50 protein-coding genes are annotated in these 56,482 nt (G+C 71.1%); 32 read left to right on the top strand and 18 right to left on the bottom strand.

Annotation, left to right across the window (positions count from 1 at the left end; translation table 11 throughout):
• Positions 1–345: 345 nt before the first annotated feature.
• Positions 346–948: a TetR/AcrR family transcriptional regulator gene (locus ABZ078_RS15970; protein ID WP_356575607.1), complete on the top strand. Its 603-nt coding sequence runs from the start codon at positions 346–348 to the stop codon at positions 946–948.
• A gap of 766 nt (positions 949–1,714) precedes the next feature.
• On the opposite strand, the gene ABZ078_RS15965 is transcribed toward ABZ078_RS15970, so the two are convergent.
• Positions 1,715–2,158 (bottom strand): hypothetical protein, encoded by a 444-nt coding sequence (locus ABZ078_RS15965; protein ID WP_356575605.1) that lies wholly within the window; start codon positions 2,156–2,158, stop codon positions 1,715–1,717.
• A 485-nt stretch (positions 2,159–2,643) separates the two neighbouring features.
• On the opposite strand from ABZ078_RS15965, the gene ABZ078_RS15960 reads away from it, so the two are divergent.
• From ABZ078_RS15960 to ABZ078_RS15945, 4 genes are all read left to right on the top strand, one after another.
• Positions 2,644–3,249 carry a hypothetical protein gene (locus ABZ078_RS15960; RefSeq protein ID WP_356575603.1) on the top strand — a complete coding sequence of 202 codons (606 nt, stop codon included), beginning with the start codon at positions 2,644–2,646 and terminating at the stop codon, positions 3,247–3,249.
• 87 nt (positions 3,250–3,336) lie between these two features.
• Positions 3,337–4,854, top strand: coding sequence for an AarF/UbiB family protein (locus ABZ078_RS15955; RefSeq protein ID WP_356575601.1), 1,518 nt, complete (start codon positions 3,337–3,339; stop codon positions 4,852–4,854).
• A 47-nt stretch (positions 4,855–4,901) separates the two neighbouring features.
• Positions 4,902–5,975 carry a polyprenyl synthetase family protein gene (locus tag ABZ078_RS15950; protein WP_356575599.1) on the top strand — a complete coding sequence of 358 codons (1,074 nt, stop codon included), beginning with the start codon at positions 4,902–4,904 and terminating at the stop codon, positions 5,973–5,975.
• 52 nt (positions 5,976–6,027) lie between these two features.
• On the top strand, positions 6,028–7,119 hold the full coding sequence (locus tag ABZ078_RS15945; protein ID WP_356575597.1) for a hypothetical protein: 1,092 nt from the start codon (positions 6,028–6,030) through the stop codon (positions 7,117–7,119).
• A gap of 586 nt (positions 7,120–7,705) precedes the next feature.
• Here ABZ078_RS15945 and ABZ078_RS15940 read toward each other — a convergent pair.
• Both ABZ078_RS15940 and ABZ078_RS15935 read right to left on the bottom strand, forming a co-directional pair.
• A complete protein-coding gene (locus tag ABZ078_RS15940) occupies positions 7,706–8,254 on the bottom strand; it encodes a hypothetical protein (RefSeq protein WP_356575596.1) in 549 nt (182 codons plus the stop codon).
• Between the two features lie 455 nt (positions 8,255–8,709).
• The gene (locus ABZ078_RS15935; protein WP_356575594.1) at positions 8,710–10,104 is read right to left on the bottom strand and encodes a Mucin-2; all 1,395 of its coding nucleotides are present in this window, start codon (positions 10,102–10,104) and stop codon (positions 8,710–8,712) included.
• 360 nt (positions 10,105–10,464) lie between these two features.
• Between ABZ078_RS15935 and ABZ078_RS15930 the strand changes: the two genes are divergently transcribed.
• The gene (locus ABZ078_RS15930) at positions 10,465–10,845 is read left to right on the top strand and encodes a VOC family protein (protein ID WP_356575592.1); all 381 of its coding nucleotides are present in this window, start codon (positions 10,465–10,467) and stop codon (positions 10,843–10,845) included.
• 122 nt (positions 10,846–10,967) lie between these two features.
• Here the strand turns inward: ABZ078_RS15930 and ABZ078_RS15925 are convergent, their stop codons facing one another.
• Complete coding sequence (locus tag ABZ078_RS15925) at positions 10,968–12,188, bottom strand: lipase family protein (protein WP_356575590.1); 1,221 nt, start codon at positions 12,186–12,188, stop codon at positions 10,968–10,970.
• A 347-nt stretch (positions 12,189–12,535) separates the two neighbouring features.
• Entirely contained in the window at positions 12,536–13,702 is a 1,167-nt protein-coding gene (locus ABZ078_RS15920; protein ID WP_356575588.1) for an epoxide hydrolase, read from the bottom strand.
• A 110-nt stretch (positions 13,703–13,812) separates the two neighbouring features.
• On the opposite strand from ABZ078_RS15920, the gene ABZ078_RS15915 reads away from it, so the two are divergent.
• The 3 genes from ABZ078_RS15915 to ABZ078_RS15905 all read left to right on the top strand — a co-directional run bounded on the left by ABZ078_RS15915 (position 13,813) and on the right by ABZ078_RS15905 (position 15,669).
• Positions 13,813–14,388, top strand: coding sequence for a CGNR zinc finger domain-containing protein (locus ABZ078_RS15915; protein WP_356575586.1), 576 nt, complete (start codon positions 13,813–13,815; stop codon positions 14,386–14,388).
• Between the two features lie 77 nt (positions 14,389–14,465).
• Positions 14,466–15,014 carry a GNAT family N-acetyltransferase gene (locus tag ABZ078_RS15910; RefSeq protein ID WP_356575584.1) on the top strand — a complete coding sequence of 183 codons (549 nt, stop codon included), beginning with the start codon at positions 14,466–14,468 and terminating at the stop codon, positions 15,012–15,014.
• 166 nt (positions 15,015–15,180) lie between these two features.
• Complete coding sequence (locus ABZ078_RS15905) at positions 15,181–15,669, top strand: flavin reductase family protein (RefSeq protein WP_356575582.1); 489 nt, start codon at positions 15,181–15,183, stop codon at positions 15,667–15,669.
• Here ABZ078_RS15905 and ABZ078_RS15900 read toward each other — a convergent pair.
• Both ABZ078_RS15900 and ABZ078_RS15895 read right to left on the bottom strand, forming a co-directional pair.
• Entirely contained in the window at positions 15,654–16,676 is a 1,023-nt protein-coding gene (locus ABZ078_RS15900; protein WP_356575580.1) for an alpha/beta hydrolase, read from the bottom strand. The genes ABZ078_RS15905 and ABZ078_RS15900 overlap by 16 nt on opposite strands.
• 246 nt (positions 16,677–16,922) lie before the next feature.
• Positions 16,923–17,279, bottom strand: a complete 357-nt coding sequence (locus tag ABZ078_RS15895) for a DUF6223 family protein (RefSeq protein ID WP_356575578.1) — start codon at positions 17,277–17,279, stop codon at positions 16,923–16,925.
• Between the two features lie 231 nt (positions 17,280–17,510).
• Here ABZ078_RS15895 and ABZ078_RS15890 point away from each other — a divergent pair, with 231 nt between their 5' ends.
• Together ABZ078_RS15890 and ABZ078_RS15885 are read left to right on the top strand one after the other, a co-directional pair.
• Positions 17,511–18,638 (top strand): sensor histidine kinase, encoded by a 1,128-nt coding sequence (locus ABZ078_RS15890; RefSeq protein ID WP_356575576.1) that lies wholly within the window; start codon positions 17,511–17,513, stop codon positions 18,636–18,638.
• The gene (locus ABZ078_RS15885) at positions 18,635–19,300 is read left to right on the top strand and encodes a response regulator transcription factor (RefSeq protein WP_356575574.1); all 666 of its coding nucleotides are present in this window, start codon (positions 18,635–18,637) and stop codon (positions 19,298–19,300) included. Before ABZ078_RS15890 ends, ABZ078_RS15885 begins: the two co-directional genes overlap by 4 nt.
• 65 nt (positions 19,301–19,365) lie before the next feature.
• On the opposite strand, the gene ABZ078_RS15880 is transcribed toward ABZ078_RS15885, so the two are convergent.
• Positions 19,366–21,681, bottom strand: coding sequence for a beta-L-arabinofuranosidase domain-containing protein (locus ABZ078_RS15880; RefSeq protein WP_356575572.1), 2,316 nt, complete (start codon positions 21,679–21,681; stop codon positions 19,366–19,368).
• A 611-nt stretch (positions 21,682–22,292) separates the two neighbouring features.
• Between ABZ078_RS15880 and ABZ078_RS15875 the strand changes: the two genes are divergently transcribed.
• Both ABZ078_RS15875 and ABZ078_RS15870 read left to right on the top strand, forming a co-directional pair.
• A complete protein-coding gene (locus ABZ078_RS15875) occupies positions 22,293–24,011 on the top strand; it encodes an acyltransferase (protein ID WP_356575570.1) in 1,719 nt (572 codons plus the stop codon).
• A 130-nt stretch (positions 24,012–24,141) separates the two neighbouring features.
• Complete coding sequence (locus ABZ078_RS15870) at positions 24,142–24,789, top strand: hypothetical protein (protein WP_356575568.1); 648 nt, start codon at positions 24,142–24,144, stop codon at positions 24,787–24,789.
• Between the two features lie 20 nt (positions 24,790–24,809).
• Here the strand turns inward: ABZ078_RS15870 and ABZ078_RS15865 are convergent, their stop codons facing one another.
• Positions 24,810–25,475, bottom strand: coding sequence for a GntR family transcriptional regulator (locus ABZ078_RS15865; RefSeq protein ID WP_356575566.1), 666 nt, complete (start codon positions 25,473–25,475; stop codon positions 24,810–24,812).
• A gap of 95 nt (positions 25,476–25,570) precedes the next feature.
• Between ABZ078_RS15865 and glyA the strand changes: the two genes are divergently transcribed.
• The 7 genes from glyA (at position 25,571) to ABZ078_RS15830 (ending at position 33,959) form a co-directional block, all read left to right on the top strand.
• A complete protein-coding gene (gene glyA, locus ABZ078_RS15860; protein WP_356575564.1) occupies positions 25,571–26,899 on the top strand; it encodes a serine hydroxymethyltransferase in 1,329 nt (442 codons plus the stop codon).
• Positions 26,896–28,125, top strand: coding sequence for a sarcosine oxidase subunit beta family protein (locus ABZ078_RS15855; RefSeq protein WP_356575562.1), 1,230 nt, complete (start codon positions 26,896–26,898; stop codon positions 28,123–28,125). Before glyA ends, ABZ078_RS15855 begins: the two co-directional genes overlap by 4 nt.
• Positions 28,126–28,169: 44 nt before the next feature.
• Positions 28,170–28,466 (top strand): sarcosine oxidase subunit delta, encoded by a 297-nt coding sequence (locus tag ABZ078_RS15850; protein ID WP_356575560.1) that lies wholly within the window; start codon positions 28,170–28,172, stop codon positions 28,464–28,466.
• Positions 28,463–31,330, top strand: coding sequence for a sarcosine oxidase subunit alpha family protein (locus ABZ078_RS15845; RefSeq protein WP_356575558.1), 2,868 nt, complete (start codon positions 28,463–28,465; stop codon positions 31,328–31,330). The genes ABZ078_RS15850 and ABZ078_RS15845 overlap by 4 nt, the downstream gene beginning before the upstream one ends.
• Positions 31,323–31,937, top strand: a complete 615-nt coding sequence (locus ABZ078_RS15840; RefSeq protein WP_356575556.1) for a sarcosine oxidase subunit gamma family protein — start codon at positions 31,323–31,325, stop codon at positions 31,935–31,937. The genes ABZ078_RS15845 and ABZ078_RS15840 overlap by 8 nt, the downstream gene beginning before the upstream one ends.
• 622 nt (positions 31,938–32,559) lie before the next feature.
• Complete coding sequence (locus ABZ078_RS15835) at positions 32,560–33,606, top strand: aromatic acid exporter family protein (protein WP_356575555.1); 1,047 nt, start codon at positions 32,560–32,562, stop codon at positions 33,604–33,606.
• 47 nt (positions 33,607–33,653) lie between these two features.
• Positions 33,654–33,959 (top strand): hypothetical protein, encoded by a 306-nt coding sequence (locus ABZ078_RS15830; RefSeq protein ID WP_356575553.1) that lies wholly within the window; start codon positions 33,654–33,656, stop codon positions 33,957–33,959.
• A 79-nt stretch (positions 33,960–34,038) separates the two neighbouring features.
• On the opposite strand, the gene ABZ078_RS15825 is transcribed toward ABZ078_RS15830, so the two are convergent.
• Positions 34,039–34,575: a hypothetical protein gene (locus ABZ078_RS15825; RefSeq protein WP_356575551.1), complete on the bottom strand. Its 537-nt coding sequence runs from the start codon at positions 34,573–34,575 to the stop codon at positions 34,039–34,041.
• 266 nt (positions 34,576–34,841) lie between these two features.
• Here ABZ078_RS15825 and ABZ078_RS15820 point away from each other — a divergent pair, with 266 nt between their 5' ends.
• Positions 34,842–35,966, top strand: a complete 1,125-nt coding sequence (locus tag ABZ078_RS15820) for a glutamate--cysteine ligase (RefSeq protein WP_356575549.1) — start codon at positions 34,842–34,844, stop codon at positions 35,964–35,966.
• 4 nt (positions 35,967–35,970) lie between these two features.
• On the opposite strand, the gene ABZ078_RS15815 is transcribed toward ABZ078_RS15820, so the two are convergent.
• Positions 35,971–36,447 carry a hypothetical protein gene (locus ABZ078_RS15815; RefSeq protein WP_356575547.1) on the bottom strand — a complete coding sequence of 159 codons (477 nt, stop codon included), beginning with the start codon at positions 36,445–36,447 and terminating at the stop codon, positions 35,971–35,973.
• A 269-nt stretch (positions 36,448–36,716) separates the two neighbouring features.
• On the opposite strand from ABZ078_RS15815, the gene ABZ078_RS15810 reads away from it, so the two are divergent.
• A complete protein-coding gene (locus tag ABZ078_RS15810; protein ID WP_356575545.1) occupies positions 36,717–38,840 on the top strand; it encodes a SpoIIE family protein phosphatase in 2,124 nt (707 codons plus the stop codon).
• 36 nt (positions 38,841–38,876) lie between these two features.
• Here the strand turns inward: ABZ078_RS15810 and ABZ078_RS15805 are convergent, their stop codons facing one another.
• From ABZ078_RS15805 to ABZ078_RS15795, 3 genes are all read right to left on the bottom strand, one after another.
• Positions 38,877–39,050: a hypothetical protein gene (locus tag ABZ078_RS15805; RefSeq protein WP_356575543.1), complete on the bottom strand. Its 174-nt coding sequence runs from the start codon at positions 39,048–39,050 to the stop codon at positions 38,877–38,879.
• A 204-nt stretch (positions 39,051–39,254) separates the two neighbouring features.
• Positions 39,255–39,482 (bottom strand): DUF6480 family protein, encoded by a 228-nt coding sequence (locus ABZ078_RS15800; protein ID WP_356575541.1) that lies wholly within the window; start codon positions 39,480–39,482, stop codon positions 39,255–39,257.
• A gap of 47 nt (positions 39,483–39,529) precedes the next feature.
• A complete protein-coding gene (locus ABZ078_RS15795; RefSeq protein WP_356575539.1) occupies positions 39,530–39,952 on the bottom strand; it encodes a CBS domain-containing protein in 423 nt (140 codons plus the stop codon).
• A 146-nt stretch (positions 39,953–40,098) separates the two neighbouring features.
• On the opposite strand from ABZ078_RS15795, the gene ABZ078_RS15790 reads away from it, so the two are divergent.
• From ABZ078_RS15790 to ABZ078_RS15760, 7 genes are all read left to right on the top strand, one after another.
• Positions 40,099–41,112, top strand: a complete 1,014-nt coding sequence (locus ABZ078_RS15790; RefSeq protein ID WP_356575537.1) for a DNA topoisomerase IB — start codon at positions 40,099–40,101, stop codon at positions 41,110–41,112.
• Between the two features lie 128 nt (positions 41,113–41,240).
• Positions 41,241–41,438 (top strand): hypothetical protein, encoded by a 198-nt coding sequence (locus ABZ078_RS15785; protein WP_356575536.1) that lies wholly within the window; start codon positions 41,241–41,243, stop codon positions 41,436–41,438.
• Positions 41,439–41,477: 39 nt separating this feature from the next.
• The gene (locus ABZ078_RS15780) at positions 41,478–42,224 is read left to right on the top strand and encodes an SOS response-associated peptidase (RefSeq protein WP_356575534.1); all 747 of its coding nucleotides are present in this window, start codon (positions 41,478–41,480) and stop codon (positions 42,222–42,224) included.
• A gap of 140 nt (positions 42,225–42,364) precedes the next feature.
• Complete coding sequence (locus ABZ078_RS15775; RefSeq protein ID WP_356575532.1) at positions 42,365–43,300, top strand: zinc ABC transporter substrate-binding protein; 936 nt, start codon at positions 42,365–42,367, stop codon at positions 43,298–43,300.
• Positions 43,301–43,368: 68 nt separating this feature from the next.
• Positions 43,369–44,175, top strand: a complete 807-nt coding sequence (locus ABZ078_RS15770) for an ATP-binding cassette domain-containing protein (RefSeq protein ID WP_356575766.1) — start codon at positions 43,369–43,371, stop codon at positions 44,173–44,175.
• The gene (locus ABZ078_RS15765; RefSeq protein WP_356575530.1) at positions 44,172–45,044 is read left to right on the top strand and encodes a metal ABC transporter permease; all 873 of its coding nucleotides are present in this window, start codon (positions 44,172–44,174) and stop codon (positions 45,042–45,044) included. Before ABZ078_RS15770 ends, ABZ078_RS15765 begins: the two co-directional genes overlap by 4 nt.
• 107 nt (positions 45,045–45,151) lie before the next feature.
• The gene (locus ABZ078_RS15760; protein ID WP_356575528.1) at positions 45,152–47,134 is read left to right on the top strand and encodes a heavy metal translocating P-type ATPase; all 1,983 of its coding nucleotides are present in this window, start codon (positions 45,152–45,154) and stop codon (positions 47,132–47,134) included.
• 260 nt (positions 47,135–47,394) lie between these two features.
• Here ABZ078_RS15760 and ABZ078_RS15755 read toward each other — a convergent pair whose 3' ends face one another.
• The 4 genes from ABZ078_RS15755 to ABZ078_RS15740 form a co-directional block, all read right to left on the bottom strand.
• The gene (locus ABZ078_RS15755) at positions 47,395–48,462 is read right to left on the bottom strand and encodes a LacI family DNA-binding transcriptional regulator (protein ID WP_356575526.1); all 1,068 of its coding nucleotides are present in this window, start codon (positions 48,460–48,462) and stop codon (positions 47,395–47,397) included.
• A gap of 98 nt (positions 48,463–48,560) precedes the next feature.
• Positions 48,561–50,924, bottom strand: coding sequence for a beta-galactosidase (locus ABZ078_RS15750; protein WP_356575524.1), 2,364 nt, complete (start codon positions 50,922–50,924; stop codon positions 48,561–48,563).
• A complete protein-coding gene (locus ABZ078_RS15745; protein WP_356575522.1) occupies positions 50,924–52,687 on the bottom strand; it encodes a beta-galactosidase family protein in 1,764 nt (587 codons plus the stop codon). Before ABZ078_RS15745 ends, ABZ078_RS15750 begins: the two co-directional genes overlap by 1 nt.
• A gap of 40 nt (positions 52,688–52,727) precedes the next feature.
• Positions 52,728–53,900: an MFS transporter gene (locus ABZ078_RS15740; protein ID WP_356575520.1), complete on the bottom strand. Its 1,173-nt coding sequence runs from the start codon at positions 53,898–53,900 to the stop codon at positions 52,728–52,730.
• A gap of 180 nt (positions 53,901–54,080) precedes the next feature.
• On the opposite strand from ABZ078_RS15740, the gene ABZ078_RS15735 reads away from it, so the two are divergent.
• The 3 genes from ABZ078_RS15735 to ABZ078_RS15725 all read left to right on the top strand — a co-directional run bounded on the left by ABZ078_RS15735 (position 54,081) and on the right by ABZ078_RS15725 (position 56,274).
• Positions 54,081–54,797, top strand: a complete 717-nt coding sequence (locus ABZ078_RS15735; protein ID WP_356575518.1) for a PAS domain-containing protein — start codon at positions 54,081–54,083, stop codon at positions 54,795–54,797.
• Complete coding sequence (locus ABZ078_RS15730) at positions 54,794–55,771, top strand: threo-3-hydroxy-L-aspartate ammonia-lyase (RefSeq protein ID WP_356575516.1); 978 nt, start codon at positions 54,794–54,796, stop codon at positions 55,769–55,771. Before ABZ078_RS15735 ends, ABZ078_RS15730 begins: the two co-directional genes overlap by 4 nt.
• 143 nt (positions 55,772–55,914) lie before the next feature.
• Positions 55,915–56,274, top strand: a complete 360-nt coding sequence (locus ABZ078_RS15725) for a cupin domain-containing protein (RefSeq protein ID WP_356575515.1) — start codon at positions 55,915–55,917, stop codon at positions 56,272–56,274.
• Positions 56,275–56,482: the final 208 nt, after the last annotated feature.

The following is a 56,482-nucleotide window of genomic DNA, read 5'->3' as shown; positions in this document are numbered from 1 at the left end:
AGGCGCCATGGCCTTCGTCGTCGCACGGGAACGCGTGGGAACGGCGGGGTTTGGGTGGCGCTTCGGCCAACACTTACCACTAGGTTGGGTTTCGCTGGACCGTAGGGGCGCGGAGGCTGGGCGTGAAAGGGTAGGGACAGGCTTCGTGATAAGACCGTTACCTGCCCCGGTCGCCGAGGTGCTGCGACGACCGGCCATCAGCGGGTTCATCTCGGCGGCCTCACCTGTGTGGATTCCGACCGCATGGTAAGAATTGACTTGTGGGCCGGGCCTCCAGGCGACTTCTCCAGCGGGCGCCGCATCGGTCAGGAGCGGAAGCGATTGCCTTCGAGGAGGGACTTCATCGTGGACAAGGCAAGAAGTCGCGGGCCGTATGCGAAGACAGCGGCCCGGCAGGCGGACATCCTGCGGGCAGCGCGTGACAGCTTCGCCGAACGCGGCTACGCGGGCGCCACACTGCGCGACATCGCCGAACGGGCCGGAATCACCCACGCCGGCCTCTTGCACCACTTCCGCAGTAAGGAGGAGCTTCTCGCCGCGGTGCTCGCCCAGCGCGACACCGAGGAATGGCAACAGGGCAGGGCGCAGGTCGACCGGCCGGAGTCACTGGGCCCCTACCTCGTCGAGGTGCTGCTCCACCACCAGAAGTCACCGGAACTGATGCGGCTGTGGCTGGAACTCGCCGCCGCCGCCTCCCGCCCGGACCACCCCGCCCACGCCTACTTCGTGAACCGCTACGAATCCAGCCGCACCCACGTCGCCCGGGCCGCTCGCGAACGCGCGGCCCAAGGGCAACTCCGCAAGGGTCTCTCCCCGGAGCACGCTGCCGTCCTCTACCAGGCCGTGCTCAACGGACTCCAGATGCAGTGGCTGCTCGACCAGCAACTCGACATCATCGAACCGCTCAACGCCTTTCTCGACCTGATCCACACGCCGGACGATCCATGAGCGATCCCTTGGGGGAGGGAGGACACGTCGGCGTCCAACGCGCGGTCGGCCGGCGTGGGAGGCGGTGATCATCAGGTGGCGGAAGTCGGCGGCGGGCGCGTCCGGTTGAGCCGTCAGGCTCGCCGGAGCAGGCGCGGAGACGCCCCTTGGCGCGCGTGGCGGCGCACACCCGTTCTTCGGCCAGGCCGCCGCGGTGTGGGGCCGACCTCGCGGCCGGCCGGCGCGTACTCCAGCGAGGTGAGGACCAGGTCGGCGTCCGGCGTGCAGAGGTCTCCCAGGCCACGACTCTGCGGGAGAAGGCATCGGCGATCCGTAGATGCCGCCGCAGTCCTGGTGGATCTGTCGGATCTGGCTGACCTCATCGCTGTCGGGCCGGTTCATGCCGCGAGTGCCGTCCGCTGCTGACGCGGCGTCCTGACCGTCTAGATGTCTGAGTAGGTGGCGAGATGATGTCGTCGAGCGAGTTGTCGGTGACGTCAGTAGACGGTTGGGCACGCCCGAGATGGCCTTGATTTCGCTGAGGACGGCCAGTGCCTGCGTGTCCGTGTCGAGTCGGTCCACCGGGCCCCGGCCGCACAGGCCGGGTCCGGCGGTGGTGACTCGGCGGCCGAGCCGCCGCTCAAGGTCACCGGGTTCTTCCAGAGCACGAGGAGCAGGCGGGTACTGGAGCAGGCCGTTGGCAGTCGGTCTGTGTCGCGCCAGTCAGCTCGACGCCGGCTGACAAGGACCGCGTACGTAGGCGCCGCCCTAACGGGCGGCAAGTCTGTCAGCCGTCATAGCGCTTGAGGTAGAGGAGTTTGCCGTATTCCTGGCCCAGCCACAGGCGCCGGTCCTCGCCGAAGTCGGTGAGGTTCGGGTTGTCGAAGGTGTGGGGGTGGTCGGTGTCGGGGTTGACGTTGACGACAACGCGTTCCAGGCACCACGCCGGATCGGGGCCGACGGGCTCGAACCTCAGGTAGGTGGGGTAGCGGTCGAGGTCGTCGGTGTCGAGCTGCGGCCTTCGCGGGTCGTTGTAGGCGGGATTCTCGACGTTGGCGTCCTCACCGAGCACGAAGGTCCAGTTGTCACCGGTCCGGGTGCCGCTGGCGGTTCCGGCGGCGTCGAGCACGAACTCACGGCCGGCGATGCCCAGGTACACCCATCCCTGTGTACCGGCATGCGATACGTCAGCGGTGCGGACATGCGCCTCGATTCTGGTGATCCTCGCCATTGGATGTCCTCCGTTCTCCAGTCGAGTTTCCTCGGCGGCGGATAACCACAGGGGATTTATTGATTTGATCCCCTGGCGCACAACCACAAATCCCTGCCACCCAAAGTGACAGTTTTTCGTTCTGGATTGTCAATGAATGCTTGTCTCCGGCTGATTCCGGTCGGTTTTTCACTGTCCCTGAGCGTGCTCTACAGGCCGGACCTCCGGGCAGTAATCAAATACTATGTACAAGTGGAGCTGGCGGCGCATCGCGCCGTTCCCCTTCTTCGGTCGTTGTACCACCCTCTCGTGAGACCGACGCACGCCGGTCGCTCATTTCTCCCGAAAAAGAGCGCTCCCTCGATTGGGCGAATTCAAGGGAGACGTTGTTTTCGCCCGCCTCCGCCGGTCAGGATCAAGACAGTAAGCTGCCCCTCCCCCAAAACTCCCCATTCTCCCAGGGGTAGCGCGCATCCCGGGTCCCTGCATCCGTCAGGCCGGTACACATGTTTTCCGCCGAATTCCCGGAAAGGGTGCTTGCCATGTCCCGTCGCAATTCCCGTACATCGTTCAGTCATGCGTTGCGCAAGATCGTGCGTGCCACGGAGGACCTCGTTGACGATGCGCTGGACAGAGCAGGGGATTTCGAATGCGGTGTGCGGCGCTCGGTCAGTCGGGCTCTGGATGACGACGACTACGACGACGACTGCGACTGGGACTGGGACGATGACTGCGACGACGACTGGGACCGCCGACACGGCCGCCGCCGTCGTCGTCGTGACGGCCGTCCCCGTTATGACGGCCGCCGTGGTGACGACGGGTACCACCGGCTGAGGCCGGACGAGGGCGAGCCCTACGCGTCCGATTCCCGAGCGAGGACGCGTTCACGTTCCGTCGGTGAGCCCTCCGGGGACCAGGAGGAACTCACGGCGCTCAAGGACCAGTTGGAGCTGTTGCGGGGACGCATGGACAGACGGTGGGCAGGGTCGGACCACCCGGGAGACGGAGGAGCATCGGTGCCGCGCTCACGTGGAGCGGAGGACGTCGGGGCTCTGAAGGACGAGGTGGCGCGCCTCGCCGACCGTATCGACCGCATCCGTGATGCACGCTGATCCGCCGGCGGCCCGCCCCCCGCGGCGCCGGCCGGAGAGAGCGGTCGGATCAGGAGCCGCGGACGGCCGAGGGCGGGAGCAGGGCCGGTGAGCGCGGGTCGGGGACGTCTGCTGATGCGGACGGCCGCCCGTCTGGCCCGACAGGAAGCGGCGCTGGCCGTCACGCCTTCGGGCAGGACGGCAAGCGGTGAGGACCTGGGGGCCGTACGCCGGGCCCGCAACATCCGCCACGCCTTGGAGAGTCTCGGGCCCTTCTACATGAAGGTCGGCCAGATGCTGGCCACCCGGCCCGACATCGTGACCCCTGAGATGATCGACGAGTTCGAGAAGCTCCAGGACGAGGCGTCGCCCGCCCCCTTCAGTGACTTCGAGCCGGTCCTCCAGCAGGAGTTGGGACCGGGGTGGGCTGGGCGATTCCGCGACATCGACACCGAGCACCCTTTGGGCACGGCTTCCCTGGCCCAGGTGTACCGGGCGGAACTGCCGTCCGGCCGACCGGTCGCGGTCAAGATCCAGCGGCCCGGCGTACGCGAGACGGTCAGTGCGGACATGAAGCTCATGGGCACCCTGTCACGTTCCGTGTCCCGCCGGGCCTGGCGCTTCAACGAAGTCATCGACATCGAGGCCATGTTGAACGTGGTCTTCGACGCGATGCGGCCCGAGCTCGACTTCGTGATGGAAGCCCGGAACATGACCGAGGCCGCCCGAGCGGCAGCGGACTTCGAGTACGTCGCGGTGCCCGAGGTACTCAAGGCCACCGGACGGGTCCTGGTGCAGAGCCTCGCCCCCGGAACGCCGATCCGGGAGGCGGACAAGGACGCGTTCAGTGCCGAAGAACGCAAGGCCATCGGGCAGGATCTCCTCGCCTTCATGTACCGCGGTTACTTCGTCGACCGCATCTTCCACGCCGACCCGCACCCGGGGAACATCTTCGTAGCCCCAGGCCACCCGGCCACCATGATCGACTGGGGCATGGTCGGACGCATCGACCGGCCCATGAGCACCAGCATCCTGCTGATGCTGCTGAATCTGGCGATGAACGACGGAGCCGGCACCGCCCGGGCCTGGATCGACATGGGCAGCGCCACCCCGTGGTCGAACACCTCGGCTTTCGCCGGCGACATGGCCGCGCTCGTACCGCAGATCGCGACAGCCTCCCTGGAAGAACTGAACTTCGGTGTGACGCTCACCGCCGTTCTGCAGCACTCCACGCGCCGTGGCATCCGTACCAGCCCGATGGTCTCCATCCTGGGCAAGTCCTTCGCGAACATCGAGGGGTCCATCCGGCACCTGTGCCCGGAGCTTTCCCTCATCGACGTCTTCTCCGAGGAACTGGTCGGCATCGTCACCGACCTGGTCAAGGAGTCCCTCTCCCCGCAGCAGGCCGTCCGTACCGCCCTTGAGGTGATCACGGCCGGGACTGCCGCGCCCCAGCAACTACGGGGAATCACCAAGGACCTGTCGAACCGGGACTTGAGCATGCGCATGACCCTCAACGGGGCCCACTCGACGGACCGCTCCACCGGCCGGCGCAGAACAGCGACGGACATGTCACTGGCGCTCGCCACCGCCATGCTCTGGAACCACTACACCAAAGACCGGTGACCGGGACGCCGGACCTCGCTCAGTCCCGACCGCACTGAGGAAACCCGATGAGCACAGATCTCACCGAGGCGCTCGACCTCGACGCCATCCGCGACCGCGTCGACACCGTCCTGGCCGATTTCCTGCGCCGCCCGCCGCCCACCGTGCCGCCGCAGCGGGGATGCGGCGACGAACTGGCCCAGTCCTTGCGGGACTTCGTCCTTGCTCCCGGCAAACGCATCCGGTCACTGCTGTGCGTCCTGGGCTGGCAGGCCGCGGGTGGTGGTGACGGTGAGGAAGCCCTGTGGCGTACGGCGGCGAGCCTGGAGATCTTCCACGCCTTCGCTCTGATCCATGACGACATCATCGACGGCAGTCAGACACGCCGGGGCCGCCCCAGCGTCCACCGGGCCTTCGCTGCCCGGCACCGGGCCAGGCCGGACGCCGACGCGTTCGGCATCCATGCCGCCATCCTTCTCGGTGACCTCGCTCTGACCTGCTCCGACGCCCTGATGAACACGGCCGGTCTGAGCACACGGCAACGTGACACCGTGCTGCCGCTGATCGACACCATGCGCGGCGAGGTCCTCCTGGGCCAGCACATGGACCTCATGGCCACCGGACGGCCCACCGACGACGTCGAACACGCCATGGCCATCGCCCGGCTGAAGACCGCCAAGTACACCGTCGAAAGACCCCTGCACCTGGGCGCCGCCCTCGCCGGCGCCGACAGAAGGCTGTTCGGACTGTGCTCGGCGTACGCGCTTCCCCTCGGTGAGGCGTTCCAACTCCGCGACGACCTTCTCGGCGTCTTCGGCGATCCCGCCCTGACGGGCAAGCCGGTCCTCGACGACCTCCGGTCGGGCAAGGCCACCGTGCTCATGGCCCTCGCCCTGAGACACGCCACGCCGCATCAGCGCCGGACGCTCGAAGCCCTGATCGGCAGACCGGACCTCGAGGCCGAGGACGCCGGGCGCGTCCGGCACATCCTCCAGCGCACCGGTGCCCGCGACATGGTCGAAGGAATGATCAGTGAGCGGTACGAGACGGCGCTGCGCACCCTCGACCCCACCATGCTCAGCCCGCAGACCATCCACGCCCTGCGCCATATCGCGACCCGTGTCGTAGTCCGCGCCACCTGACCGCCCGCGTCACACGAGGCCGCGTATCACCCCCCGGGAGAGAGGAGATCCGGTGGCCGGTACCGCTGTCGACAGCCCACCCTTCTACTGCCCCATCGAATCCGCCATCCACCCCCAGGCCGAGGAGGCCGAGCGCCGTGCGCTCGCCTGGGTCCACCGAAGCGGCCTGTGCCGCGGCGACGCCGAACGCGCCCGATTCGCCGGCACCCGCAGCGCCGACTTCTACTCCCGTTTCGCCCCGCACGCCGACCTCGAACGGCTGTGGATCACAGCGTGCTGGGTCTACTGGGGTTTCGCGTTCGATGACGCCCGTTGCGACGAGGGACCCTTCGCCACCGATCCCGCCGCGTTCGCTTCCATGGCCTTCTCGGTCCAGCGCGCCCTGGAGGTACCGGGCCTGCTGCACTGCGCCGACCCCTACGCGGCAGCCTTGCACGAGATCGGGGAACTCTTCCGCGCGTCCGCCGGCCCCGTTCAGAACCGCCGTTTCCATCATGCCCACCGCGCCTGGCTCACCGGCGTCCAGTGGCAGATCGGCAACCGGGCCACGGGCCACATGCCCGACCTCGACGAGTACCTCGCCATGCGTCTGCACTCAGCCGGCGGCGAGCCCACCTACGCCATGCTGGAGATCGCCAACGGCCTCGACGTACCGGACCGCGAGATGGACTCACCCGCGGTCTGCGCCCTGACCGAAATGGCCATCCTGGTCGCCGCGCTCGACAACGACCGTCACTCCCACGCACGGGAGATCAGCCGCCGGCAGACCGGACAGAACATCGTCAGCGTCCTCATGGCCCACCACGACCACTCCCTCCCACAAGCCATCGACGAGGCCATCGCCCTGCGCGACGCGGTGCTGGAGCGCTTCCTCCGCCTGCGCGACCTGATCACACCGCGCGCCAGCGCACCGCTGCGCCACTACCTCACCGACCTCGGACACGGCATTCGCGGCAACATTGAATGGGGCCTGCACGTCCCGCGCTACCTCACCCGAAACAATCCCGCCCCCGCCCCCGCTCCCCAGCCCCGCATTCCCGCCCAGACGGCCCCCAGCCACTGGACGGACACCCCTCGCACCAGCCAACAGGACCCTCGATGCCTCCCGTCCATCGCGTGGTGGTGGAAAGACCTGGCCTTCTGAAGGACATCCTGGACACACGAGACACCGCCGTTTGGTGAAGGGTGCGGGCATGGCTGGCCGGTACGGGCAGGGGCGGCGTCAACAGGCCGGTCCTCGTCGGCTGTGATGCGCGCTCTGGTGAGGGAACTGCGGGCCACGGTCCCCCAGACGTGTGAGCGTTCGTAGCTGCGAGCTTGATCAGGGCGAGTGCGTGACCCGGTGCCGTAGCCGAGGGCGCCGGCGCTGAGGAAGAAGCGGCTGACACGACCGCGCGTATGGGAGTCGGCACCTTGAAGCCGGAAGGCAAGAACCGCAACTGCAGGGGCGGGGGTGCTCGCCGGTCCTCCTACGACGGACCACAGTGGGGCATGAGCGCGCAAATCTACGACGCCGAACGCCTGCACCGCCGGCTGAGACGGTAGTCGAGCCGGTCCGGAACAGCATGGCGGGTGAGGTCGCCAAGCGGGCGGATGCGGCCGCCGACGGTGATGCGCCGACTGCCGAGATCCATGTCGCCCAGCAGGATCGTGCAGGCGATCTTCAGAGCTCTGTCGAGCCGTGACCTGCGAGCCGACGGTCGGCGGCCGCTGCGGTCGACGCGGTGATGTCAGGCCGGCGGCAGCAGTCGGGCGGTGAGGCCGGCGACGAGAGCCGATCGACGGGGCATTTCGGCGATGATCGCGTACTCGCCCTCGGCGTGCGCGTGCGCGCCGACCGCGCCGAGGCCGTCGAGGGTGGGAACGCCGATCCCGGCGGTGATGTTGCCGTCGGACGCACCGCCGACGCTGAGCGCGCGGATGTGCCCGAGGCCGAGGTCCGCGGCGGTGGCGCGCGCGAGGGCCAGCAGGTGCGCGGCCTGGCTCGCCTCCCTCGGCGGGCGGTTGGGACCGCCGTCGACGGTGAGCGCGGCGCCGGGCAGGACCGGGGTGAGCGCGGCCATCCGCTGGTGCAGGGCGTCCTGTTCGGCGCGGGTGGTGGCGCGGGCGTCCACGTGGAAGGTGCCCTCGGCCGGCACGGTGTTGGTCGCGCTGCCGCCGGCGGCGAGGGTCGGCGTGACGGTGACCGTGCCTACGAGGCAAGGCTGGACGCCGCGCTCGTCGCACAGACCCTCGCACCCCGCTACGCGCGCGTGGTGCTCGTCACGAACTGCGTGCACCTCGGCGAGGGTGACGGGATCACCACCGTCTGTCCGATGCTGCAACGGCTCGCGGAGACGGGCGTCGAGGTCATCGAGCGGGCCCGTGTCAGCGCGATCGAGTGCGGCCCGTCGGCGACGCGCGTGTAGCGCACCGCATGGTCGACGCGGTCGAGGAGGCCGAGGCGGCGGTCGACGCACGGCTGAGGGCCGGCGCGGGTGTGGCCACCACGGCGGGCGCGTAGGCGAGGCGGACGCGTCGTGGTCGGTGTGGGTGCGGTCTGCTCTGGACTCGTTGTAGCTGAACCACGGGGTTCCGCCTGTGTCGTCGACAGCGACGGTGAGGCTCCTGGGCAGCGGCACGGGCGCCCGGCTGGCCTGGCGGTGCGGCTCGGTGCCGTCCGTATCGGGAGTGAGGACCCCGGCCGGCAGGGCGCGGGCCGCGTGGACTGCCTGAACAGCACCGGGAAGGGGTGCTATGCGGGCACGCCGGCCTCGTCCATGACCACCGCCATCTCACCTGCCGGAAGGGCCGGGTTGGCGCCCGCGCTGGAGGCCAGCTCGGGCAGGGCGAGCGCCTCCAGGAGCCGGGGGAGCGGCAGGCGCGGGTCGCGGGTCGCCGCCTGGCGCGTCCAGACGTCCGGGTCGTGGCTGAGCCGTTCGATCAGGTCGGGGCCGGCGGCCGGGTCGCGGACTGCCAGTTGCCGGTAGATCCCGTCCGGATGGTCCGCGAAGCGGGCGGCGAGCCCCTCCCGGGGGAAGTGGGGGTGGCCGGTCGCCATCCAGGCGGAGAACGTCCCGCCGAGCCGTGCGTACACGCTCATCAGGACCTCCTCCGGGGTGTCGGGGTGATGCACGGCCAGGTTGGTGCGCACGACGACATCCGTGTCCGCGGCGAGATGCCGTAGGAGATCGGGCGGCAGATGGGGGCTGCGGGCCGCGGCGCGGCGCAGCAGAGGATGGGTGGACGTCGCCGCCCGGCGCAGCACCCCCTGATCGGCGATGCCGGCCGCCACCCAGCCCACATGCTCCTGTGCGTGCGGGGCCACTGTGAAGTCGATCGCGGCGCGTCGGGCTTCGGTCAGCTCGGGCCGGAGGGAGACGGCGAGCCGCACGCTGTCGTCGGGGTGGACGGCGAGACGGTCGACGAGGTCGGCCGGCAGGGACGGATTACCGGCGAGTTCGACCAGGTGGACGCCCTCGGCGAGGAACCGCTCGGCGTCCGCGCGACGCAGAAGCCCGTGGCTCAGCGCCTCGGGCAGGGCGGCGGAGTCGCGGAGCAGCGCCGCCGTGAGCCGCGCGTCGTGAGGACAAGCGCACAGCGCGGCAGACCGCCGTACCTCGGGGTCGGCGTCGTCGAGCAGCGCGGTACGCCCGTCAGGTGTCAGTTCGTCCCAGACGCGCAGGGCGGCGTGTCGTGCGGCCGGATCAGGATGCCGGACCAGGGAGGCGAGGAAGGACGGCGCCAAGTGGCGCGAGTCCAACAGCGCGCTCCGCACGGAGGGTTCGGGATCTTCCAGGAGACGCGCACACACGGCGTCCGGCAGCGGACGGACCTTCGTCCGGTGATCGTGGGTCCACTCGGGTCCGTATGCGACGGCGGCCCGCACCCTGGGCGAGGAGTCGTTCGCGAGCCGGGCCCGCTGCTCGGCATCCGCCTGGCCGCTCATCGCGAACTGGACTCGCGCGTTCAGGACCGGGTGGGTGAGGACGGCCGCCACGGCCGGCTCGGGCAGCCCCGGCCGGTGGAGGGCTTGGAAGGGAGGGCCATGACCCCCGCCGTCGAAGGCGATCAGTCGCAGCAGCAGCGGTGTGGGAAGGGCCGGGTTGGCGGCGACTCCGTCCAGCGCGGACGAGTGGTAGGCGACCATGTCCCAGCTCTCCGACCTCGTCGCTCTGCGCGGCCGCGACGACTACGCGGCATCGGCCTTTCGGGTGAACGGCCGTCATCCTGCCACGGACCAGGCTGCCTGCGCGCGTGATCATCGAGAGCTCACAGCACGTCAGGCGGACCCGTAAAGGGACTCAAGCCCGTTTCCCGCGGTCGACCGGTGACGAAGGGCCGGTGGCCGCGCCCCGGAGCCGAACCCCAACTCTAGGCGGAGGCCCAAATCCCTTCGCGCCTGCTCGCCTCGCCCGGTACGGTCTCGGGCGTGTTCCCACTGCGCGGAGTCCAAGGACCCCGCGCGCGGCCGCCCCGGTAGTTCCCACGCTGAGAGCAGGTTTCGTCCATGGCATGTCGTATCAGTGAGCTCGTGCTCGGTTGCCGCGACCCCGAGGTGTTGGCGCGGTTCTGGTGCGAGGTCCTGGACTTCGTAGTGCTCGATCGCGAAGAGGACGGCACGCTCGAGATCGGACCGCGCGAAGGATTCGGCGGCCCGCAGCCGACGATCATCCTCAGCCGCAGGGAGGAGCCGGAGCCGGGGAAGTCCCGGCTGCACATCGACGTCAACGCCACCGACCGCGATCAGGACGCCGAGCTCGAACGTCTCCTGAAGCTCGGGGCGCGTCCGGCCGACATCGGCCAGACCGGCGAGGAGCAGTGGCACGTTCTCGCCGACCCCGAGGGCAATGAGTTCTGCCTGCTCAAGGCACGCCTCAACCCGCTCTGACGGCTCTGTGTCCCTGGGTGCGGCCGTGGGTCGTGTCCGGCAGGCGACGAACGGCACGGTCGGGTGCACCCTCCGCTCGACCAGCCTCGCCGAGTTCCTGGTTGCCGTTGCCGTGGCGCGTTTCAGTCGGTCTTCGCCGACTCGTCGAAGAACCTGATGACCCGGGGCAGGGCTTGCCGCACCGATGCGTTGTGGTCGTAGTCGCCGACGTCGGTCAGCCGGCGTGCGGCGCCGTTCCTCGCCAACTGGTCGGCGCAGTAGGCCGCGTGACTGAAGTCGATGTCCTTGTCGCCCCGGCCGTGGAAGATCTCCACCGGTACGTTCGGCCGCCAGTCGCACGTGTTGTCCATCGGGCGCAGCCTGTCCTTCAGGACACCGTCGGGCTGGCGTATCTTGTTCAGGAAGTCCTCGGTGAACAGGTCCTTGGAGGCCGCCGGGATTTCGCTGACGATCTGCCCGACGGTGTGATGGCCGTCGAAGAGACCCTCCACCTTGCTGTCGTAGGGGGAGCGGAAGGCGTCGCCGGGTGATGTGTAAAGGCCGTACATCTTGTTCCAGGCGATGGCGAAGTAGGCGAGGTAGATGCTGGCTTTGGCGATCTTGTCGTCGGCCGCGGCGGCCTCGAAGGCCGAGAGGTTGTAGGGGCCGCTGACCGGGGCGAGTGCCCCCAGCCTGAAGTAGCGGTCGGCGCCCTTCTGCTGAAGTGCCCGGCCCACCAGCATGGTCGCGGGGCCGCCCTGCGAGAACCCGCTGACCTGAACCTTCCGCTTCAGCTCCCGGCCGGTGCGGTGGGCGAAGGTCCGGGCCGCGCGCAGGCCGTCCACCGAGGCCGCGACGGTGGCCCGAGGGTCACCGTAGGGGTGGAAGCCTTCGCCCGAGCCGAGGCCCACGTAGTCGGGCGCCGAAACGGCCCGGCCGGTCGAGGCGAACAGCAGGGCGACGAGCCGGTCGTTCGACTTCGGATTCTCCGAGGCGACGTCCCCCCGGTAGACGGTGGTGCCGTGCAGCCAGGAGACGGTGGACAGGTGGCGCGCCCCGTTCTTGGGCAGGACGACGAGCTGGCTCGCGGTCGTGGGGGCGCCCGCGCTGTCAGTGGTGCGGTAGGTGACCCGATAGGCGGTCACGCCGTAACGGACCTGGGACGAGTCGATCTTTCCCCGGAGTTCCCCGTCCACTTCCTCCGCTGTGAGGTCGGCCGCTTGGTCGACGGAGACCACGGCCCCGCCTTGTGCCCGCTCACTGTGGGAGCCGGCCGCCGCCGAGACCGGGGCCGGCAGGGCGGACACACTGCCGAGGACCGCCGCACCAGCCAGGATCCGGATTCTTGTTCGCCGTGAAGTCATGGATGGATCATGTCCGTCGGGCGCTCCGCCGGGCCATGGAGCGGCCCCCCGGGCCGCAAAGGGGGATAACCCCTCGGGGCCCGTAGGGGATGCCGGAGACCCCATCCCCCACGGGACAGGTCGGATGCCGAACGGTGCGGGGGAGTTGACCGTTCCGTTCGGCAGCGGGTGGGTCGGGCCGAGGGCCGCCAAGGGCCCCGATCGGAGACGAACCTGTGGAAGACCCGGTGCAGGCCGGCGGTTGATCCCTGGCCGGAACCGGCGGCTCTCGCCGAACTACCTCACACAGCGTCAGCTCGCGCCATCGGATCAGCAGGCGGTGGATTCGGGCTCAGACCCAGCCGCGTTCACCGCTTGGCGGCCAGCACTGCCGCGAGACCTTCTTGCAGATCCTTGACGAAATACTCGGGAACCTCCAGCGACGGGAAATGTCCCCCGGTTTCAGGTGACTTCCATCGGACGATCTGTCGGTACCGCTCCTGTGCCCAGGCGCGCGGACACTTCTCGATGTCGCGAGGATACACACTGATTGCCGACGGGACATCGACCCGAAGTCGGGGGTCGAGCGAGAGGTGGCTTTCGTAGTAGATGCGGGCCGCCGATGCGCCGGTCCGCGTCAGCCAGTACAGGGTGACATCGTCAAGAATGCGGTCTCTGGAAATCGTCTCGAACGGGCTGTCTTCGGTATCTGTCCACTCGGCGAACTTGTCAAGGATCCAGGCGAGAAGCCCGACTGGTGAGTCGACGAGCGAGTAGCCGATGGTCTGCGGTCGGGCCGCCTGCTGCTTCGCGTACGCCGCGCGGTGTCCGCCCCAGAAGTCGCGGGTTTCCTCGGTCCATTGGCGCTCGGCCGCCGTCAGCCCGTCCGTTGTCAACCCCTGCGGCGCCTGCGCGGTCGTTGTGTGGATGCCGAGAACGTGCGCCGGGAACCTGCCGCCGAGGACCGTAGTGATCACACCTCCCCAGTCGCCGCCGTGGGCTACGAACTTGCTGTAGCCGAGCCGTCCCATCAGTTCCACCCACGCGGCCGCGATCTTTTCGATTCCCCACCCGGTGGTGGTCGGCTTGTCGCTGTGACCAAAGCCTGGCAACGACGGGACCACGACGTGGAACGCCGGCGCGTCCGCATCCTTCGGATCCGCCAGCTCGTCCACTACATCGATGAACTCGGCGATGCTGCCTGGCCAGCCGTGCGTCAAGATCAGAGGAGTGGCATCCGCGCGTGCGGATCGGCGGTGCAGGAAGTGGATTCCCAGACCGTCAATGGTCGTGCGGAACTGGCCGATCTGGTCAAGGCGCGCTTCGAACGACCGCCAGTTGTACCCGGTGCGCCAGTAGTTCACGACCTCGACGAGGTCGGCAAGGGGAACGCCCTGTTCCCATCGGCGAGGGTCGGGCGCTGCGCGATAGACCGTCTCAGCTTCCGGCAGCCGTGCCGCGGCCAGTCGCGCGCGTAGATCGTCGAGGTCAGCGTCAGTCGCGTGGGCTTCAAATGCTTGCACGTCGCTGGGCATGAGACCTCCTGGTCGTCGTGGAACCGGCTACCGGCTTGGATCTCTCATGAACCGGCTAAGCCGGTTCTAGCATGGCTCGATGTCAGCGTGCAACCGGCTAAGGTGGTTCCATGCATGCTCGGTTCCCTGACTTCCGTCTCGGCAAGGTGCTGGCGACCAGCTTCACGGCGACTCTGACGGAGCGGCGTGGCAACGCTGTGGAACGCATTCCCACGCCGCAGCGACTCGTCGACTGGCTGGCAGTGAATGGCCTCGCCGTCGAGTCCTGCACCACCGCCCAGCACGAACTCGCTCGGGAACTGAGGGAATCAATTCACGCCGCCCTGACAGCGGCCGCGCTCCACGAGCCTCTCCCTGCGTCAGCTGTCCAAGTCATCAATGACTGCAGCATTCAGGGTCGGGCCGCGGCTGTCCTGACGCCCGAGAGCACTCGGCAATGGCGACTTGGCTCGGCTTCCTGCGTAGAAGACGCCCTGAGCGTTATCGCCGCCGACTCGATCAGCATCCTCGCAGGCGAACGCGACGGAAAACTGGCCTTGTGCGCCTCGCCGACCTGCCGAGCCGCCTTCTTCGACACCAGTCAAAGTCGCACCCGTAAATGGTGTGACATGAACACGTGCGGGAATCGTCAGAAGAAGGCGCGCTTCAATGCCAACAAGCGCAAAAACCCCGGCTCGGCAAAGTAGTCGTCACCCTCGGCACATCCAGTGCGGCCCGGCCGTCGAAGGGCGACCCTTTCACGGGCGTGCGATAGGTTGCCGCCATGACGGAACTCGGACCTGTCGCCTGGCCGCCCGCCCCGATAAGGACCGAGCGGCTCGTGCTCCGCGAGTCCGAGGCCCGGGACCGTGCGGCGTTCATCGAGCTGTTCGCATCGCCAGAGGTGGGCACCTACATCGGTGGCCCTCGACCGCGTGATGAGCTCGAACGCGCGGTGCCTGAGGTGCCCGGGCGGCGCCCCGGCCTTTTCGTGAGCGAACTCGACGGAGCGATGATCGGCATGATCACGCTCGATCGGCGTGACGCGGAGCGTCCGGGGCACGTCCGTCCGGATGCCGGGGAGGCCGAGCTCGGCTACATGTTCCTGCCGGACGCGTGGGGGTGCGGGTACGCCGCCGAGGCGTGCGCAGCGGCACTCGACTGGTTCGCCGACGTCCTTCCCGGCGAGCCGGTGGTGCTCACCACCCGGACCGCCAACGACCGTGCGATGCGCCTCGCGGCGAAGCTGGGGTTCACCGAGGTGGAGCGGTTCGAGGAGCACGGCGCCGAGCAGTGGTTCGGCGTATGGTCCTCGGTCACGCCGTCCGGTTGAGCGGCCGCTTCTTTCCGATCATCTGATCGTCGGTCCGGGGTGTCGTTGACTGCCGCCCAATGGGGAGACCGTGGGCGGTGGGTGGGCCGCGCTGGATGGCATGGACCCGCGCTCCGTGGTGAGGTGACGCCGAGGCGGAGTCACGGGTGAGGGGAGCGGCTTGGGCATGGCGGGCATGGACGAGTTCGTCGGGCGGCTGAACCCCGACATGTGTGTGGTCACGGCCGCGGCGGGCGGCGAACGGGCCGGCTGCCTGGTCGGATTCGCCTCGCAGTGCTCCATCCGGCCGGTGCGGTTCGTGGTGTGGCTCTCGGAGGTCAACCACACCTTCCGGGTGGCACGGACCGCGCAGGTCCTGGCGGTGCACCTGCTGGCCCGCGAACAGCGTGCCCTGGCCGAGTTGTTCGGCGGACGCACCGGAGACCGGGAGGACAAGTTCCGTCACGTCCGCTGGCGGGAGGGGCACGGCGGGGCCGTCGTCCTTCAGGACACGCCGGCGTGGTTCGTCGGTCGGATCATCACGCGTGTCGGCGGCGGTGACCACATCGGCTTCGTCCTCGACCCGGTCGAGTGGGGCGAGCACGAGGCGTACGACAGGCCGCTGCTGCGCCTCGACGACGCCCGTACCATCTCGCCCGGTCACCCGGTGGACTGACCGAGCGGCCGGGCATCCGAACCTGGAGAGACGGCCTGGGGAAGCCAGTCGGTCAGGAGCCGGTTGGTCTCCAGGGGGCGTTCCTGCTGGATGAAGTGGCCGCAGCCGTCGAGGATGTGCGAGGCGGCCAGGCCGGGCAGGGTCGTGGGGTACGCCGTGACGGCGTCGGCCAGCCAGGTGGTGGAGGCGTCCAGGCTGCCGCCGAGGAACAGCGACGGCTGCGTGATGGCGGCTCCGGCGAAGCCGGCCAGGTCCTCCCAGTCGCGGTCCATGTTCCGATAGCGGTTGAGGGCGCCGGTCATGCCGGTGCGTTCGAACTCCCCGGCGTAGACATCGAGGTCGTGCTCGCTGAGCCAGGCAGGCAGCACGTCGGCGGGGAAGCGGTCGCGCAGCATGCCGCCGCGGCTGATGAAGTGCGGATCCGGGGCGCCGGGTGCGGGCATGGTGTCGGCGGACAGGGCGGCGTAGAACCCCGCGAGCCAGCCGCGGACATCGGGCTCGATCTCAGCTTCGGCCCGGCCGGGCCGCTGGAAGTAGGAGACGTAGAACTCCTCGGTGCCGCTCATCTGCGCGAAGACCTCGCTGGGCCTGGGGCCGCCGGGCGGTGTGTAGGGCACGCTCAGCAGGCCGACCGCGCGGAACACATCGGGCCGCACGAGGGCGGACGTCGCGGCGATGGTCGCGCCCCAGTCGTGTCCGACGATCACCGCGGACCGCTCGCCCAGGGCCTCCACCACGGCGACGTTGTCCTCCACCAGGTTGAGCATCCGGTAGGCGTCCACCGCATCGGGCTTGGAGGAGCGTCCGTAGCCGCGGACATCGATGGCCACCGCGCGGTAGCCGGCGGCGGCCAGTACGGGCAGCTGGTGACGCCAGGAGTACCAGGACTCGGGGAACCCGTGCACGAGCAGGACGAGCGGCCCGCTGCCCTGCTCCACCAAGTGTGTTCGACCGGCCGGAGAGGACACCAGACGGTGGGCGCGGTCAGCGGCGGGTGTCTGAGACATGGATCGTTCCTCCTGGGGCGTCGTGCGTGGAGCCGGTACGGACGAGGAGCCAGGACTCGGGCCGGCGTCTCTGCCGCCAAGGGCGGTACCGGCGATTCTCCAGCGGGCAGCAGGAAGCACGCGAGGTTTGTTGCCGATGCAGCAACGTCTGCCGGACGCCGGCTCGCCGCGAGCTGGTGGGTACCTCTGATTGTCCTCAACACCCCTCTCCTCGAATGCCGTTCAGCCGTTCAGCCGTTCAGTCATTCAGCCGGTCGGCACGGTGCGGGAGCGGGTCAGTGCCCGGCGACCGAGGACGATGGCGGCCAGCCCCAACGGGACGGCCACGATGGCGCCGACGAGCCCGTTGCCGGTGCCGGGACCACCACTGGAGGTGGCCAGGTGCAGCACCGCGAGGAGCGTGCCGACCAGCCCCACCGCCATCGCCGACATGGCGCCGGTGCGCGCGTTGCCGGTGCTGACGCGGCCGGCGGCGCGGGCCAGGGCCAGCCAGCCGATGGCCACGCCGACCAGCCCTACCCCGAGGGCCAGGTTGGCCCCGGTCCGTCCGTCGCCGATGACTCCGCCCTCGGCAGCCGCGATCACAAGCTCTGCTGCGTTCATGCCTGTCCCCGTTCTTCTCGTAGGGCAATTCCAAGGTGCCGCTGTGACTTGAGCATGTCTGCCGACCGCACCGCCGGTCGTCCCGCGCACGCAGTCACTTTGCGCTGCCACCGCTGCGGCAGGATCCTGCTGCGGACGCGGCAGACGCCGCGTGCATACCGCGGGCGCGGTAGTCGGCTGCTCGTCCTCGAGCGGGACTTGCGAGCGGTGGCATCCGGTTAGGGTGCGCGCATGAATGAAGGACGGTTCGGCGTCCCGGCCGGGGTCCGAGACTGGACGATCGCCCTCGGCGTGGCCGCCCTGCTGCTGGGCACGGGGCTGTCCGAGGAGCCCCCGGGCAGGGGCCCCGACGTGCTCGGCTACGCGCTGCTGGCAGTCGGCGGCCTGGCCCTGGTCGCGCGTCGCCGCGCCCCCCTGGCCGTCCTGGCCGTCACCGGGCTGTGTGCGGCGGGGTACCTGGCGGCCGGCTTCGAGGTGCTCTCCGTCCCGTACCTGGTCGCGGTGTACGGCACCGTACGGGCCGGGTACCGCGCCCTCACGGTGGTGGCATCCGTGACCATGATCGCCGTGCTTCACGTCACCGCCCTGGTCTTCCACGACGGGCCCGCCGGCGAGGCGTTGACGCAGGCCCGGCACGTCCTCGAAGCTGCCTGGCTGATCGCCGCGTTCGCCGCGGGGGAGGCACTGCGGCAGGCCGAGCAGCGGGCGGACGAAGCCGAGCGCACCCGGGAGGAGACCGCGCGGCGCCGCGCGGACGAGGAGCGGCTGCACATCGCGCGGGAGTTGCACGATTCGCTCACGCACCAGATCTCGATCATCAAGGTGCAGTCGGAAGTCGCCGTCCACGTGGCCCGCAGGCGGGGCGAACAGGTCCCCGAGGCTCTGCTGGCGATCCAGGAGGCCGGACGTGAGGCGACCCGGGAGCTGCGCGCCACCCTGGAGGCGCTGCGCGATGACGACACCACCCCGCCCCGCGGGCTCGACCACATCCCGGAATTGGTGGAGCAGGCGAGCAGGGCCGGAGTTGAGACGACGCTGACGATCGAGGGGGAACGGCCCGACGTCCCGGCCGCGGTGGGCCGGACCGCCTACCGGATCGTGCAGGAGTCACTGACCAACGTCGCCCGGCACGCCGGTGCCTCGACCGCGTCGGTCCGTATCGACTACCGGACCGGCTCACTCGCCGTCCAGGTCGATGACGATGGCAAGGCCACCCCGGACACGGTACCGACGCCCGGCCTGGGACTGCTCGGCATGCGTGAACGCGTCACAGCCCTGGGCGGCCGGCTGCGCGCGCGGCCGCGCAGCGAGCACGGCTTCACCGTCCAGGCCGAACTCCCCGTGGAGCAGACCTCATGATCCGTGTCCTGCTGGTCGACGACCAGCCGCTCATCCGCAGCGGATTCCGCGCACTCCTCGACCTCGAGGACGACATCGAGGTGGTGGCCGAGGCCGCCGACGGCGCGCAGGGCCTGGAGCTCACCAGACAGCACCTGCCGGACATCGTGCTGATCGACATCCAGATGCCGGTCGTCGACGGTATCGAGGCCACCCGGCGCATCGCCGCGGACCCGGCACTGGCCCAGGTGCACGTGGTCGTCCTCACCAACTACGGCATGGACGAGTACGTCCTCGACGCGCTGCGCGCCGGAGCCGCAGGATTCCTCGTCAAGGACATCGTGCCGGACGACCTTGTGCACGCCGTACGCGTCGCCGCCCGCGGTGACGCCCTGCTGGCCCCGTCCATCACCCGCAAGCTGATCAACCGGTACCTCACCGCCCAACCGCTTCCCACCGTCGCCGACACGGGACTTGACGAGCTGACCGGTCGCGAACGAGAGGCCGTCACCCTGGTCGCGCAGGGCCTGTCCAACGACCAGATCGCCGACCGCATGGTGATCAGCCCGCTGACCGCGAAGACCCACATCAACCGGGCCATGACCAAACTCCACGCCCGCGACCGCGCCCAACTAGTGGTACTCGCCTACGAATCCGGCCTGGTGACTCCGCGCACCTCCTGACATCCGGGCTGACATCCGGGCTGGCATCAGGGCTGGCATCCAGGCGCCGGGAAGCTCACGGGTCATCACTGATCTCGCACGATGCGCCACCGGTTGTCGGCCGTGCCGTTGTCCGACTCCTGGACCGCGAAGGCGCCGACAGCGGTGGAGTTGTTCTCGATGGCGAGCAGTTTGCCGCTGTGCACGTTGCGGATCTTGTACGTTCCGTCTCCCTGGGCGAGCAGCGTCCATCTGTGGTCGGCGGTGCCGTTGTCCGACCACTGCAGAACAGTCGCGTTGTCGGCCGTGGACATGTCCTTGACGCCGAGCACCTTGGCGCTGTGGGCGTTGCGGAAACGCACCGCGTCCCCGTCGTTGATCATTTCCCAGTCGTGATCGGCGGTGCCGGAATCGTGCCACTGCAGAGCGCGGCCACCATCAGCCGTCGACATGTCCTGGATGCCCAGCACGAGTCCGCTGGCCGCGTTGGCGAGACGGACGGTGGCGACGCCGCCGCGGTTCCAGTAGACGGTGTAGTTGTGGCCGTGCGCGTCGTGGAAGGGGCCCAGGTTGACGGTGGAGCCGTTGGCGGTGGCGGTGAAGGCGAGCGCGCTGGTGCTGGTCCGCTTGATCGAGGATGTGTCCAGGGACGGCAGGGAGTTGAGAGCGGTGTTGCCGTAGTTGCCGGACAGGACGACCGGGCCGTAGGTGATCGCGGCGACGTTCGGGTTGTCGTTGGCCGCCCGCATGACGATCCGCATGGGCAGACGGACGGTGACCGTGTCGCCCGAGACCCAGGAACGGGTCAGGGTGGCGTAACTGCCGGGCGTGGCGGTGACGTTCTGTTGGACGCCGTTGACGCTGATGGTGGCCCCGGTGGTCCAGCCCGGAATGCGGATGCGCATGGACCAGCTTCCGCTGACGCTGCCGGTGACGCGCAAGGTCGTGGTGTCGCCGACCGGGAACGACGTGGTCTGCGTGACCGTGATGCCGCGCTGGGACCAGTTGAGCACCGAGGGCACGAACATGTTCACGGTCAGTGTGGTGTCGGCGTGGAAGTAGACGGAGTCCATCAGCCGGGTGTGCATCTCCAGGCCGGTGCCCTGGCAGCACCAGAAGGTGGTGTAGTCGGTGCTCCAGGTGCCGCCGCCCCACGCCGGGCCCACCCCACGCCGGCCCCCGGGGTTGAGCGGGGTGAAGTAGGTGACGTGGCCGTGACTGTCGGCCGGGTTCTGCTGGCCGATCATCTGGTTCAGCCACGCCTGCTCGTAGAAGTCGAACAGCGCGACCCGGTTCGGGTCCAGCGCGAACAGCTCCCGGGTGAGGAGGAGCATGTTGAACGTGTTGCAGCTTTCGCACGTGTCCTTGTTCAGGTAGCCGGCGATGGCGTTCGGGGCGCGGAAGTGCTCCGCCTGGCTGTTGCCGCCGATGGCGTAGGTGTGCGCGGTGACGCAGATGTTCCAGGCATGGGTGGCGATGTCCCGGTAGCGGGTGGTGCCGGTGGCCTTGTACTCCCGAGCGGCCCCGATCCACTTCGGGACCTGGGTGTTGGCGTGCAGTCCGTTGAGCCGGTCCTGGTTGGACGCCAGGGGGTCGAACACCGCGGCGTGGTCGAAGCGCCGGGCGACCGTGAGCCAGCGCGCGTCGCCGGTCTGCTGGTAGAGGTCGGTCAGCACGGCGTTCATTCCGCCGAACTCCGTTCCCAGCATGGTCTGCATCTGCTGGCCGCTCAGCCGGCCGGTGCGCCAGTCGACCCATCCCGCCAGGGCCAGCAGCACGTCACGGGCCTGTGTGCTGCCGATGTGGCGCCACACGTCCAGCAGGCCGGCGAGGGTCTTGTGGATGGTGTAGTACGGCACGTTGCCGTTGGTCAGGGTCCGCTGTTCGAGGGCGGTGAAGTCGGACTCGGGGTAGCCGGAGAGGTAGCCGGCGTTGAACCCGGCGGCCCTGTTGTTGGCCTGGCACTTGGCCAGCTCCGCGACCATGTACGTCGCCTTGTCCCGGCAGACGGTGTCGCCGGTCACGGCGTACAACTGCGCCCAGGCCGTGAGGAAGTGCCCCTGCACATGAGTGCGGAAGGGGAAGTTCGGCGCGTCCCAGCCGCCGGTGGCGGCCGCTCCGTTGGTGGACAGCCGGTGGTTGGCGCGGAAGTTGTACAGCAGTCGGTCGACGTTGACGAACTGCAGGTAGTTGCGTGTGCGGTTCTGGTTGTCCAGCCACCGGCTCGCGGTCAGCCGGACCTGACCGAGTTCGAAGGGGTGTACCAAGACCCCGAAGTCGGCCCGGGCGGGGGGAACGGCCGCTTGGGCGGGGGAGCTGCCGATGAGGGATCCGGCGGCGGAGGCGGCGGCCGTGGCCCCGGCGGCCTGCAGGAGGCGCCGTCTGCTGAGGGAGGAGGACATCGTGCACCCTTTCCGTGAATCGGCAATCGGGAAGCGCTTGCTCGTTGGCTTGCTTGGTGCTTCGGGCGGTGCTTCGAGTGGTGTCCGGTGGTGCTCTGGGCGGTGCTCTGGGCGGTGCTCTGGGTGGTGCTTCTGCCTGGTGCGAAGTCCGATGACGCCTCCGGCGAGAGCAGGATCCGGGCGACGTGGGTGCCGAGGCCCGCCGCGGTGGGGGCGGTGGCTGTCGAGCTCGTACGACGGCCTCGGGCGCGGAATGCTTTGTCCGGATGAAACGGCTCAGGCGGGGCGGAAGGACCGGTGGGACGCGAACGACTCGCCCGCCCGGTAAGGGTCAAGCGGTAGTTCGAAGTTTCGGTGGCGTACGCACGTACCCTGTTCGTAATTCCGAACGATGTTCGCTATGCCGACGGCACCATAGTGGCCGCGTAATGTGACGTCAACGCTGTCGACATCTTCAAGTGGTCGGCGAATGCCCGTGATTGCCTCCCGTATGGGGAGCGGAGGGCTTCGCCGGGGCGTTGGCGGCGAGGAATTGCCGGCGGCCCCGGGTTCGGTCCCCCTTCGGCAAAGAGCCCACCCGTTGCAGTAAGCGCTTACTAGACTTCCGTGCTGTGAGCTCAGCAACTCCCCTCGACGACTCCTACTTCGACTACTGTCCCTGGGACTTCGAGCGCCGTGCCACCCCCGAGCAGCGGATGGCACAGGCCGGTCGCCAGCGGCGGCTGACCGACCGGGGCGCAACGTTCGGCCCGCAGTGCTTCGTCTCCGCGGCGGCAGGCGTCTTCCCCGACTCCTTGCAGATGGGCGCGAACTGCTACATCGCCGGGCACGCCTATGTGACCGGCGAACTGACCACCGGATCCGACTGCACCGTGAACCCCTATGCCACGGTGCGGGGCCGCGTCGTACTCGGCGACGGCGTGCGCATCGGAGCACACAGTTCCCTCCTGGGGTTCAATCACGGCTTCGCCGCCGACCGGCCCGTACACCGTCAGCCGCTGACCAGCAAAGGCATCACGGTCGGCGAAGACGTGTGGATCGGCTCCAACGTGGTCGTCCTGGACGGGGTCACGATCGGCGATCACTGCGTCATCGGCGCCGGGGCCGTCGTCACCAAGGACGTCCCGCCATGGACGGTCACGGCGGGCAACCCTGCCCGCCCGGTGCGTGATCGTCGCGCCGGGAGGACGTCCGCAGGCGGGACGACGCCAGGTGCTCTGGGTCTGGCGGATGCCGTGGCCCGATTCGCCGACCAGGCCCGTGAGCAGGCCGCCGCCGTCATCGACCGGTGCTGGAACGCCGAGGCCGGCCGGTACACCGACCGGCCCGGGGCGCCGGCGACCGTGCGCGCGCACTGTGACGCCATCGAGATCGCCGACCTGCTGCTGGGCTCGCCCCCGCCGCAGATGTCCGGGACCGAGCACGCCGAACGGCTGCGGTCCCTGCAGGACCCGGCTACCGGACTGGTCCCCGAATACGGACCGGACGGCGGCCCCGGCGCGCTGCCCGCCCCGTCATCCGACGGTTGGGTCGAGGATCCGGCCGCCGAGTACCACGTGCTGTCCGTGGGCTACGCTCTGGGGCTCCTGGGCTCGCGTTTCGCCCACCCCGTCCACGTCGCCGCCCGCCTGACGGCCGCTCAGCTCACCGCGCGCCTGGACGCCCTGCCGTGGCGGACGCGGGCGTGGACCGCCGGTGCCTGGGTGGACTGCTTTGCGACCGCCGCCTACCGCAACGCGGAGCTGCGCGACGGCCCGGCCGCGCCAGGCACGCTGGAGGCACTGTTCGGCTGGCTCCTCACCCGAGCTGATCCGACGACCGGCCTGTGGGGCGCGGCCGGACCCACCACCCATGCTCGGCTGCACCTGGTCAACGGTGGCTACCGGCTCATCCGCGGCTCGTTCGCCCAGTTCGGTCTGCAAGTGCCGTACACGGAGCGGATGGTGGACACGGTGCTGGCCCACAGTCGCGATCCGCGCTGGTTCTCACCCGGCCGTGAGAACGCCTGCAACGTCCTCGATGTGGCCCATCCGTTGTGGCTCGCAGGGCAGCACAGCGACTACCGCGCCGCTGAAGCCCGCACCTGGGCGGAGCAACAGCTGCCGCGGATTCTTGATCGCTGGCAGGCCGGGGCAGGCTTCGGCTTCGGGCAGGCGGGCGAGGGTGGCGGGCCCGGCCATCGACCAGGCTTGCAGGGCACGGAGATGTGGCTTGCCATCATCTGGTTGTTGGCTGACATCGCGGGTGTGGCGGGTCGGCTGGACTACCGGCCGCGCGGCGTCCACCGCCCGGAGCCGGGGCCTTCACCGGCGCTGACCCCGCCCTGCTGACCTGCACGCCCGGTCAGGGGGTCGTCGGCGGTCACTCGCAGGCCAGCATGAGGTGGGAGTTGACGGCGGCTTCGGAGCCTTCGGGTACGTCGACCAGCACGGTCGGGCCACGAAGGAGCCGGACCCACCGATGGCCCCGTCACCCGGCGCCACCGGGGGTGCCTTCGCTCTGCGCACGCTCCAGGTACCCGGTGACACGGTCGAAGTGGGCCTTGGAGACCATGGGACCGACCTCGACGTCCTCGCCGACAGTCGGCTCCCCGACGACAGGTCCCCGGACCTCGCCGACGAGTTGCCCCGCACTCCTGACCCGAGTTCCAGAAGCCGGCGACGCGCAGTGCCGAGGCGGCGGCCGCGAGATCGGCGTACGGCGCCGGCGGAGGTCCGCGCGGCCGCCCGGGACAAGGACCACGTCCGCATCCGGGAGGTCGACCTGTGGTTCCAGGACGCCCTGGCCCGTACGGCGGACCTTCCGAGGGCCGCCGGTTCCTTCGAGCGCCTCACGGCCCGCCTGCGGATGTTCGTCACGGTCCTGGACATGGACTGCAGCGAGGCGTGCGGCACCATCCTCAACGAGGACGCCGCCGTCCTCGACGCGTTGCACGACGGCGACGGCGACGGAGACGAGGCGGCCCGTCTGTGGCGGGTCAAGATCGAGCGCTGCGTCCGGTGCATGATCGCCCAGCGCCCCGGGGACGACATCGCCCCGCACCTGTGGACCACCCCGGCGGGCAGGCCCCGCCTGGGCCCGGAGGACGCGCGGGGCGCCGCGCACTGAGCCCCCGAGTCCTCTCGGTGTCAGATGGCCTCGCGAATGGCCCGCTCGAAGCCCTCGACGTGACTGCGGGCCAGCCGCGCCGCCTTCTCGGGCTCACCGGCGACGATCGCGTCGATCAACGGTCCGTGCTCCTCGACATGGCCGGCCATGTCGGACAGGCGGTCGATGAACAGGCACCAGATGCGAGTCGCCAGGTTGTCGTGGCGGACGAGGGTGTCCTCCAGGTACGGGTTGTGCGCGGCGGCGTAGACGGCGCGGTGTACCTGGAGGTCCAGGTGCATGAGCGCGGAGGCGTCCAGCCGACCGGAATCCGCGTTCTCCAGCTCCCGCCGCAGGGCGGTGAGGGCAGCCCGGTCCGCGGCCGTGGCGCGTCGTGCGGCGCGCGCGGCGGCCAGCGGCTCCAGTTCCTGCCGGACCTCGGAGATGTGGGCGAGGTCGGTGATGTTGACGTCGGTGGCGAAGGTGCCGCGTCGCGGGTACGTCGTGATCAGGCGCTCGTACTGAAGTCGCTTGAGCGCCTCGCGCACCGGTGTCCGTCCCACGCCGAGGGACTGCCCCAACTGCTCCTCGTTGATGGGCGCGCCCGGTCGGATCTCGAGCATGACCAGCCGGTCCCGGATGGCGCGGTAGGCGCGCTCGGCGAGGGTCAGCTCCTCGCTGGTGGGCTCGGTCGCCGCCTGCTGCATGAACGCCCCCTTGACCTCTCCGGCGAGCTCCCATACCGTACCGCAGAGCCTAATATATCAGTTGCTCATTAGATGGCTCCCAGGATGGTGCACAGATGGCAACGGACCCGTCGCTCACCTCGCCCCTCTCCCGCCCGTTCACCTCATCTCTCTCCCGCCCGCTCCGCGAGCTCGACCCGGATGTCGCCACCGCGGTGGAAGCCGAGCTGCACCGCCAGCAGTCCACCCTCGAGATGATCGCCTCGGAGAACTTCGCCCCGGCCGCCGTCATGGAAGCCCAGGGATCGGTTCTGACCAACAAGTACGCGGAGGGCTACCCGGGCCGCCGCTACTACGGCGGCTGCGAACACGTCGACGTCGTCGAGCGGTTGGCCGTCGCCCGGGTGAAGCAGCTGTTCGGTGCCGAGGCCGCGAACGTGCAGCCCCACTCCGGTGCCCAGGCCAACGCGGCCGCGATGTTCGCCCTGCTCCAGCCCGGCGACACGATCCTCGGCCTCGACCTGGCGCACGGCGGTCACCTGACCCACGGCATGCGCCTCAACTACTCCGGCAGGCTGTACGACGTCGTGCCGTACCACGTGCGCGAGTCCGACCTGCGCATCGACATGGACGAGGTCGAGCAGCTCGCCCTCGCCCACCGCCCCAAGATGATCGTCGCCGGCTGGTCGGCCTACCCCCGGCGGCTGGACTTCGCCGAGTTCCGGCGGATCGCTGACGCGGTGGGCGCGTATCTGCTGGTGGACATGGCGCACTTCGCCGGTCTGGTGGCCGCCGGCCTCCATCCGAGCCCGGTGCCGTACGCCGACGTCGTCACGACCACCACCCACAAGACCCTCGGCGGCCCGCGCGGCGGGGTCATCCTCAGCCGCGCCGACCTGGCCAAGAAGATCGACTCGGCGGTCTTCCCGGGCCAGCAGGGCGGCCCGCTGGAGCATGTCATCGCGGCGAAGGCGGTGGCCTTCAAGGTGGCGGCGGGGGAGGAGTTCAAGGAACGTCAGCAGCGCACCCTGCACGGCGCCCGCATCCTCGCCGGACGGCTGCTGGCCGACGACGTGGCGGAGGCCGGGATCACGGTGCTGACCGGCGGCACCGAAGTCCACCTGGTCCTCGTCGATCTGCGGAAGTCCGCGCTGGACGGGCGTCAGGCCGAGGAGCGGCTGCACCGCGTCGGCATCACCGTCAACCGCAACGCGGTGCCGTTCGACCCCCGCCCGCCGATGGTGTCGTCGGGGCTGCGGATCGGCACCCCGGCCCTGGCCACCCGGGGCTTCGGTGAGACGGAGTTCCGGGAGGTGGCCGACATCGTCGCCGAGGCTCTGAAGGGCGAACAGGCCGACGGCCGACTGCGCGACCGCGTCGAGAAGCTCGCCTCCGCCTTCCCCCTCTACCCGCACCTGCCCCACGTGGACGGAGACGCGGCATGACCGCCCAGCCGCTGCCGGAGCACCCCGACTTCCTCTGGCGCAACCCCGAACCGCGCTCCTCGTACGACGTCGTCATCGTCGGCGCGGGCGGCCACGGCCTGGCCACCGCCTACTACCTCGCCAAGAACCACGGCATCACCAACGTCGCCGTCCTGGAGAAGGGCTGGCTGGCCGGCGGCAACATGGCCCGCAACACCACGATCATCCGCTCCAACTACCTCTGGGACGAGAGCGCGGCGATCTACGAGCACGCGCTCAAGCTGTGGGAGGGGCTCGCGGAGGAGCTGGACTACGACTTCCTGTTCAGCCAACGCGGCGTCCTCAACCTCGCGCACACCCTCCAGGACGTCCGCGAGGGCGTGCGCCGCGTCAACGCCAACCGCCTCAACGGAGTCGACGCCCAGTGGCTGGAGCCGGACGAGGTCGCCAAGGTCTGCCCCATCCTCAACGTCTCGCCGCGCACCCGCTATCCGGTCCTCGGCGGCACCTTCCAGCCGCGGGCCGGCATCGCCAAGCACGACCACGTCGCCTGGGCACTGGCCCGCCGCGCCGACGAGCTGGGCGTGGACCTGATCCAGGGCTGCGAGGTCACCGGTTTCATCAAGGACGGCAAGGACGGCGACCGGGTGGTGGGCGTCGACACCGACCGCGGCCGCATCCTCGCCGGGCGGGTCGGCCTCGCGGCCGCCGGGCACAGCAGCGTGCTGGCCGAGCGGGCGGGCGTACGGCTGCCCGTGCAGTCGCACCCGCTGCAGGCGCTCGTCTCCGAGCTGCACGAGCCGGTGCACCCGACGGTGGTCATGTCGAACCACGTGCACGTCTACGTCTCCCAGGCGCACAAGGGCGAGCTGGTGATGGGCGCGGGCGTCGACGCGTACAACGGCTACGGGCAGCGCGGCTCCTTCCATGTGATCGAGCGGCAGATGGCCGCCGCCGTCGAGCTGTTCCCGGTCTTCGCGCGGGCGCATGTGCTGCGGACCTGGGGCGGCATCGTCGACGTCACCCCGGACGCCTCCCCGATCATCGGCGCCACCCCCGTCGAGAACCTCTACGTCAACTGCGGCTGGGGCACCGGCGGTTTCAAGGCCACCCCGGCCGCCGGCTGGACGTTCGCGCACACCCTCGCCACGGGCGAGCCGCACCCGCTGAACGCCCCCTTCGCCCTCGAACGCTTCACGACGGGCGCGTTGATCGACGAACACGGCGCGGCAGCCGTGGCCCACTGAAAGCCCCTTGAGAGCCCCTTGAAAGCCTCTGAGAGGAGGACACCGTGCTGCTGATCACCTGCCCATGGTGCGGCCCTCGGGACGAGACCGAGTACCACTACGGCGGACAGGCCCACGTCCCCCACCCCGCCGACCCCGCGGACCTCACCGACGAGCAGTGGGCCGAGTACGTCTTCTACCGCGACAACCCCAAGGGCCCCTTCGCCGAGCGGTGGGTGCACAGCACCGGTTGCCGCCGTTGGTTCAACGTCCTGCGCGACACCGCCACCCATGAGGTGCTGACCTCGTACCGGCTGGACGAGCCCCGCCCGGAACTGCCCCGGACCGGAGGGAACCGATGACCGACCAGCACTTCCGGCTCCGGCAGGGTGGCCGTATCGACCGGAGCACCGTGCTGCGGTTCACCGTGGACGGACGGGAGTTGACCGGGCACCCCGGAGACACCGTCGCCTCGGCGATGCTGGCGCACGGCCACGTCGAGGTCGCGCCCTCGCTCTACCGCGGTCGCCCGCGCGGCATCGTCGCCGCGGGCGTCGAGGAGCCCAACGCCCTCTTGCAGATACAAGGTTCGTGCTCGGAAGGCATGCTCCCGGCCACGACCGTGGAGCTGTACGACGGCCTGTCCGCCACCACGCTCTCCGGTATGGGCCGGCTCGATCCGACACCCGACCCCGCTGTCTACGACAAGAAGTACGCGCACACCGACGTCCTGGTCATCGGCGCCGGACCCGCCGGACTCGCGGCCGCCACCGCTGCCGCGGGCTCCGGTGCCCGGGTGATCCTCCTCGACGACCAGCCCGAGCCCGGCGGTTCACTGCTCTCCGGCACGCGGACCGACCTCCAGTGGGTCGCCGAGGCCCGCTCGGTCCTCGACGCCGCCCCCGAGGTCGTCGTACTGCGACGCACCACGGCCTTCGGATCGTACGACGACAACTACCTGCTGGCCCTTCAGCGGCGCACCGACCACCTGGGGACCGCCGCTCCCGAGGGAGTCTCGCGCCAGCGGCTGTGGCACATCCGGGCCCGTCAGGTGGTGCTGGCGACCGGCGCCCACGAACGTCCGCTGACCTTCGCCGGCAACGACCGGCCCGGCGTGATGCTCGCCGCGGCCGTCCGCACGTACCTCAACCGGTATGCCGTGGCGCCGGGTTCGCGGGCTGTGGTCAGCACGACCAACGACAGCGCCTATGACACGGTCGTCGATCTCCACGCCGCCGGCATCGACGTCGCCGCGGTCGTGGACGCGCGTCCGGAGCTGTCCCACCGCGCCGCCGAGGTCGCCGCCGCGACCGGGGTGCCGGTGCTGACGGGCAGCGCCGTGGTCGACACGGCGGGGGACCACAGGCTCAGCGGGGTCACCGTCCAGCCCATCGACGACGACGGTCAACTCACTGGTGAACCACGGTCGTTCGACTGCGACCTGCTCGCCGTCTCGGGGGGCTGGAGCCCGGTGGTGCACCTGCACAGCCAGCGTCAGGGACGGCTGCGCTGGGACGAGGACCTGGTCGCCTTCGTCCCCGACGGGACCGTAAGGGACCAGCGGGTCGTGGGTGCGGCGCGGGGGACGTACGACGTCGACGGTTGTCGGGCCGAAGGGGCGCGGGCCGGTGCGCGAGCCGCGACGGCCGCCGGATTCCCGGTTTCCGTGCCATCACGCCACGACGCCCGGTCCGCAACCGGCCCGGTGCGCGCCCTGTGGCTGACACCCGCCCTCGAAGGCGAACCCGCCACCTGGGACACCCACTTCGTCGACCTCCAACGCGATGTCACGGTCGCCGACGTCTGGCGCTCCACCGGCGCCGGCATGCGCGCAGCGGAGCACGTCAAGCGCTACACCTCACTCGGCACGGCGAACGACCAGGGCAAGACGTCCGGCGTCAACGCGATCGGTGTCATCGCCGAGGCGCTCGGCGCGGGCGCGTCCCCCGGGGAGATCGGCACCACGGCCTACCGGGCGCCGTACACGCCGGTGGCCTTCGCCGCCCTGGCCGGTCGTGAGCGCGGTGAACTGTTCGATCCGGAGCGCACGACCTCCCTCCACGGCCGGCACGTCGCCCACGGCGCGGAGTTCGAGGACGTCGGGCAGTGGAAGCGCCCCCGGTACTACCCCCGGCCCGGTGAGGACATGGACAGGGCCGTGGCACGCGAGTGCCGCGCGGCCCGTGAGGGGGTGGCGTTCATGGACGCCTCCACCCTCGGGAAGATCGAGATCTGGGGCGCGGACGCGGGGGAGTTCCTCAACCGCGTCTACACCAACGCCTTCAAGAAGCTCAAGCCCGGCACGGCCCGTTACGGCGTCATGTGCAAGCCCGACGGCATGATCTTCGACGACGGCGTGACGCTCCGCCTGGACGACAACCGCTACTTCATGACCACCACGACCGGCGGCGCCGCCGGGGTCCTGGACTGGCTGGAGGAGTGGCTCCAGACCGAGTGGCCCGAACTCGACGTGCACTGCACCTCGGTGACCGAGCAGTGGGCGACGATCGCGGTCGTGGGACCGAAGTCGCGCGAGGTCGTCGCCCAACTCGCGCCAGACGTCGACCTGTCCGCCGAGGCGTTCCCCTTCATGGCCTTCCGCGAGACCACGCTGGCCTCCGGCATCCCGGCCCGCATCTGCCGGATCTCCTTCTCCGGCGAACTCGCCTACGAGATCAACGTCTGCGCGTGGTACGGCCCGGCCGTCTGGGAACAGGTGTACGAGGCGGGGCGGCCGTACGGCATCACCCCGTACGGCACCGAGACCATGCACGTCCTGCGGGCCGAGAAGGGCTACATCATCATCGGCCAGGACACCGACGGCACCGTCACCCCACAGGACGCGGGCATGTCCTGGGTGGTCTCGAAACAGAAGGACTTCATCGGCAAGCGGTCCTTCTCGCGCGCCGACACCTCCCGCACCGACCGCAAGCAACTGGTCGGCCTCCTCCCGAGCGACCGCACGACCCGGCTGCCCGAGGGCACCCAGCTCGTCGCGCCGGACGTGCCGATCACCCCCGAGGCCGGTCCCGTTCCGATGCTCGGCCACGTCACCTCCAGCTACCACAGCCCGGCCCTCGGCCGCCCCTTCGCCCTCGCCCTCGTCGCCGACGGGCGGGCGAGGAAGGGCCAGACCCTGCTCGCCCCGGTGGGCGAGGACCTGGTGCCCGTCGAGGTGACCGACTTCGTCCTCTACGACCCCGAAGGGACCAAGCGCGATGGCTGAGCCTGAGCCGACGATCGACGCACGGGTGAGCCCGTTGGCGCACCTGGAAGACCGGATGCGCGCCGCCACGGTCACCGGCGCCCGCGGCGTCACGCTCACCGAACGGCCGTTCCTCACCATGGTGAACCTGCGCGTCGCCCCCGCGTCCGAAGCGGCCGCCCGCATCGAGAAGACCCTCGGGACACCGCTTCCCGGGCAGTGCGGCCGGACCACCGCGTCCGGCCCGCACACGGTCCTCTGGCTGGGCCCGGACGAGTGGCTCGTGCTGTCGCGGGCCGAAGCGACCGCTGTGACCGCCGAGTTGCGCGACGCGCTCGGCGGGGGTTCGGGCTCGGTCGTGGAGGTCTCCGCGAACCGCACCACCGTGGAGCTGAGCGGCCCGTCCGCCCGGCAGGTGCTGGAGAAGGGCTGCCCGCTGGACCTGCATCCCCGGGCCTTCGGGCCCGGCCGCGCGGTGTCGACCACGGTGGGCCCCGTCGCCGTACTGCTCTGGCAGGTCGACGACGTGCCGACGTACCGCCTGTTCCCGCGTTCGTCGTTCGCCGACTACCTGGCCCGCTGGCTCATCGACGCGATGAGCGAGTTCAGCGGACCCGAGGTGCCCTGACGGGCGCGGTGGCCGAGGCCGGGCTCGCGTGGCGCCACGCGCTCACGCACGTGGGTCCCAGTCGGGTACAGAAGTCGGTGACCAGGGCGGCGGCCAGTGAGTTCCAGGCGAGGGCGTCCCTGCGCCTGCCCGACGCCTGGGCCGCCCCGCAGGCGCAGGTGAGGACCGTACAGGCAGCGGCGGCGTGGCGTCTGAGCAGGGCGCGCCGGAGGCAATGGTGCGGGGACGGGCAGGGCGGGTGCGCGGACGCGGACGCCGGTCCTCCCGCAGGCGAGGGGAGCGGTGCTTGTCCGGCCCGGAGGAAACCCAGTCCCACCCGTTCGTCACTGTTGTCTGACATCAGCGTTCCTGGGCCTGAACGGACCGAATATCCATCGGTCCGGGCGGTGTCCTTGCCGCGGACATCAGGATGCCCAGGCGGCTGCGGAGACGGTGGACACGGAGGACCCGCGAGTGGGCGGTCTCGGTCGGGCCGGGTGGAATTCATCGGCGCTGGGGTGGCACTTGCCTTGGCATGCGGGTGATTCGAGGAGCGGCGCGGAGTTCACGGCGCTGGGGCAGGGCGGTCGGCGAGACCGTTCGGCGGGCATGGACCCAGCCGGGGCGTGAGCGGGATCTGGCGATGCAGTCGTGCAAGGCGGCCCTGGCGGCGTGCGTGGCCTGGGCGGTGGCCGGCTGGTGGCTGAAGGCGCCGATGGCGTTCGTCGCGCCGTGGGTGGCGATCGTACTGGTGGAATCGACGGTGTACCGGTCGATCGCGCACGGTCTGCAGCAGTTGGCGGCCATCGCCACGGGGACCGTGGTGGCCACCGGCGTCGCCCTGATGCTGGGTTCCCCCATGGCGGCGATGGGCCTGGTGCTGCCGGCCGTCGTGCTGCTGGGCAGCTGGCAACGCCTGGGCAGCCAAGGTGTCTACGCGGCCACGGGCGCGTTGTTCGTCCTGACCATGGGACCGGTCACGATCGCGGCTTCGGCGGCTCGGATCGCGGAGGCGGTCTTCGGCGCGGTGGTCGGCATCGCGGTCAACGCGCTGGTCCGGCCCCCGGTCTATCTGCGCAGCACCCGTGCCGCGCTCGAGGACGCGGCCGGCGAGGCGCAGGAGATCCTGGACGCGGTGGCGGACCGGTTGACCGCCGAGGAGTGGGATGCCCGGGCGGCCGGTTCCCTGCACCAGCGTGCGCTGCGCCTTTGCCGCCTGGTGGACCAGGCCCGCGCCGCGGTCGGCTGGAGCCGGGAGAGCCTGCGCGTCAACCCCCGGCGCCGCAGCCGCGTCGTGTCGCCTCCGGGCCAGGACTACGACGACGCGGTCACTGTCCTCGACTACGTGGCCGTCCACACCGCGGGCGTCACCAGGGCCGTGCTGGAGGCATGCGACGATGACCGGCGCGGGCTGCGGCCGGACCCGCACATCAGCAAGCGGTACGCGGAGTTCCTGCACAACAGCGCCCGCGCCATCCGGCTCTACACCCGCAGCCGGTTCGCCTCGGACGGGCAGGACCAGCTGGCGGGCCAGGAGTTGCGGGACGTGGTCGACGACCTGATCCGCGCACTGGACGACCTGCGGCGCCGGCTGTCCCGCGCGGTGCCTGACGACCCCGATACCCTGGCGACCTACGGCACCCTCCTCACCCAGGCACGCCGCCTGGCCGACCAACTCGGCAGGTACTGACCCGCGGCGCGTGCGTGCCGCCGGTCGGGAGGGGCACCCGGGGAGGCGTGGCAAGGAAACGACGCTGTGCGGTGGCGGCCTCCAGCCGCTGGTGGGACGACGAGGACGGGCGTCGGCTGCCCGCCGGGGAAGTGCACGCCTGGGAACCGGGGACGAACCAGACCGTGTGCGGACTGGCCCTGCACCGATCGCGGCTGGCCCGGTTCCCAGGCGTCGAATGGGCCGACATCCTGCCCGAGTCGGGCGGTGCCGCCGATGCCGTCCGGCGGGTGTGTCCTCGCTGTGCCGCCGCTGCGGGACGACGCGACGCGGGCGCCCGACGGGGCTGGCAGCGCACCGATCCACGACCGTAGAGACCGCCTCCCCGCCTGTCGAGCGGAGGCCCTCGCGACGCGGCCTGGCCCGCGTGGGCGGCCGAGTCACCGCGCCGGATCAGGTCCCCTGGAACGTCGCCACGGCCTGCTCACGGCGCAACCGTTCCAAGGTGGCGTGTTGCCGCCGCGCCCGTTCCAGCAGGTCGTCGAGCAGCCGCGGGTCGATGCGTTCGTCGGTGTCGGCGAGGAGCCGGAGCGTCTCCCATCCGGCGGCCTTGCCCTCGACCCCCAGCAGCAGGCCCTCCAGCTCCCACAAGGTGCTCAGCGGAGAACGGCGTACGAGGCGCCCGTTGCTCTTGAGACGCCCCAGCCGCTCGGCCGTCCGGCCCGCGTAGACCTTGTAGTGCCGCACCGGGACGCCGAGCCGCCGCATGATGCCGATCAGGCTCGCCCGGTCCTCGGCGATCTCGGTGGCGATCGGCCGCAGCGCCTCGGCGAGGGCCGAGTCGCCGTGCGACCGCACCATGTAGCCGGCCCGGTCGGTCCCGGCGGTGGCACCGGCCAGATGGTCATTGAGGTAGACACCCAGCAGGGCGGAACCGTCACCCCGCAGCCGCCCCGGGGGCCGTGTCTCGGAGCTCAGTCGGTCGCTCATCACTCGTCCCCTGTCTCTTACGGCGAAGCGATTCCGCGAGTACCCGTTCTCAGGGCCTCGTGCACGAGACGGGGACGGACAGGGTTCGGCCACGCCGAGCACACTCACCGCATAGTCCGCTATGTCAGGGTTTGGCCGGGTGGCGGCTGCGGCACTCGGACAGCCCATGAGCACGCCCCGTGCCGAGGCGACCATCGCTGCGGGAGATGCGCCGACCGGGCGCACCGAGATCCGGACCGGCAGCCGGGCGGAACAGAAGGTGGTCGATGACGACGATCGGCGTGGAAGAGGTCTACCTGCTCCTCGATCCGGTGACGGGTCTGCCGGTGCCACAGGCGGGCAAGGTGCGCGCCGCGGCGGGCGTGGGACCCCTGGTCGCCGACCAGGAGGTCCATCACGAACTGCTCCAGGCGCAGGTCGAAGTGGCCGCGCCGGTGTGCGACACCCTTGAGGAGGTCGGAGGGCATCTGCTGCGCCTGCGGCACGCCGTCGGAGTGGCCGCCGAGGAACACGGCTGCCGGATCGCGGCCTGCGGGACCTCACCGCTGCGGCACGGTCGTCCGGTGGCCGTCACCGACGAGGCACGTTACCGGGCCATGGTCGCGCAGGCGCCGCAACTGGTGGCGGAACAGCTGGTCAACGGCATGCACGTGCATGTCGCCGTGCCGGACCGCGAGGCGGGCGTGCGGGTCCTGAACCGGATCCGGGCCTGGCTGCCGACGCTGACCGCCATGTCGGCGAACTCCCCCCTGTGGGACGGACATGACACGGGCTTCGCGAGCTGGCGCACCGTGGTCTCCAGCCGCTGGCCGGTCAGCGGCGTACCTCCGTCCTTCCACGACGCCAGGGACTACGACCGGCGCGTGCGGGGACTGCTGGACGCCGGTCTGATCGCCGACACCGGGCAGCTGTACTGGCACGCCCGCCTGTCCGCTGAAGATTCCGCCGTCGAGGTGCGCTGCATGGACGTGCAGCTCGGCGTGGACGAGGCGGTCATGCTCGCCGGGAGCGTCCGGGCCCTGGTGGAGACCGCCCTGGCGGAGGCGCAGGCGCAGGCGCGGGCAGGGGTGGAGGCGGATGCCGGGACGCCCGTGCCCGACCGCGCCCCGGAGCTGCTGCAGGCCGCCATGTGGCACGCCGCCCGGCATGGCCTGGGCGACACCCTGGTCGACCCCGGTGGCAGCTTGCAGAGGGCCGGCGACGTGCTGTACGAGTTCCTGCGGTACGTCGGTCGCGCACTGGACGCATCGGGGGACACCCGTCAGGTCACGTCCTTGATCCACCGGCTTCTGCAGAACGGCACCGGCGCGGACCGGCAACGCGCTGCCCTGGCCGAAGGCGGCCTCCGGGCGGTGACCGACCTGATCGGCGTCCAGAGCACGATGCCGTGACGGATCACTTGCCGGGCCGCGCCCAACGCGTTTCCCGCGCGCAACGCGTTCCCCGGGTCCATCGGCCGCCGCCGCATCCCGCCCAGCCCGTGCCACCCGGACCGGATCCCGGACCGGAGGAGGCGCGCAGCCAGGCGGTGATCCACCCCGTCTGCATCACGGCGTCCAGGAGGTAGGTGGGCCGGATCCGCCGCTTGGGTACGTAGACCAGGTCGACGGCCAGCAAGGTGAGGGCGGTGCCCAGGCCGATACGGCGAGCCTGCGCCGCACCCTCCGGGGCCGGAGCCGCCAGGAGCTGGGCCAAGCCGGCGGAGACCAGCAGTCCGCCCGTCGTCATCTGCAGCCAGTCGTCCCTCTTCGGCCCGAAGACCCACTCGAAGCTGCGCAGATGCAGCAGCGGCCACAGCCCGCCCACGACGTTGAACGCGCCGTGCGTCACCGCGATCACGTCCGCCCGCCGCGGAGCCTTCGCCTCGCCCATGGTCGTACCTCCGGCCGCATGCGCAGGGTCGCCGGGTACCCGGGTGGCCCCGCGGAAAACGACGCGCACGGGCCGCCCGGCGAGTACCCGTACCGGACGACTTGACCGCACGCCCGCTTCAGGGCGTGCCGACCTCGGCCGAGGGGCGTAGCGTCCGCCGTAGGAGTGGGCCGGCGCGAGCGGAGCGGCCGTCCCGCGCAACCCGGCAGAGGCTCTCCGTGTGACGTTCCGGGAGCCGGGAGTCGCCACTGCCAGGCCGGAGGCGTCTCGTGACCAGTGCGGGCGATGGGACGACGGACGTGGACGCACTGGACGCCGCGTTCGCGGAGACGGTGCGCCGGACGGGCGCGTCCATCGGGGCCCTGTACCTCCTCGCCCCGGACGAGCGGGAGCTGTTCCTGGACGTGCTGTGCGGGGCGCCGGCCGACTTCGCGGCGCCGTGGGCGCGGGTCTCGTCGGCGGCCCCGGCGCCGGTGGCGGAGGCGGTGCGCGAGGACCGGCTGGTGTGGGCGGGCAGCCAGGAGGAGCTGGCCCGCTCCTATCCGCGCACCGCGATGGCACTGCCGTACCCGCTGGCGCTGGCAGCCGCCCCGGTCGTCGGTGTCCGCCGATGGGGAACGCTGCTGCTGATGTGGCCGGCCACCCGCCCCCCGTACATGACCCAGCGGGAGCGGGGGAACATCACGTCCAGCTGCCGACGCCTGGCCCGGCTGCTCGAGGAAGCCGTCGCGAACGGACGGCTCCCCGCTCCCGGCGTCCGGCCGCGCGTGATCGCCGCCGGGCTGGGGCGCCGGTCCGCCGGTCCGGCGAGGGCCGCCGAGGACTTCATCGAGCGGCTGCCCGGCGGCAGTTGCGCCCTGGACCTGGAGGGACGCTTCGCCTATCTGAACTCCGGTGCCTGCGAGCTGCTGGGCCGCGAGGCCGGTCAACTGCTGGGCACGCTGCCGTGGCAGTCCCTGCGCTGGCTCGACGACCCCACCTATGAGGACCGCTACCGCGCCGCCGTGATCACCCGCGAGCCCGTCGCCTTCACGGCGTGCCGCCCGCCGGACCACTGGCTGGACTTCCACCTCTATCCCGACGACAGCGGCATCAGCGTCCGCATCGTGCCCAGCGGTGGGCAGGCCCCGCCCGCACCGGCACCTCGCAGCGCCGAGAGCACCGCCGCCCCGTCCCGCGCGGCCCGGCTCTACCAGCTCACGCACCTGGCCGCCGCGCTGACCGAGGTCGTCGGCGTCCAGGACGTCGTCGACCTGGTCGCCGACCAGATCATGCCCGCCTTCGGCGCCCGGTCCCTGGTCCTGTCCACCGCCGACGCCGGGCGGCTGCGGATCACCGGGTACCGCGGCTACGCCCCGCACATCATCGAGCGTCTGGACGGCCTGCCCCTCGACACCACCTTCACCCCGGCCGGGCAGGTGCTCAGCAGCGGCCTCCCCGCGTTCTTCGCCAACCAGGAGGAGATGCGGCGCACCTACCCCGCCGCTTCGCTGGTCAGCGGCAAGCAGGCATGGGCCTTCCTCCCGCTGATCGTCTCCGGCCGGCCCGTCGGCTGCTGCATCCTCTCCTACGACCGCCCCCATGACTTCCCGGCCGAGGAACGCGCGGTCATGACCTCACTCGCCGGCCTCATCGCCCAGGCCCTCGACCGGGCCCGCCTCTACGACGCCAAGCACGACCTCGCCCACAGCCTCCAGCAGGCGCTGCTCCCGCGCACCCTCCCCGCGGTTCCCGGGCTCCGCGTCGCCGCCCGCTATCTGCCGGCCACCCGCGGCATGGACATCGGCGGAGACTTCTACGACCTCATCCGGCTCGGTGAGACAGCGGTCGCCGCCGTCATCGGCGACGTCCAGGGCCACGACGCGGCCGCCGCCGCCCTCATGGGACAGGTCCGTACCGCGGTCCACGCCCACTCGGCCCTCGGCACCTCCCCGGACCAGGTGCTCGCCGCGACCAACCGGCTCCTCACCGACCTCGGCACCGAGCTGTTCACCAGCTGCCTCTACGTCCATGTCGACTTCGCCGCCCGCCGAGTGTCCCTGGCGAGCGCAGGCCACCCACCACCCGTCAGGCGACTGTCCGAGCATGAGACCCGGCCCGTCGACGTGCCGCCCGGGCCGCTCCTGGGCATCGACCCCGACGCCGTCTATCCCGTGACCGACATCCCTCTCACGGCGGGCCTCATGCTCGTCCTCTACACGGACGGTCTGATCGAGACACCCGGAGTCGACCTCGACGACTCGATCAACGCTCTCGCCCAGCACCTCGCCGAGGCGGACACGAACGACCTGGACCGGCTCATCGACACCCTCGTGGGAAAGGCGGGCAGCAACTGGCAGCGCACCGACGACGTGGCTCTCCTCGTCCTCCACCACACGCCGCGCGGACCGTGAGAGCCGCCGGCAGCCGTGGTTCCGCTTGCTCCGGTGTCAGTCCTCGCCTCGTACGACGTTCCAGTCGTCCCCCCGACGTTTCTGGGCCTCGTCTCCCTCGACGGTCGCGCGCACGTAGGTGCGTATGCACTGGCCGCGCAGGCGGCGTGCGGTGGCCCAGCCCGTCTCGGGTCGGCGGATGGTGGTCGTCGTCTTCGCTTCCGCGGTCACGGCGGTTCATCCTCTTTCTCTGTCCGGTTTCTCTGTCCGGCCCCTGGTGGTCCGGTTCGAGTTTCCGAAGGCCGCCGCGGGAAACGCCGTCGGGCGTCGGCGGCACCTCGAGCACGCCGACACGCGGGAGCTGGACCGGATGTCCGGCCCAGCTCCTCCTGCACTCCCTCTCGCCGCACCGCCCGAAAGCTTTCGCAACAGGCCCTAGACGATCAAGGCCACCGCCATGGCGATCAGCCCGATCGCGACCAGCGCCACCACCGCCATGATCAGGACGAGCGGCATCGGGCCCCAGCCCCTGCGCAGCTCGTGCTGCGGATGGGAGATGGCGGAGGTGCCGCCCGCCTCGGCGGGTGGGGTCTCACCGGGTGGTACCCCGCTTCCCGGTTCGAGCCCCGGCGTTCGTGTCGGCTCGGGATCAGGGCTTGTCATGACGCACCCTCCTCTCGGTTCCGGGCCGGTGGGCCCGCGGTGACCCGTCACCGGTTGGGTCGCGCGGCGCTGATGTCGCCGAGGGCCGAGTCGGGGTCCCGTTCCATGGCGAGGTCACCGATGGAGACGATGCCCACCGGGTGACTCTCCTGGTCGACGACCGGTACCCGCCGGACGGAGTGCTCGCGCATCACCTGCACCGCGCGGATCAGATCGTCGTCGGGCCCGACCGTGACGAGGTCCTCGCTGCACGCCTGGGCCACGGTCGTACGGTCCGGGTCGCCGCCCTCAGCGACCGCGCGTATCACCAGGTCACGGTCGCTGACCAGCCCGCGCAGCCGCTCGCCCTCGGTGACCAGTACGGCGCCGATGTTCTCGTCGCGCATCATCCGGGCCACCGCCTGCACCGAGGTCTGCGGTTCGACGGTCAGCGGGTCGGCCGTCATGACGTCACGGACATGCTGAGTCATGGGAACGTCCCTCCGTGGAGTGAGGCGGTGCCTTTCACCGCCGTACGGCCGCCGAGTACCCGCAGGCGACCGTGGCTTTCACGTCCGCGCCCATGGGTATCCGGACAGAGCTCACCACCGGTGCGTCGAAAGGCGAGGGGGTTGGGGTGCGCCTCTACCACAGTCGGCCCACGGAGCCGGGACACCGGCGTCGGCGCCATGGGCGTGGCTTCCGTTACCTCGACGCGGAAGGGGAACCCCTGCGCGATCCGCGGGAACTCGACCGGATCCGGGGGCTGGTCATTCCGCCGGCCTGGCGGGACGTGTGGATCTGCACCCGGGCCAATGGGCACCTGCAAGCCGTGGGCACCGACGCCGCCGGACGCCGCCAGTACCTCTACCACCCACAGTTCCGTGCCGAGCAGGAAGAGGCCAAACACGACCACGTGCTCGGCGTCGCCGAGGCACTCCCCGCCGTCCGTGACGTCGTCGAGCAGGACCTGAACGACCGCGGGCTGACCCGCAGACGGGTGCTCGCCACGGCCGTACGCCTGCTCGACCTCGGGTTCTTCCGCATCGGCAGCGACCGCTACACCGAACTCAACAGCAGCTACGGCCTCACCACGCTGCTGCGCGAGCACTCCCGCTGCCGCGCCGGTGCCGTCGTGTTCACGTACGTCGGCAAGGGCGGCAAGGAGATCGCCGGGACCGTCGCCGATCCCGCCGCCTGCCGCACCCTGACCGCGCTGCTGCGGCGCCGCGGCGGCGGTGACCGGCTGCTGTCCTACTGGGAGCGGCGCGCCTGGCACGAGGTGAGCGGTGACGACGTCAACGCGTACCTCAAGGAGGTGGCCGGCCGGGAGATCTCCGCCAAGGACTTCCGTACCTGGCACGCCACGGTCATGGCCGCCGTCGCCCTGGCCGTCTCGGAGCGTGTCGCGCGCAGTGAGACCGCCAGGCGCCGTGCCATCGCCCGCGCGGTGCGGGAGGTGGCCGGCTACCTCGGGAACACGCCGGCGGTCTGCCGGGCCTCGTACATCAACCCGCGAGTGATCGAGCTCTACGAGGAGGGCGTGACGGTCGCCGACGCGCTGCCGCACCTCGGGGACGAGGGCGCGGACGGCGTCCCCGCGACGCGGGGACTCGCCGAGCGGGCCGTCCTGCGCATGCTCCGCACCTGAGGCCACCCCGCCTCGCCCCCGCCTCGGTCACCCATGTGGGTGCCGCTCCCGTGCGGCCCGTCGGTGTGTCGCCGATCCTGGTCCTCCACGCCCAGGGATCACGACGACGCGAGCGGAAACGATGCGCGATGGCGATCCGCAGCGGGTGGCGCGGCGTTCTGGTGGCCGCGCTCGCCCTGACGACCGGCTGCGGCGCCCAGGACGAGCGCAGCGCGGGCGCATCCGCCGCCGCGACCGGGTTCAGGGGCGCGGTGCGGCGGGCCGACGGCGGACAGACCTGCGCGCTGCTGGCCCCCCGCACGCTGACGGACGCACCGGGCTGGTGAGGACCGGCGGGCCGGACCGGGCCGTGGCACAGTGGCCCTATGTGCGGCCGCTATGCCTCCACCCGCAGCCCCGAGGACCTGGCCCAGCTGTTCCGGGTGTCGGACTGGCATCCGGAAGAGACCCTGGCGCCGAGCTGGAACGTGGCGCCGACCGACGAGGTGTACGCCGTGCTGGAGCGCGCGCCGCGCGAGACCGGGGCGGACGAGCCCGCGCGCCGCAGGCTGCGGCCGCTGCGGTGGGGGCTGGTGCCCTCATGGGCGAAGGACCCGAAGATCGGCGCCCGGCTGATCAACGCGCGGGTGGAGAGCGTGCACGAGAAGCCCGCCTTCCGCCGCGCGTTCGCCAAACGCCGCTGCCTGCTGCCGGCCGACGGCTTCTACGAGTGGGACGAGGTCAAGGACACCAAGTCGGGCAAGGTCCGCAAGCAGCCGTACTTCATCCACCCGGAGGACGGACAGGTCATGGCCCTCGCCGGCCTGTACGAGTACTGGCGCGATCCGCAGATCAATGATGCCGACGACCCGGCCGCCTGGCTGATGACCTGCACGATCATCACCACCGAGGCCACCGACGCCGCCGGCCGCATCCACCCCCGGATGCCCCTCGCGCTCACCCCGGACCACTACGACGCCTGGCTCGACCCCCACCACCAGACCACCGACGACCTGCGCGACCTGCTCACCCCACCGGCGGGCGGCCACCTGGACGCCCGGCCCGTCTCGCCCGCCGTCAATAGCGTCCGCAACAACGGCCCGCAGCTCCTGGACGAGGTCCCCGCGCCCTGACCGCGGAAGGTGAGTTCTCGGTAAGGGTTGCCCTGGAGGACGGCCGAGAGACGCTTTCGACATCCGTTTTCATCTAGCTTGGAGCCCGAAGCCGGGACGGATGGAGCTCGGCGGACCATTCGCCCGTTCCGGAGGGATCCATGCCCGCGTACTCGTCCCGACGTCTCATACCGCTGATCGCCGGCGCCTGCCTCGTCTCCCTTGCCGGCTGCGGCAGTTCGTCGGACACAAGCGGCTCCGACGCCGCGCGGGGCCCCGCCGCGGCGTCCGCCGTCCCGGTCGTGGCCTCGACGAACGTCTACGGCGACATCGCCGAGCGGATAGGCGGCCAGAAGGTGCGGGTCACGTCGATCATCAGCGACCCCGACCAGGACCCGCACTCCTACGAGGCCAGCACGCAGAACCGGTTGGCGCTGTCCAAGGCCAAGGTCGTCATCGAGAACGGCGGCGGCTACGACGACTTCGTCGACCGCATGATGAAGAGCGGCGACGCGTCCCCCGAGGTGATCAACGCGGTCAAGGTCTCCGGGAGGACCGCCCCGGCGGGCGGGGAGCTCAACGAGCATGTCTGGTACGACTTCCCCACGGTGGCCAGGCTCGCCGACCGTATCGCCGCCGCTCTGAGCAAGGCCGACCCCGGCGACGCCGCCGGCTTCACCGCCAACGCGAAGGACTTCAAGGCGAAGCTGAAGCCGCTGGAGCGGAAGGAGGCCGGGATCAAGGCCGACCACGGCGGTGAGGCGGTGGCCATCACCGAGCCGGTCCCGCTGTACATGATCGAGGCCGCCGGGCTCAGGAACGCCACCCCCGCGGGCTTCAGCGAGGCCATCGAAGAAGGCGACGACGTCTCCCCGAGGACCTTGCGGGACACGCTGGCGCTGTTCACCGGCAAGAAGGTCAAGGCGCTGGTCTACAACGAGCAGACCTCCGGCCCCCAGACCGAGGAGGCCGAGCAGGCGGCGAAGGCCGCCGCGATCCCCGTGGTCCCCGTGACCGAAACCCTGCCCAAGGGCAAGGACTACCTCGGCTGGATGACCGCCAACGTCGACGCGCTCGCGAGCGCGCTCGCCCAGTGAGGCGCCCGGCCGTGACCCGCGCCCGCACGGACGATGACTGCACGGACGATCACGGCACGGACGCCGCGGTGATCAGCCTGCGCGCGGCGGCCCTCTCCTACGGCGAACGCGTGCTGTGGCAGGGCCTCGATCTCGACGTGCGGCCGGGTGAGTTCCTGGCCGTGCTCGGGCCCAACGGATCGGGCAAGACCAGCTTCGTACGCGCTCTGCTCGGTCAGCGCCCGCTGTCCGCCGGTTCGTTGACGGTCCTGGGTGGCCCGCCCGGCAAGGGCAGCCGGCACATCGGCTATGTCCCGCAGCAGGGAACGCTGTCCACGCACGCGATGCTGCGCGCCCGGGACCTGGTCCGCTTCGGCATCGACGGACACGGCTTCGGACCCCGGCTGCGCACGGGCGCCGTACACCGCCGCGTGGAGCGGATCCTCGCCTCGGTCGGGGCCGCCGGATACGCGGACGTCCCGGTCGGACTGCTCTCCGGCGGGGAGCGGCAGCGCGTACGCATCGGACAGGCGCTGGCGACCGACCCGCGGATCCTGCTGTGCGACGAGCCGCTGCTCTCCCTCGACCTGCACCATCAGCGGGCCGTGACGGAACTGGTGGACGCCCGCCGCCGTTCCCACGGCACCGCCGTGGTCTTCGTGACCCACGAGATCAACCCCGTACTGGGACTGGTCGACCGCGTGCTGTACCTCGCCCGCGGCGGATTCCGGGTCGGCCCACCCGACGAGGTGCTGACCTCCGAGGCGCTCACGCAGCTGTACGGCACCCGGGTCGACGTGGTCCGCGTCCGGGACCGGATCACCGTCGTGGGCGTGCCCGACGAGGTGGCCCGGCCGCCGCATCACCCCGAACCACCGCCTGGAGTACGACCATGACCATCGCCGAGGGGATCTGGCACCAGATCTTCAACTTCGACAACTACGGCGAACTGCTCGCCCTGGTCCGCAACTCCCTCGTCGCCGGCGCCGCGCTCGGCCTGGTGGGCGGTCTGGTGGGGGTCTTCGTCATCATGCGGGACCTGCCGTTCGCGGTGCACGGGATCAGCGAGCTGTCGTTCGCCGGTGCCTCGGGCGCGCTGTTGCTGGACGTGAACATCGTGGCCGGCTCGATCGTCGGGTCGCTGATCGCGGCAGGGGCGATCGGCCTGCTCGGGTCGCGTGCCCGGGACCGCAACTCGGTGATCGGTGCCGTCATGCCGTTCGGCCTGGGCCTCGGCGTGCTCTTCCTGGCCCTGTACAAAGGCCGGGCGGCGAACAAGTTCGGCATCCTCACCGGGCAGATCGTCGCCGTCGACACCCCGCAGATGTCCTGGCTGCTCGGCACGTCGGCCGTGGTGCTCGTGGCGCTGGCCGTCATGTGGCGGCCGCTCGCCTTCGCCAGCGCCGACCCCGAGGTGGCGGAGGCGCGGGGCGTGCCGGTCCACGCGCTGTCGTTCGCGTTCATGATCGTGCTCGGTCTCGCGGTCGCGCTGTCCGTCCAGATCGTCGGCGCGCTGCTGGTCCTCACCCTCGTCGTGACGCCCGCGGCCGCCGCGGCCCGGGTCACGGCCTCACCGGTGCTGCTGCCCGTCCTGAGCGTGGCCTTCGCGGTGACCGCCATCGAGGGCGGGATCCTGCTGGCCCTGGGCAGCAGTGTCCCCATCAGCCCGTACGTCACCACGATCTCCTTCGCGATCTACCTCGTGTGCAGGGCGGTGGGCAGCCGCCGGGCGCGGCGGTGGGGAGCCGTGCGAGCCGGCGCCTGACGCGGAACCCGACGTGGAGTCATGAAGTGGGGTCATGAAAGGGTCACCCGGAACCTCCGGCATGAAGACATGAATGAGTCTTCATCCATTCCTGTATCGTGCGGGGCATGACTTCCACGCTCACCCGGCCGCCGGCCGGCCAAGCCGCGCCCGCACGTTCCGGGACCGCGCCCCGCAGGCGCACCCGGCTCCTCGCGCTGCCGGAGGTCCGCTGGGCCGTCGCGGCCACCGCGCTGTTCCTGCTCGCCCTGCCGCTGCAACTCGCCGGAGCACCCGCCTGGACGTGGGGCCCGCTGTACGCGCTGTCCTACGCCACGGGCGGCTGGGAACCGGGATGGGAGGGGCTCAAGGCACTCAAGGACAAGACCCTCGACGTCGATCTGCTGATGGTCGTCGCCGCGCTCGGCGCCGCCTCGATCGGGCAGGTGATGGACGGCGCCCTGCTGATCGTCATCTTCGCGACCTCGGGGGCCCTGGAGGCGCTCGCCACCGCCCGCACCGCCGACTCGGTGCGCGGCCTGCTCGACCTCGCCCCCGCCACGGCCACCCGCCTCGCCCCGGACGGCACCGAACAAGCCGTGGCCGTCGAGGAGTTGACGGTCGGCGACACCATCCTCGTACGCCCCGGCGAACGCGTCGGAGCCGACGGCCGCGTGCTGGACGGCAGCAGCGAGGTGGACCAGGCGAGCATCACCGGAGAGCCGCTCCCCGCGGCCAAGGCGCCGGGTGACGAGGTGTTCGCGGGCACGCTCAACGGCACCGGCGCGCTGCGCGTCCGGGTCGAACGCGACGCCTCCGACTCCGTGATCGCCCGGATCGTCCGCATGGTGGAGGAGGCGTCCGAGACCAAGGCACCCACCCAGCTGTTCATCGAGAAGGTCGAACAGCGCTACTCGCTGGGCATGGTGGCCGCGACGCTCGCCGTGTTCGGCGTCCCGCTGGCCTTCGGAGAAGCGTTCTCCGAGGCCCTGCTGCGCGCCATGACCTTCATGATCGTGGCCTCGCCGTGCGCGGTGGTCCTGGCCACCATGCCGCCCCTGCTGTCGGCCATCGCCAACGCCGGCCGGCACGGTGTGCTGGTGAAGTCGGCCGTGGTGATGGAACGCCTCGGCCAGGTCGACGCCGTCGCACTGGACAAGACCGGCACGCTCACCGAGGGCACGCCGTGCGTCACCGACGTACGGCCGCTGCCCGGACGCGGCCCGGCCGAGGACGAGCTGCTGACGCTCGCCGCGGCCGCCGAGCACCCCAGCGAACACCCGCTGGCCCGCGCCGTCGTGGACGCGGCACGCGAGCGCCACCTCGACCTGCCCACCGCGCAGGACTTCTCCTCCGCGCCCGGCGTCGGAGTGAAGGCCGTCGTCGACGGCCGTACGGTCGAGGTGGGCGCCCCGGCCCGCCTGCTCGACGACGCCGCCGCCGGCCCGGTCGCCGCACTGGCCGAGGAACTCGAACAGTCCGGCCGGACCGCCGTCCTCGTGGTCGTCGACGGCACCCCCGCCGGAATGCTCGGCATCGCGGACCGGCTGCGCCCCGACGCCGCCGCCACCGTCACCGCCCTCATGACCCTCACCGGCACCGCTCCGGTCCTGCTCACCGGCGACAACCCCCGTGCCGCCGCCCACCTGGCCGCCGAGGCCGGCATCGAGGACGTGCGCGCCGGGCTGCTGCCGCAGGACAAGATGGCCGCGGTCAAGGAGCTGGAGGACGCGGGCCGCAAAGTCATGGTCGTCGGGGACGGCGTCAACGACGCGCCCGCCCTGGCCGCCGCGCACATCGGCGTCGCCATGGGCCGGGCGGGCTCCGACCTGGCCCTGGAGACCGCCGACGCGGTGATCGTCCGCGACGAACTCGCCGCCGTCCCCACCACCGTGGCCTTGTCCCGCCGGGCCCGGAAGCTGGTCGTGCAGAACCTCGTCATCGCCGGGGTGTTCATCGCCGGCCTCGTCACCTGGGACCTGGTCGGCACCCTGCCGCTGCCGCTCGGCGTCGCCGGCCACGAGGGCTCCACGGTCCTCGTCGGCCTGAACGGGCTGCGCCTGCTGCGAGACGCGGCCTGGGAGCGGGCGGCGAGCGACGGGACCGGCTGACGGGGCGCCGCCTCGGCCGACGGGCTGCCGGCTCACCGCACTGGGACGTTCGGCGGCCCGGTGAAACACTCGGCGGCCGACGTTCCCTGAACGTCGGCTCCTTGAGTTTCAGCTCGCCCGTAGGGCGTTCGGCGACCGGAACCGTCGAGCGCGGCACGGAGCAGGGTCGTCCGCCCGTCTGTTGCGCCTTCGGTGCCCGCATGCGACCGCGTACCCGGCGCCCACCCCGCCGCTCCGAGGGCCGGGCCAGGGGAGGAGCCTCAGACTGCGGGCGCCGGGCCGCTGCTGCGGCGGATCACGAGGTCGACCGGGACCAGTGAGTCCACGCGGGGCGGCTCGGCGGGCCCGTCGAGCCGGTCCAGCAGCAGGCGCAGCGACCGTGTGCCGATCTCGGCGAAGTCCGTCCGTACGGTGGTCAGCGGGGGAAGGAAGTGCGCGGCCTCGGGGATGTCGTCGTAGCCGACCACGCTCACGTCGTCGGGGACCGAGCGGCCGGCCTCGTGCAGGGCGTGCAGCAGGCCGAGCGCCATCTGGTCGTTGGACGCGAACACGGCCGTGACGTCCGGGCGCCGGGCCAGGCGGCGGCCCAGCTCGTAGCCGGAGCCGGCGCTCCAGTCGCCGATGAGCGGGTCCGGGACCTCGGCGCCGGCCGCCTCCAGAGTGGCCTGCCAGGCCCCCAGCCGGTGGTCGGCGGAGGTCCAGCCGGTCGGGCCCGCGATGTGCCACACGGTGCGGTGACCCAGGCCCAGCAGATGCTCGGTGGCCTTGCGGGCGCCGGTCCGGGAGTCGCCGGTGACCTGCTGGGTGTCGGCGTTCAGGCCGTTCTCCAGCACGACCAGCGGGGTGTCGAGCCGGGTGTCCGCCAGGGCCTTGCCCACCCACAGCTGCGGGGCGATGGCGATCACGCCGTCCGCGCCCTCGGCCGACAGCCGGTTCACCGCCTCGACCACCGTGTCGGGCTCGGCCGTGTCCAGGGCGATCGAGCTCAGCAGGTAACCGGCCTCCTGGGCCGCCGTGTTGATCGCGGTGAGGATGGCGGCGGGCCCGTAGCGGGCGGCGTCGAAGGAGATCACGCCCAGCATCCGGGTCCGCCCGCTGGCCAGCGACCGGGCGCTGCGGCTCGGGCGGTAGCCGAGGGTGCGCATGGCGGTCAGGACCCTCTCGCGGGTCTCGGCCCGCACCGACGGATGGTCGTTGAGGACCCGGGAGACGGTCTGCTTGGAGACACCGGCCAGCCGGGCCACGTCGTCCATCACGGGACGCGAGCCCGCGAAGTTCCGTCTGCTGCGCCCCCTCGGAGCGGAGCCGTCGGCGGGGCTTGCGGTCATGGTGGCTGTTTCCTCGATGTCGGCACGGCGGTGGTGTCCCGCCCCGGCACGCCCCAGCATAGGCAGGGCCATGGGGCGGAACCCCGCGGTGCGCCGCCTCAGGCCGACCGAACCGCCCAGATACGGCCGGTGACCCACTCGGCCCGCGTCACGGCAGCCGTCCGGGCGGCGTCGTCCGCGTCCGGCGGCACGTGGACCCGGGCATCGGTGTGCAGTGGCAGCACCTTCACCCGCACTGCCGCTCCCGCCGGGAGCCGGCCGATGTCCCAGACCCGCCCCGCGAAGAACTGGTCGGCGACCAGGGCGTCTCCCACGTACGCCCGCCCCACGTCCCCGCTCCACCACAGCCGCAGGACGGCACCCTCCGGGAGATGCTCCGGTACGTCGACGCGGTACTCGGCGGCCACCGTGTCGAAGTACTTGTCCGCCGGCACGCTCGCCCGCCCCAGCACGCCGGTCGTGGGTTCGGGTGCCGGACCCGCGGGCCGGACCAGGGCGACCGGCGCTTCGACAGCCTCACCGCCGCCCACCCCGAAGCTGTAGCGGGTGAACACCCCGTCCGCCTCGCCGGCCACCGTCTCCCCGGCCACGACCGGCGCGTGCTCCGGCGCGGGCAGCACGGCGAACGACGGACGGGCGGCGGCACTGTGCACCCGCAGCTCGTCGCCGTCGAAGACGACCCCGTCCCCGCACAGCACCAGCCGCTCGGCACCCCACGCCGCACCCCGGTAGACGGTACGAGCCGTTGCCGCGTCCAGCACCAGCAGCCCGACCCGCCCGCCGTCCACCGCCTCCACCTCGACCAGCGCGTCCGTGCCGGGCCGCAGTCCCGTCACCAGGACCCGGCCGTCGATCTCGGCGAGGTCCCCGGACGGCACGCCGACCGACGCCACCGTGTCGGCGTCCAGGGCGAGTTCGGGCGCGATGCCGTCGGTGGCGGCGAGCACCAGGACCGTACGGCCGCCCGCGTCGACGGTGCACACCGGCTGCGCGGTCGCCCACTCCAGCCGCACACCCGCCACATCGAGCCGCAACGGCCAGCAGAAGTAGGCGCCCGCGGGCACGGTCACCGGAGAACTCGGCAGCGTCAAGTCCCTTGCCCCGCCCGGGAACGCGACCCTGAAGGAGGTGTCCGGGTGGTCCGGCAGCGGTTCGTGGGGCTGGTGGTTGGTGACGAACAGGAAGCCCGAGGCACCGTCGCCGCGAACGGCCCACCGCAGGGTGTCCCGGTCGTGCTGGCCCTCGGGGAGGCGCTCCGGGAGCACCGACTCCATGGCGGCGAGCAGATGACCGAAGTCCGCCAGCAACAGGTGCTGGAGGCGGAGTTCGTGGTACGAGGGCCGGTACTGGCCGTACTCGCCGAGCGGTGCCTGGAAGTCGTACGTCAGGACGGGCAGGTCGTTCGGATAGGCGGTGGCGTGGGACTCCTGGAGGGTCGAGCGCTCTCCGAGCGGATTGGTGCCGCCGTGGAACATGTAGTAGCCCTGCCACACCGAGCCACAGCCGATCTTCGTGAGCCCGAGCGCGCCGATGTCGGCGGCGTGGAGGCGCGGCCGCCGGTGGTAGGCCACCGCCATGCCGCTGCCCAACTCGCAGGTGGCCCAGGGGAATCGGTCCGCGAGGGCGTCCGGGTCGCCGCCGCGGACGGTGGTCGGCCGCAGGTCGGCGCCGATGCCCTCGTCGTCGCGCTGGTGGGTGAAGAAGAAGTGCTTGCGGCAGGTGTCGGGCCAGCCGCCGTCCGCCTCCGTCCAGAACGCCTCGGGGTAGCCGCCGTACAGGGGAAGGAGCTCGTCGGGCGGGAGCCGCACCCCGCCCCACGCGGTCGACGTCCACAAGGGGGCGCTCAGTCCCACTTCCTGGGCCATCCGCTTCAGCGTCAGCAGGTGGCCGGGCTGGTCGTAGAGCTCGTTCTCGATCTGGATCGCGATGATCGGGCCGCCATGGCCGCGGTCCAGTCCGCGCAGTTGCCCGGCGATGGCCGTGAACCAGACGCGTACCGGCTCCAGGTACCCGGGGTCGTCGGTGCGCGGCACGCAGTCGCGGGCCAGGAGCCAGTCGGGCAGGCCGCCGCCCCGTACCTCCGCATGCGACCAGGGGCCGATACGGGGGATGAAGTCCAGGCCGTGGCGGGCGCACAGCTGGGCGAAGCGGCGCAGGTCGCGGTTGCCGTCGAAGCGGACGCGGCCCTCGATCTCCTCGTGGTGGATCCAGATGACGTAACTGGCGACGGCGGTCACCCCGCCCGCCTTCATCTTCAGCAGCTCCTCCTCCCACTCGCCCTCGGGGTAGCGGGAGTAGTGGAACTCGCCGGAGACGGGGAACCAGGGGCGGCCCCCGCGGGTGAGCCGGCGGCTGGTGACCTCGATCGGATCGGGCACGCCGGGGGCGTCGGTGAAGGGGAGGTGGCCGGTGAGCGGGGGAGCGGCGGGCGCGGGGACACGCAGCCGGTGCGGGTGGGCCATCAGTCGATCTCCGGGCCGAGGTCGGCGGTGTCGGTGAGCTGGGCGCGCGTGCCGGTGGTGGCGTGCAGTTCCAGCAGGACCAGGTCGTTGGTGCCGGGGCGCAGGATCGGCGCGGGGACGTAGAGGGTGCGCTGCGGGCCGCGGTTCCAGTAGCGGCCGAGGTGGAAGCCGTTGATCCATGCCTGGCCCTTGGTCCAGCCGGGCAGGGCGAGGAAGGTGTCGGCCGGGGTGTCCACCTGGAAGGTGCCGTGGTGGAAGGCGGGTTCGGCGGCCGTGGACGCGTCGGACGGGGCGAACGGCACGGCGTCCAGGTCGTCCAGGGCCAGGGGGTGGCAGTCCCAGCCGTGCAGGGCGGTGCCGTCGAAGGTGACGGGCCCGAGCAGGCCCTTGGGGGCGCCGATGCGGGGGCCGTAATTGACGCCGCCCATGTTCTCGACCAGTACCTCCAGCGTGGCGCCGGGGCGTGGCACGCGGACGGGGAGGGTCTCGTCGTGCCGTTCGCGTTCCAGTACGCCGACGGGAGCGCCGTCGACGAAGACCTGGGCCCGGTCGCCGACCCCGCCCGCGAAGTGCAGCAGACCGTCGCCCGCCGCCTCGAAGGCCGAGCGGTAGAGGGCGTAACCGACGTGCAGGCCCAGCTCGTTCATCGTCGCCGGATCCTGCGTGCGGACCGGCTCGGCGAGGGCGTGCGCGTGGGGGAGGAGTGGCGCCCTGCGGTCCAACTCGACGGTCAGGGGCGGGAGTTTGCGGGCGGGCGCGGGCGCCGGCTCGTCCGGGACCGGCGCGTGGCGGGCGATGACCTCGCGGAAGGCGTGGTACTTGGGGCCGGGGTCGCCGCACTCGGTGAGGGCGGCGTCGTAGTCGTACGACGTGACGGTGGGCTCGTAGGCGTGCTTGTGGTTGGCGCCGTTGGTGAAGCCGAAGTTGGTGCCGCCGTGGAACATGTAGATGTTGACCGAGGCACCCGCGGCGAGCAGGCGATCCAGGTCGGCGGCGGCGTCGGCCGCGTCCCGTACGTGGTGGGGCCCGCCCCAGTGGTCGAACCAGCCGATCCAGAACTCGGCGCACATCAGCGGACCTTCGGGCCGGTGCGCGCGCAGTTCGGCCAGATGCTGGTCGACCCGGCTGCCGAAGGTGCCGGTCGCCAGCACCCCGGGAAGGCTGCCGGCGGCCAGGTGCGCGGGGTTGGCCTGGTCGCAGGTGAAGAGGAGTTCCTCCACGCCCCTGCTCCTGAATGCCTGTTCGAGGTGCTTGAGATAGGCGGTGTCGTCGCCGTAGGCGCCGTACTCGTTCTCCACTTGGACGGCGATCACCGGGCCGCCCGCCGCGGCCATGTACGGCAGCAGCGGGGGCAGCAGGACGTCGAGGTAGCGGTCGATGATCCGGGTGAAGCGCGGGTCGCTGGAGCGCAGCCGGATGTCGGGGTCCGCGATGAGCCAGGAGGGCAGGCCGCCGTCGTCCCACTCGGCGCAGATGAACGGACCCGGGCGCAGCAGGACGTGCAGGCCCTCGTCGCGGGCGAGGCTCAGATAGCGGGGCAGGTCGAGGAAGCCGTCGAGGACGAGGGGGCCGTCGGGGTCGGGCTGGTGGAGGTTCCAGGGCACGTACGTCTCCACCGCGTTGAGCCCCATCAGGCGTGCCTTGCGCAGCCGGTCGGCCCACTGGTCGGGATGGATCCGGAAGTAGTGCATCGCGCCGGAGATGATCCGGAACGGCTCGCCGTGCAGCAGGAAACCGTCGGCGGACGTCGTCAGAGCGGACATACGGGGACTTCCCTTCGGTTCGGAGGTGCGGGGACGCGGGTCAGCGGGGCCGGGTGGCGCGGATCAGCCAGAGGGTCGCCGCCAGGCACAGGGCCGAGACGGCGCCCAGCAGGAGCGGGACACTGCGGACGCCGGACCACTCGATGGCCTTGCCCAGCGCCGGTCCCGCCACCACGCCGCCGGCCATGGACGCGGCGATGACCACCGCTCCCGCTCGGCGAGCCCGCGGGGCCGCCCGGTTGAGCCAGGGCAGCCCGGTCGGGAAGATCGGCGCGATGAACAGGCCGACACAGGCGTACGCGTACGGAGCCAGTGCCGGAACCGTGGCGAGCAGCAGACACACCGTCATCCCCGCGCACGAGACCGCGATGATGGCCTGGGCGGAGAAACGCAGTGCGATCGGGGCGACCAGGAAGCGGCCGACGGTCATCATCAGCCAGTAGACGGAGGTGGCGGTGGCGGCGAATCCGGCGCCGTAGCCGACGGTCTCCAGATGGGTCGGTTCCCAGCCGCCGACGCCGGCCTCGATGCCGACGTGCAGGACGTACAGGGTGACGAACACGGCGAGTACGGAGCCGAGGCTGCGGGCGAGGACCTGGCCGCCGTACGACTCGGCGGGCGTCCCGGAGGGCTGCGGCGCCCGGTCGCTCACGCCGCGCAGGCACAGCAGCAGCGGCAGATTGGCCAGCGCCAAGCCCAGGAAGACCGCGGGGTAGTGCGCGGAGCCGACCGCGCCGATCAGAGCGGGACTGAGGATCGCGCCGATGCCGAAGTGGGCGTTGAGGATGTTCAGCATGGCCGTCGAGCGGTGCCCGAAACCGACGGCGAACAGCTGGTTGAGGCCGTAGTCGACACCGCCGAAGCCGAGGCCGGCCAGCAGGGCCATGGCCAGGGCGGTGGGCCAGTCCGGCGCGAGCGCGAAGCCGGCCGCGCCGACGGCCATCAGCAGATAAGAGGCGCCGAGGATCCGCCGGTTGCCGACCTGGCCGTAGAGCCGGTCGAACAGCAGCACGCCGGCCACGCCGCCGACGAAGTGCGCGCTCAGCCCGAGGCCCGCGGCCGACGGGGACAGGCCGAACTCCTCGCGGAAGGCGGGGATCGCCGGACCGTACAGGGCCTGGAGGGCGCCCATGAGCACGAAGCCCGCGCAGGAGGCGACCACGGCGGCGGGGCTGAAGACCCGTGGGCGCGTGGGTGTCGACGGCAACGTCATGCGCTGGATGTTACCGGTAACATCGTCGCGCCCGTCAAGATTCGTGCCGCGGTCTTCGGTGATGAGTTCGCGTTGCCTGTCGGGCTGTCCGTACTGTTGGACTGTTCGTACAGACTCTGGACATGTAGTCTAGAAGTGGCCCGGTGGATCAGGCCGGGTCCGAAGCGGACGGGATGCGTGGTGGCGGACGAGCAGGCCCTGGAATCCGAGCGGGACGCGATCGTCGCCGCGCTGAGGCCGGTCGTCGACGGCCTCGTGGCGACGTTCGGGCCGATGTGCGAGGTCGTCCTGCACGACTACCGGCGGCCGGAGAAGTCCGTGGTCGCCGTGGCCGGTTCGGTCACCGGGCGGGCCGTGGGCGGGGCGATGAGCGAGATCGGCATGCGGATCGTCGCGCGCGGCGACGAGGCGGGGGACGAACTGAACTACGTCACCCGGACCCGGGACGGCAAGCTGGTCAAGGCGTCCACGATGGTGCTGCGGGACTCCACGGGCACCGTGTTCGGCGCGCTCTGCGTCAACCTGGACGTCACCGCGGTCGGCGAAGCCCACGCCCTGCTCGGCGCCCTGGCCGGTGTCGGCGGCACCCCGGCCGATGTGCCGGTCACCGCCTTCGGCAACGACATCGACTCCGTCGTCGACGCCATCCTCGACGCCCACCGGCTCCGGCGGAACGGCAGCTGGGCCGCCCTCGACCGCGCCCAGCGACTGGAGCTGTTCCGCGGCCTGGACGCCCGGGGCGTGTTCGCCGTGCGGCGCGCGATCGAACAGGTCGCGGCACGACTCGGCATCTCCCGCGCCTCCGCCTACAGCTACCTGTCACAGGCGCGCGCCGAGGCCGACGCGACCACGGACACAGCCGTGAGCGACGAGACACCCCCTGGAGGACACGCGTGACGACCGCCACCCCGCCGATCACCCTCGACGACGTCCGCGATGCCGCCGCGCGCCTCAAGGGCGTGGCGCACCGCACGCCGGTGCTGCGCTCGCGCACGCTCGACGAACTCGTCGGCGCCGAGGTCTTCCTCAAGTGCGAGAACTTCCAGCGCGTCGGCGCCTTCAAGTTCCGCGGCGCCTACAACGCCGCCTCCCGGCTCGACCCGGAGCAACTGGCCCGGGGCATCGCCGCCTACTCGTCCGGGAACCACGCCCAGGCCGTCGCCCTGGCCGCCCGGGAGCTCGGCACCAGCGCGGTGATCGTCATGCCCGAGGACGCCCCGCCGTCCAAGCGGGACGCGACCCTCGGCTACGGCGCGGAGATCGTCACCTACGACCGCTACAGCGGCGACCGTGTCGCGATCGGTGAGGCCCTGGCCGCCGAGCGCGGCCTCGCCCTCATCCCGCCCTACGAGCATCCGCACGTCATGGCCGGGCAGGGCACCGCCGCCCTCGAACTCCTCGAAGAAGTGGGCGAGTTGGAGCAGCTCGTCGTGCCGGTCGGCGGTGGTGGGCTGATCGCGGGCAGCGCCACCGCGGTCAAGGGCCTGCGTCCCGGTGCCCGGGTGACCGGCGTCGAGCCGGAGGCCGGGGACGACACCAAGCGATCCCTGGAGGCGGGGCGGCGCGTCAGCATCCCGGTGCCGCGCACCATCGCCGACGGCCAGGCCCTGCCCACCCCCGGCGAGCTCACCTTCTCCGTCAACCGGCGGCTGGTCGACGAGATCGCGCTGGTCGGCGATGACGAGATCCGCGACGCGATGCGGTTCGCCTTCGAACGCCTGAAGATCGTCGTCGAGCCCAGCGGAGCGACCCCGCTGGCCGCCCTGCTCACCGGCCGGGCGGGCCCGCTGCCGCGCCGGGTCGGCGTGATCATCTCCGGGGGCAACGTCGACGCCGGGCGCTTCGCCGAGCTCTGCGGGAACCGGGTCTGAGCGGACGTTCCCCGAATGGCGGCCTCCGGTGGACCGGCGGAGGATGGAGTGGTAGAGGACCGGCCGCCTACTACGGCGGTGCCCAGGGCCGCCGGGGAGACCGGCCCCGGCCGCGGTTGACGGCGGCCGGAAGGGAGCGCGTCATGTTGGAAGTGAAGACGCTCGACAAGCCGGACGAGCGGCGTGATTTCCCCCGCGGCCACATGGAAGCCGTCCACATGACGGACCTCGACTTCGCCGTGGCGACCTTCGAGCCCGGCTGGCGCTGGACCGAGTCCGTGGCCCCGATCGCGGGTACCGACACCTGTCAGATGCACCACAACGGCTACGTCGTCCAAGGCCGTATGCGCATCCGCATGGACGACGGCGGTGAGAGCGAAGTCGGCCCCGGAGACGTCTTCGTCGTCTCGCCCGGACACGACGCCTGGGTCCTGGGCGACGAGCAGGTCGTGGTCTTCGACTTCCAGGGACAGACGGCGAGGGAGTTCGCGAAGAAGGAGTAGCCCCGGTCGGCCCGCGCCGGCGTGTCACACGGTGACGACGACCTTCGCGCGGGCGTACGCCACCTCCACGCACCGGATCGCCTCGGCCGCCTCGCTCCGCGGACAGCTCAGCTCGACGACCGGGGCGATCTTGCCGCTCACACCGGCAGCAGTCGGAACACCAGGTCCGCTACATCCTGGTCGGTTTCCGGCAGGGGTGAGTCCTCGC

Source organism: Streptomyces sp. NPDC006385 (assembly GCF_040612485.1).
GTDB lineage: Bacteria > Actinomycetota > Actinomycetes > Streptomycetales > Streptomycetaceae > Streptomyces.
Note: the sequence above shows the minus strand (reverse complement) of the source record. Positions and strands in the feature narration are given on the sequence as shown.

What these genes read in the sequence shown, in the direction of transcription:
- ABZ078_RS15750 (WP_356575524.1), bottom strand. Translation starts at nt 50,924, where the DNA reads ATGGCCCACCCGCACCGGCTGCGTGTCCCCGCGCCCGCCGCTCCCCCG.
- ABZ078_RS15960 (WP_356575603.1), top strand. Translation starts at nt 2,644, where the DNA reads ATGTTTTCCGCCGAATTCCCGGAAAGGGTGCTTGCCATGTCCCGTCGC.
- ABZ078_RS15775 (WP_356575532.1), top strand. Translation starts at nt 42,365, where the DNA reads ATGCCCGCGTACTCGTCCCGACGTCTCATACCGCTGATCGCCGGCGCC.
- ABZ078_RS15840 (WP_356575556.1), top strand. Translation starts at nt 31,323, where the DNA reads ATGGCTGAGCCTGAGCCGACGATCGACGCACGGGTGAGCCCGTTGGCG.
- ABZ078_RS15930 (WP_356575592.1), top strand. Translation starts at nt 10,465, where the DNA reads ATGGCATGTCGTATCAGTGAGCTCGTGCTCGGTTGCCGCGACCCCGAG.
- ABZ078_RS15820 (WP_356575549.1), top strand. Translation starts at nt 34,842, where the DNA reads ATGACGACGATCGGCGTGGAAGAGGTCTACCTGCTCCTCGATCCGGTG.
- ABZ078_RS15725 (WP_356575515.1), top strand. Translation starts at nt 55,915, where the DNA reads ATGTTGGAAGTGAAGACGCTCGACAAGCCGGACGAGCGGCGTGATTTC.
- ABZ078_RS15800 (WP_356575541.1), bottom strand. Translation starts at nt 39,482, where the DNA reads ATGACAAGCCCTGATCCCGAGCCGACACGAACGCCGGGGCTCGAACCG.
- ABZ078_RS15900 (WP_356575580.1), bottom strand. Translation starts at nt 16,676, where the DNA reads ATGTCTCAGACACCCGCCGCTGACCGCGCCCACCGTCTGGTGTCCTCT.
- ABZ078_RS15825 (WP_356575551.1), bottom strand. Translation starts at nt 34,575, where the DNA reads ATGAGCGACCGACTGAGCTCCGAGACACGGCCCCCGGGGCGGCTGCGG.
- ABZ078_RS15925 (WP_356575590.1), bottom strand. Translation starts at nt 12,188, where the DNA reads ATGACTTCACGGCGAACAAGAATCCGGATCCTGGCTGGTGCGGCGGTC.
- ABZ078_RS15795 (WP_356575539.1), bottom strand. Translation starts at nt 39,952, where the DNA reads ATGACTCAGCATGTCCGTGACGTCATGACGGCCGACCCGCTGACCGTC.
- ABZ078_RS15870 (WP_356575568.1), top strand. Translation starts at nt 24,142, where the DNA reads ATGGCCCCGTCACCCGGCGCCACCGGGGGTGCCTTCGCTCTGCGCACG.
- ABZ078_RS15910 (WP_356575584.1), top strand. Translation starts at nt 14,466, where the DNA reads ATGACGGAACTCGGACCTGTCGCCTGGCCGCCCGCCCCGATAAGGACC.
- ABZ078_RS15885 (WP_356575574.1), top strand. Translation starts at nt 18,635, where the DNA reads ATGATCCGTGTCCTGCTGGTCGACGACCAGCCGCTCATCCGCAGCGGA.
- ABZ078_RS15845 (WP_356575558.1), top strand. Translation starts at nt 28,463, where the DNA reads ATGACCGACCAGCACTTCCGGCTCCGGCAGGGTGGCCGTATCGACCGG.
- ABZ078_RS15760 (WP_356575528.1), top strand. Translation starts at nt 45,152, where the DNA reads ATGACTTCCACGCTCACCCGGCCGCCGGCCGGCCAAGCCGCGCCCGCA.
- ABZ078_RS15780 (WP_356575534.1), top strand. Translation starts at nt 41,478, where the DNA reads ATGTGCGGCCGCTATGCCTCCACCCGCAGCCCCGAGGACCTGGCCCAG.
- ABZ078_RS15765 (WP_356575530.1), top strand. Translation starts at nt 44,172, where the DNA reads ATGACCATCGCCGAGGGGATCTGGCACCAGATCTTCAACTTCGACAAC.
- ABZ078_RS15950 (WP_356575599.1), top strand. Translation starts at nt 4,902, where the DNA reads ATGAGCACAGATCTCACCGAGGCGCTCGACCTCGACGCCATCCGCGAC.
- ABZ078_RS15880 (WP_356575572.1), bottom strand. Translation starts at nt 21,681, where the DNA reads ATGTCCTCCTCCCTCAGCAGACGGCGCCTCCTGCAGGCCGCCGGGGCC.
- ABZ078_RS15965 (WP_356575605.1), bottom strand. Translation starts at nt 2,158, where the DNA reads ATGGCGAGGATCACCAGAATCGAGGCGCATGTCCGCACCGCTGACGTA.
- ABZ078_RS15915 (WP_356575586.1), top strand. Translation starts at nt 13,813, where the DNA reads ATGCATGCTCGGTTCCCTGACTTCCGTCTCGGCAAGGTGCTGGCGACC.
- ABZ078_RS15755 (WP_356575526.1), bottom strand. Translation starts at nt 48,462, where the DNA reads ATGACCGCAAGCCCCGCCGACGGCTCCGCTCCGAGGGGGCGCAGCAGA.
- ABZ078_RS15785 (WP_356575536.1), top strand. Translation starts at nt 41,241, where the DNA reads ATGGCGATCCGCAGCGGGTGGCGCGGCGTTCTGGTGGCCGCGCTCGCC.
- ABZ078_RS15895 (WP_356575578.1), bottom strand. Translation starts at nt 17,279, where the DNA reads ATGAACGCAGCAGAGCTTGTGATCGCGGCTGCCGAGGGCGGAGTCATC.
- ABZ078_RS15855 (WP_356575562.1), top strand. Translation starts at nt 26,896, where the DNA reads ATGACCGCCCAGCCGCTGCCGGAGCACCCCGACTTCCTCTGGCGCAAC.
- glyA (WP_356575564.1), top strand. Translation starts at nt 25,571, where the DNA reads ATGGCAACGGACCCGTCGCTCACCTCGCCCCTCTCCCGCCCGTTCACC.
- ABZ078_RS15740 (WP_356575520.1), bottom strand. Translation starts at nt 53,900, where the DNA reads ATGACGTTGCCGTCGACACCCACGCGCCCACGGGTCTTCAGCCCCGCC.
- ABZ078_RS15920 (WP_356575588.1), bottom strand. Translation starts at nt 13,702, where the DNA reads ATGCCCAGCGACGTGCAAGCATTTGAAGCCCACGCGACTGACGCTGAC.
- ABZ078_RS15905 (WP_356575582.1), top strand. Translation starts at nt 15,181, where the DNA reads ATGGCGGGCATGGACGAGTTCGTCGGGCGGCTGAACCCCGACATGTGT.
- ABZ078_RS15890 (WP_356575576.1), top strand. Translation starts at nt 17,511, where the DNA reads ATGAATGAAGGACGGTTCGGCGTCCCGGCCGGGGTCCGAGACTGGACG.
- ABZ078_RS15745 (WP_356575522.1), bottom strand. Translation starts at nt 52,687, where the DNA reads ATGTCCGCTCTGACGACGTCCGCCGACGGTTTCCTGCTGCACGGCGAG.
- ABZ078_RS15815 (WP_356575547.1), bottom strand. Translation starts at nt 36,447, where the DNA reads ATGGGCGAGGCGAAGGCTCCGCGGCGGGCGGACGTGATCGCGGTGACG.
- ABZ078_RS15935 (WP_356575594.1), bottom strand. Translation starts at nt 10,104, where the DNA reads ATGGTCGCCTACCACTCGTCCGCGCTGGACGGAGTCGCCGCCAACCCG.
- ABZ078_RS15835 (WP_356575555.1), top strand. Translation starts at nt 32,560, where the DNA reads ATGCAGTCGTGCAAGGCGGCCCTGGCGGCGTGCGTGGCCTGGGCGGTG.
- ABZ078_RS15865 (WP_356575566.1), bottom strand. Translation starts at nt 25,475, where the DNA reads ATGCAGCAGGCGGCGACCGAGCCCACCAGCGAGGAGCTGACCCTCGCC.